Genomic DNA, 57,671 nt, shown 5'->3' with positions numbered 1-57,671 from the left:
ATCCAAATTATCCACGTAATCAAGGTTTATTTGTTCTTTTTGGTACAGGACAACTCCTGACTACGGCCGATTTAGTCAATAGCCAGACGCAAACAATTTATGGCGTGTGGGATAAACCGTTTGGGGGAACAACCTACACCCGAACCAATCTCCAGCAACAAACGTTGACTCTGGTTAACACCGCGACTTCTGGTTTATCAACAAACATCATCACAGCTACAGCGAATACTATAAACTGGAGTAATAAAGTAGGTTGGTTTGCCGATTTGCCGATAGCCGGCCAAAGACTGATTACTACTCCAGAACTAATTAACGGGGCATTTATAGCCACTTTAAATACGCCCCCTCTTAATTCGTGTGGATTTGGATTCTCTTCCATGCTTCTGGAGCTGAATTTCTTAAATGGAGGCGCTTTCCAATATGCTCGATTTGATATTAATGGTGATGGTGGTTTTGATGCTGCTGATCAATACAGTGGTTTATACCCAGTAGGCATTGGATTATCAAATAGTTATGCTAATTCGCCAGTCGTTCTGGGACCCAATGCTGATAATAATTTAGTGATTTTAATTACACAATCGGACGGCACACAAACAACTGTCATTGCCCCTAACACTACACCAAGAAAAATAGGGTGGTGGCAAATTCAATAGAGGATATAAAATGCAGGATTCAAACATTAGACTTTTTCAGAAACTCGCTGCAGGGAATAAAGCGCCAGGAGTAGCGGAGTACAGAACTCGAGCATACACGCTAGGACAGGTGGATTCAAGAACCATATCGACGAAGCAATTCGTCACCACAATAGAGTTTCCGAAAAAGTCTATTATAAAGAACCACAACCTGAGAAATTTAGGCTTTACCTTGGTTGAGCTCCTGATTTCCCTGGCAATCATGGGGATTCTAGTCTCAATTGCCTACCCATCCTATTTACAATATATTCTGGAATCACGCCGTGCCGATGCCCATGCCACACTAACACAAGATCAAATCATTCTGGAGCGTTGTTATTCACAGAATTTTTCTTATGCTACCGCTTGTGGGGCTTTACCCGCTTTTCCCCAAACATCACCGCAGGGATTCTATACAATCAATATATCAAATCTCACAGCTACGACATATACTTTAACCGCAACGCCTGTTGGAACTCAGAATAGAGATACAGAGTGTGCCAGCATGTCAATCAATCAAGCGAACGTAAAAACAGCGGTTGATTCGTCTGCAAATGCTGAAACAGAGTGTTGGAATCCTATCTAATTCAAGTGATTTCGATATCAAAAAATAGCATTATTTTTTATATCGAACGGAACTATTTTGGAGTGGCCCGTATCATTGCTGCGCATTTCGAAATAACGTTCGTTTAACGATATAAAAGGCATTTCCTGCCTTTTATATCGAACTCACGTTAATTTCACAAAAAATTCTTTACATAAAGTAATATCTTCTTGTACATTCTCTCCAACAATGGAAGTCCAACTTAGTTTCAAATGGAAATTTTTTGCTTTTTAATGGGCATACTCTATGTATACACCCATAATATCTATCTTCTTTTCGTAGCAATCCCATCATTTTTTTTTATAATCCCCAGGCTTTCTATTATATTGTTCTTTATTTTTGGCTGTGGTATTGCCTTGGTGCACCAATGGTTTGTATCACCTACGGGAATGCCTGATAGCCAGGTAATTGCTCAGGCAACTCTTGAGGGAGCAATTGTCTCAATTCCTAATCAACGACAAAATAAAACACAATTTCATTTTGCAATTGAAAAAATTAATAACAATATTGCTCAAGGTGTAGTCCAGTTAAGTTGGTATAACAAACCACCTGTTTTAAAAGCTGGTCAACGATGGAAATTATCCGTTAAATTAAAAATACCTCGTAATTTCCACAATCCAGGACGTTTTAATTATGTTAATTCACTTGCAACTCGCCATATCCACTGGACTGGTTATATTAGAACAAAAGATAATAGACTGATAAGTACGTCTCACCCTTCATTCAATTGGTTATCCATACGAGAGAATCTCGGATCTGCTATAGCAAAACTCGCACCTGACTTAGAAACTGCAGGTATTCTAGAGGCTTTGACATTAAATTTAACTCACCATATCAGCCAGGAAAAATGGGATTTGTTCCGACGAACTGGAACTATACATTTATTCGGCATATCCGGAGAGCATATCGCTTTGATATCAGGATTGGTATTTATGGTTCTAAAATGGATTTGGTCAAAGAGTTACCGATGCTGTCTATTCATACCTGCAATCACCTTTGCCAGTATGGGGGGATTAATGGCAGCAATACCTTATGCTTTTCTAGCTGGGTTTGAACCACCTGTGCAGAGAGCATTAATTGGATGTTTTTTTTACACAATATATCGAACTGGAAAACAGCGCTATACTCCATGGCAAATATGGCGGTATGCGCTTTTTACCGTCTTGCTTATTGAGCCTCATGCGGCATTCATGCAAGGTTTCTATTTTTCATTCCTTGCAGTGGCCTGCTTATTATTGACTCATCAACGTTGGCAACTGAAAAAATACAGAAAAAAACTCGCATTACAATTAAGCTGCCTCATAGGGTTAATGCCTTTGACTTTCTTTTGGTATTCCTATGGTTCTCTTAATGGATTTATCGCAAATTTATTTGCAATCCCTTTGGTTGGATTTCTGATAGTACCCTTGGCTTTACTTACCATGATAATGAGTTCATTCAGTTGGTCATGGATATTTATGCAACCATTAGCCTGGCTTGTTTCCTTGTTGATTAAAGGATTGACGTGGACCGAGCTATTGGCTGGAATCAATATTTCCTGGTCCATTACTTCAATAACAATGATGCTGGCCATGATGTCAGGTCTGTTTTTGATAGTATTATTGCCAGTAAAACCATTCAAACATTTAGCCATTCTCTGGCTCATTCTTCCTTTATTTCCACCCCGCACTGCAATTCGACCAGGAGAAGTATTAATTAATGTATTAGATGTTGGGCAAGGGTTAGCCGTAACGGTACAAACACAACATCACGTTTTACTTTATGATGCTGGAGATTCTTATTTTCAAGGTAGCGATTTAGGAAAAATGGTGATATTACCCTATTTTAAGGATTCAGGAATAAAAGCACTTGATAAAATCGTAATTAGTCATCCTGATAGAGATCATAAAGGTGGATTAAAATCCATTGAAGCAGACATGCCAGTCCACCAATTATTAGTCAACGATCCTCATTATTACAAGCATAGTACCAATTGCCATTTATATCCTCAATGGCAATGGGATGGAGTGCAATTCCGCTTTTTCCCTATCAGGGAATCGTTTCCTAAAAAAAATAACAATTCTTGCATTTTACAGGTGAGTAACCAAACCGGCAGCGTTTTGTTAACAGGGGATATTGAAAAAATGGCCGAAGATTACCTGATAAAGACCTATGGTAGTCAACTCACATCTGAAGTTTTAATTGTTCCTCATCATGGAAGTAATACCTCTTCTTCGTATCGCTTTTTACTCGAGGTAAAACCACTTTATGCTATTGCTTCATTAGGGTTTGATAATCGTTTTAAATTTCCGCATACCAAGACATTACAAAGCATGAGAACATTAGGTATCCCGTTTTTTAGAACAGACCAGTGTGGCATGGTTACAATCAAATTACCTGCCGCTGGGAAAATTAGCACACCAACCTGTTGGAAAACAGAATGATAAAGTACATCACTTATCCAAAATATTGAATGAAGAACTTCTCTAACTTCAAAGATTTCAATCTAATTCTTATTAGCTGATTGAAACCACCACTCACTTAACGGGGTTTTATCATAATGAATTAAATGTTCTGAGAAAAACTGCGACGCTTTATCTTCTTGCTTACAACCTAGCAAAGCCAGCAAATAGGTTTGAAAAAACAGTTCTATCTGCGCATCACTCCCACCCAACTGTGCACATTCACCAATCACAGGTTCCATTAAGCCTCGGGCATTCTCGTAATCTTCGTCAGCAAAGGCATAGATCCCCTGACACAAGGGCAAAACCAAATCCCCCCATACCGCGTCAGAAGAAGGTGAATTAGCATAAGCTTTCATCCTTTGCAACGACTCATCTGCCTCTTGTTTATAACCGGCTCTCACCAGGCAATAAATGAAATGGGCATTAGTAAAACCTGTATAATACTCTAAAGGATGGGTACCCAAATAGTTGACAACTTGAGTTAATAACTTGTCTTGCGGTAAACCTGCCATATTCATGCGCCATAATAGCGAAATAGTATCCAACTGCTCCAGCACGGTATCAGGCATAGCTCCTGAAATATCAGAGTATAGTTTCCTAACTTCGTCTTCATTACGATTTGCCAAATGGAACAATGCCAAGTGCCAGGTATTATGGCCCTTCAACAAAGGTAAAATATCCCTCCAGGTTTTTTGTAAAGTTTGAAGTCTATTGATGCCACCAGCGACGTCTTTTGTTAATAGATACACGTGGGCCAAAGTATGATGAGCCCAAGGGGTAAGTAAATTCATTGCAATAGCCTCTTCAGCCATGTCCTTTGCTTGAGAATATTGCCCGCAAAGCTCTAATGCAAATGAGTGACTTGCCAAAAAATGTGATTCATCCTGATTTTCAGGAGCGCACTTATCACATACCTTGAGAAAATATTCCGCTTGAAAGGCCTGTCCGGTACAATAAAAAAGCCACTCTAAAAATTTAAGGGCCAAGGTATCCCTGGGATATCTTTCAAGTAAAGTGACAAACAAACTAATAGCATTGGCATAATCTCGGTTTGACCAATGACGGACTGCTTCAAAAATTAATTTTTCGCGCTCATTACCCGACTTTAATAATTGTGATGCCGATTGCAAATAACTGCTCGCCTGTTGATTGGCAGCATCTTCTTGTGCATACAGATAAAAAGCAGCAGCATAAATTTGAATTAATAAATTGTTGGTATGATTTTTTGCTGAATCGAGAATTTGTCCGGCACTTTGGCCGGCACTTAATACTTGTTCATGAAAATAATTGATACTATCTATTACTTCAATAGAATCAGTCGTTACCTCTAATCCACGTTGAGTATACATTCCTGACACCCTGTACATAAACAGTTCAATGATCAAATAATAGCACAAATACTGAACAAAAATGATGGTCTCATTTTGCCTATCAGATCAACATATAGTTTGGATACTCAACAGTAAACATCCAATTTTTCTTACAAAATTGTGATCCCAGGTTCAGTGGCTAAGAGCTTCTATCATGCTTAGTTATTCCCAATTAATTATTATTTAATTGTATCACTATAACCTCAATTGGATGATTAGTTATATTTTCATCATTATGTAATTCATTAGGAGTATCTTTGGCAAGATAATAGGCTTTGCCTTTTTTCAGCCTCAAATAATGAATTTTTCCTTTATTGTTTGTAATTTTCAATGTCCCATCTGTTAAGGCCACCAAAACCCGATCGTAATCATGTCTATGCATGGGTAAAACTTGTTTGGAAGAGGGGTAAATAATTGTTTTCCACACATTGACCTTGGTATTAGATAGTTGATCAATACGTTTGGTTGATAATTCTGCTGCCTGAAGGGTGCTTATAAACAAGATAAAGATAGTGCTTAGTTTGAGTAAATTAATTTTTTTCATAATAGGATATCCCTCTTTTTTCATGGGACTTACGAAAAAAATCAAGGTCGAGGCAAAAAATGTTTTTAATGAGGGAGTTTAGATAAACTAAATAACCAAATAAAAACCTTTTTCAACAAAGAGATTGTTTTTTTCATAAATCCTGTTTCAAATAAATTAATGACTTGCTCTCTTAGTCTACTCCCCAATTTTACTTTAAATTTCCGGCACATAGCTTACAAAATTGCTATAATTATAATAGGGGGTAGTTATAAGGAGTTGTAATATGTTAACTATGTTTCTAGCCACTGTGATTGGCTGGTATTTAGTCATAGTAAGCTTATTCTTATTATTCCATAATGAGCATGCAAAATCAGCTATATCAGAGATAATAGCTCATCGCGGATCTCAATTGATTATGGCTATAGTAACCTTGATTATAGGTTTACTTTTAGTCGTCAGTCATAATGTCTGGGTCATGGGGTGGCCAGTTGTCATTACTCTTTTTGCATGGTTAGTATTGCTCGGTGGTTTAATTAGATTTTTATGTCCGGATACCGCAGTAAAAATAGGCCAGTCATTTGTCGATAACCCAATGAGACTAAAAATAGCAGCAGTAATATTCTTTATTATTGGTTTGTTCCTGTTATTTAATGTCTATTACGTTTATTTGAGATAAACGGGGAGTTGATTGTATATGCTGTGAATAACCTTATTCACGGCAAAGTAGGATAATTAATGTAATTCACACTTTATAAAAAATCATTTTTCAAATCAATCCATTACATCCATCATGACATTTTCAAAATCATCGTTTCTTTTTTGAACGCTTGAAATGCTCCTTGTGAACAAAGAATTATGCATAAAATGAATAAAGTCATTGTTAACACAAGTGTAAGGGATGCTATTATATGATAATTGACATTATGCTCCTATAATAAAGATGATCAGGACCCAAACGCCGACCCATCCATCGATGCTTCATTCCGGTTTCAAAATCATTCACCAAGCAATAGACTGGTTATTAAAATTTGCTTTATTAATTATAATTATTGCAGTTTTTGTCCCGTTTTCCCCCAAAATGCCCGCCCCCGGTCTTGATGCCTCTTGGGCAGTGGGACTCAACCAAGCTATTGCTCAAGGTTTGGCTTTTGGTAAAGACATCTTTTTTACTTTAGGGCCTTATTCTTCCATTTATACGAAATTCTACCACCCTGCTACGGATTTCATGATGGTTGGAGGAAGCTTGTATCTGGCCCTATTCTACTGGATAGCTATTGTTCTATTGATGAAGGGCATTAAATGGCGCTGGAGTATTGCTTTTGCAATACTTCTTTTCAGTATGATCTATGCTCGAGATTCTTTATTTTTTTCTTATCCATTAATTATTGGATTACTGATTCATAAGCTGATACTTAGAAAAGAAATACCTTTCAATAACAATTCATACATTTTACTTGCTTTGCTTTTTACACCACTGGGTTTACTCCCTCTCATCAAGGGTTCTCTCTTAATATTATGTGTTATTACCATTCTCTCATGCTCATTGGTTATGTACCTTTCTGAGCAACGTACTTTAGCATTGATTTGCCTTATATCCCCCATTGTTTCCATGTTATTTTTTTGGATGTCTTCAGGACAAACCATTTTTAATCTACCCGGATATTTCAGCAGCACGCTCTCGTTAGCTTCAGGTTTTACAGAAGCTATGGCAAATAACGGCGATAGCAAAGAAATAATATTCTTTTGGATTACCTCTTCTTGTATTCTCCTATCAATAATCATTCCAAAACAACTTTCCATATTATCTAAGGTATTTTTATTTTGTGTTTTTTTTGTTTTTCTCTTCTTATCTTTTAAAGCCGGTTTTACGAGACATTTTGGTCATGCGTTTATTGCCGGGACTTCCGTTTTAATAGCCTCTTTTTTATTGCCGTATTTGTATTCTTCTAAAATAACACTACCACTATTAGTGCTATCAATTTATACAGCCACCTACATCAATGGACACTATACAAAAATATCTATACGCGACAACTTTATGTCGACCTATACGGCAGCTTATTATGGTGTTAAAAATAGAATTCAAAATAAAAACTGGTTACAACAAAATTTTTCACTAACTATGAATTATCTGAAAGATCGCGATGGGTTTCCGATCATGTCAGGCACCACCGACATCTACTCCTACAATCAAACCTCATTAATTGCAGCCAAAATGAAATGGTCTCCCAGACCAGTCTTTCAAAGCTACTCTGTTTTTACCCCAAAAATGGCAGAGACAAACAGAAATTATCTTATAAGTGATCACAAACCGGATAACATCATTTTTAAAGTAGAGCCGATTGATAATAGAATTCCTTCTTTAGAAGATGGAATCAGTTGGGCCGCACTTATCAATTATTATCAACCAGTACATTTGGAAAAGGATTTTTTATTTTTAAGAAAAAAAACTGGCAACAAACCGATAGCCTCTTTGAAATCATTAAAAACTGAAATTCATACTTTTGGCGAACAAGTTACAATACCCAATACGAGTAAACCCCTCTTTGTTGAAATCGATATTCAACCAACCATTTGGGGGGTATTGGTAACTGCTTTTTTTAAACCCAATCAGCTTCACGTCAATTTTGAATTAAAAAATGGCAGTCAAAAACAATATAGACTCATTTCCAATATGGCAAAATCAGGCTTTTTGTTATCTCCTCTCGTAGAAAACAGTGCCGAATTCGGATTGCTGTTTAGTCAAAATAATTTTCTTGAAGGTAAAAAAATTATCTCTTTCTCTATTAATTCAGATCAAGCACATTCCTCACATTGGGAAACAAAGTACACCATTTATTATAAAACTTTCGCTGACAGTCAATAGAGCAATTGCATATCCTGTATCTTTTATTTTATTGCTGTGTTGTTTGTAAAGATTTCTGCGGCTCTCATTCACTCTATGCCAACTTCGCTCTTCGAAACCTTTACGCCTTTCGCTAAAGCAAAATATCAAGAGATCTAATAAAATTTTATTGGCTAGCCAAGAGTTAAAAGATATTTAGTATAGGTTTATCCATCAAAATTATGAGTAAATTTCAGACAAAATGCTTCCCTGGAACGAAATTAAGGAGTAGAATTATGTACTAATATTACTCATATAGATCTATAATTGAATTTAAGGTGGATTTTGTGTCCAAACACAACGAAACAAATACAATGCCATCTGTTGGCATGACAAAACTTAAGAAAAAGATTCAAAACCATAAGTTAAACACACCTGTTGAGCAGCAAATTCATGAAGGCAGTTCTTTCGCAACAAAAATAATGTATGGAATAACTAACGTATTTAATGTAATTTCCGCTTTTTTAAATTCATACCGAGAAATTCCACTCATCGGTGGGGTGTTTCAATTATTGGCAATAATTGCCCAGTCAATTTCAATTGTGAGTGATCCGAAAAAATCCATTGCTGAAAAAATAGTTTCGTCTGTTCTGATAGCCACGCTAGTTACCCTTTCTATCATAGCCCTCACACTTGGTGCTTTGGCCGCAGCAATTATAGGAACAGTAGTCTCTTCTGTAATAACAATCATCGAAGGCATAGGATTCTTTGGAAAAGTTGCTGAAAAATATCAATTGGCCAATTCTTACAAACTAAAAAAGGAATTCACTGAATTAGTAGATAATCGAACAGAGCCTAAAAATAATCGATATAATAAATTATTTGAGATCCGCGCTATTGAGCTCAAACACGAACTTGAAAAACCTAATCTAGATAAATCTGAAAAAAAACAATTAAATGACGAATTAAACTTCATTAATGAAGTACTTAAGAGCAAAAACATCATCCCTGGAAAAAACAAGAATAAGGATGCCTCCAAACTCCAGAAACTTTATACCAAACGTTCATTACAGCTAAAAACACTGGTAGATAAGATTGCTTTGTTTAATTCAGTAACTGACAGCACCCAAAAAAAGGTACTCTTAAACGAAGTCAAATCGTTGCAAAAAAAAATAATTACCACAGACAACAGTATTAAAAAAATCACACCTCGTATTAGTCATCTAGAGCAAGATAATCGGAATTCCACTTTAAAATTACTCTTAAGCTACACTACCTTTGCTCTAGCAGGAGCAGGCACCATTCTGTCAGTAACCGCATTACTTGTTGCCGCTGGTACTATTGTTGCTCCTCCATTTATGCTGCCTGTTGTAGCAGCAATTGGTGCGATTATGGCTATTACCAGTTTAATAAGATGGACTGCTGAAAAAATCACAGAAATGGAAGAGGCTCAATTAAAAGCAAAAGAAACCACGGCACATGAAGAAGCTATTTTAGATGAAGCGTTGAATGCTTATGATCGAGAATTAAATCCTAATTCAGCAAGTCACTCAAGTCATGCCAAACATATGAAAAATTTGTTGTCAGACAATGATGAAACCACTAGCGTTGCCCTGACAGAGGATAATGTCATTTCATCAGATAACGCACCGCCTTTGTTTAGTAGCCCAATCTCTCGTAAAAACATAAAAACAACACAGCAAGAACCCCAGGAAGTAACAACCGAAAAACTGTCGCCAACTAAATAAAGAGAAAACCAATAATTAATCAATACTATTATTTTATTAATTTTTGTTATAATTGAACTACAAGTGATCAATTAATGCGTTGTTCACTAGCAATGATTACAAAAACAGATCAATTTAAGAGAACATTCTATGTCCAAAAATAAAAAATTAGGACGTTTCCACGAAGCTCAGGACGATAGTACTGGCGGGTATAGGCAAGCATTCAGTGAAATACAAAGCGGAAGAAAAAAAAACCACTGGATTTGGTATATTTTTCCTCAATTGGAACACTTAGGCCAAAGTCCGTCTGCAAAATTATATGGGATTGCAGATTTTAATGAAGCTTGTGATTATTTAAAAGACCCTATACTTTTTAAACGTTACTTTGAATTAGTTAAACTTACTGAAGAAAAACTGAAGAATACTCACTTAGCGAATTTGATGGGTGGCTATCCAGATGATCTAAAATTCATCTCGAGCTTAACTTTGTTCCAATCAGCTTCTAAATACTTGAGTTCAAAAGAAAAGGATGTTCAACGCGAGTATAATGAACTCTATGAGGCATGCGCTAGAATTTTTGAGCAAATCACTCAGCAAGGTTATACACCATGTCAACAAACTGAATTATTTATTGAAAGAGAATTGCATTCTCGTGATGCCAAGGTAAAAACGGAACAACGAATTTCAGCTCCCAAAATCACTGTTTTTTCTCCAATGCAAGATAAATCAAAACTTGTTCATCCTATTTATAACGAATTAACCCAATACATGAATGAAAGAAAAAACGAATGGAATTACCACTATAATTTTTTAGGCATCGCGGGTGTACTTTATTTCATTCAAGATTTAATCTTCGGAACAGATCATTTTAATAGCAAATCTCGTGAGGTCAAATTAAGTGCCGCTAGTAAATTGCAGAAAATCCTTGATCCTAAATGCCATGAACAATGTGCACTGGATCAATCAGAAAAAGATGCTCTTGCTGATGGGCGATTAGGAAATATTGTTAACAAACATGGGGGATTAGATAAAATATTAGCTACTGCTCCAGAGAAGCCTGTAAACACAACCAAAGATCAGGAAATAAAATTTAACCCTTTTGTATGAACGAGTTGTTGGGCGTCGCTAAGTTGCTCACGAACGATGCCCAACTCTTTTTTAAATTTTCTTATATCTTGGCTTATATATCACTATTGGCCAAAAGATTCCCATAAGGCCACATGAGCCCCACTTGGATCAACTATGATTGCAAAGCGGCCCATTTCTCCGGCTTGAGTTATTCCTTTGACCTCCTGAGCCCCATGTTGTTTTGCTCGTTTTAAAGCATCTGCTACATCCTGCACATAAATGTAAGCCATCCAATGAGGAGGAATTTGACTTTGTTGATCTTTTGGAATTTGCCATATACCTGCCATTTCTTTACCATTACACTTAATAAGGGTATAGGTCATTTCCTTTGATTCTATATCCCTGAATTGCCAGCCAAAGACTTCGCTATAAAAATCCTTTGCTTTTTTTACATCTGCAGTAGCTAATTCATTCCAACAAAACTCTCCAAACGTAGCCTGTGACATAAAACTCTCCTTTTATTTTGTTTTTTTAAGAGAAATTTGATTTAAACCGCCAGGGTCTGTTGACAACTCATACGACTTAATGAAATAGTTCACAAAGCATAGTTGACAAATTATGTAAAAGCCACCATTTCCAAGAATAAATATTTTTCCTATAAAATAAATAAGTATGAAGCACATGATAACGGTAAATCGCTGTGACTGGGTGGGACAAAACAAACCTCACTATGAACAATACCATGATACGGAATGGGGGGTACCTGTTCATGAAGACGAAAAACATTTTGAGATGCTGATTCTAGAGGGGGCTCAGGCAGGGTTAAACTGGGAAACCATATTAAAAAGATGCGATGGCTACCGTCAGGCCTTTAAGCAATTTAATCCACAAGCCGTAGCTCAAATGACTGATGACGAATTGAATGCTTTATTAAATAATCCTGAAATCATTCGTAATCGACTTAAAATTTTCTCTACCAGACAGAATGCGAAAGTATTTTTGGCTATCAAACAGGAGTTTGGATCATTTGATTCCTATGTTTGGCAATTTGTTAATGGGAAACCTAAAATAAATCGTCCTAAAAACATGGAAGAAATACCTGCAATCAGTAAAGAATCGGATGCACTATCCAAAGACTTAAAAAAACGAGGGATGAGCTTTGTTGGCTCAACAATCATCTATGCTTATATGCAAGCAATTGGTATGGTGAATGATCACGTGATCACCTGTTTTCGTGCTGAAAAAAACAATTAGAACTGCAAATAAATAATTCCGATGAAATCAATATAAAATCTGGTGATGACTCATGTCTTGATACAAGAAAAAACCGGGAATCAAGCTACCCTGCTTTGTTGAACCAAGACATATCATTGTAACAATTCTCAAATACGCTTACGCCCTTAAACTGACCGTAACGTAAGGACCCCCTATCGAAAAATTGCTTTGCGTGTGTTTGGCACTTGCTGTAGATAATGAACCAGTATCTAAGGCAATGACATTGTTATTCGTCTCATAGCTAGACAGTGGGTTAAAATATAAAGCACCCATATATCCTGCTTCAAAGTTCAATTGATAATTTTGTTTTAATGTATAGAGGTAGCTTAGCCCAATTTTTGCATCAAGTGCAGGAACCAATTGGTTGACACCAGGATTACCTAACCCCTCTCGATTCACAAAAATTCCAGCGATAATCAATTGTTGGGAAGTGCCAGTGAATTGATACTGGGCTGGTTGCATTCTGCCATATAAAACAGAGCCTGCAAGTTGTCCAACTAAATTAACTCCATGAACAATTGAATAACTATTATTAAATCCAAGTCTCGGACCAACGCCTTTGTAAGTGGAAGTATTATTGAGTGACAGTATAGGAAGTGAAAAACCACGAAAAGTCGATATCAACTTTTCTTCTATCCAGGCGCTGCTTAACCCTGTAAAAAGTCTTGTTTGAAGTTTAGAACCAAAATTAATAAATTTTCCAATATCCAGATTAACCGCATCGTAATTAAAACTAAGGCTAGCATGTGCAAGTTTCAGCAAAGCTACTCCAGTGATTTGACCAGAGGGAGTAGGAGGGGTACCTGTTTGAGAAAAAGGAGAAATCCATTGTGAGGCAGGATTAACCAAAACATTATCTGTATCGTTAGTATGAAGATGGGACCAGTTCAACTGCAAATCGCTTCCAGAGTTAGCAAACACATAACGTGCGCCTATATTAAAACCCGTTTGATAATCTGGATTAAAAGTAACAACCTGCCAATTAGGTGATGGTATTGGAAGCACTGTAGTAATGACCCCCCACCCTAAATTATTTGCCCCAGGTTGCAGATAAAAAGCCGTAGCAGAAAATTCATATCCTGATTTTAAATTGGGAATATAAACCAGGAAAGAATCATTGTTTTCAATTGGGCCAGCGCCACCCGCGCAACTTAATGCTAAAAATACCTGTAAAGTAGCTCCTACAAGTAATTTATAATAATTCTTCATATAAAATAGATCCTCCCTAATGCATTATTTATATAGTAAAAAGAAACTCCAAATTGAGAGTGTGTTTTTAATCCATGGATTTTAGTGATAGACCAATCGATAAGCTTCGAGTAATCTCGGCTTTAGATCTTAATTTAAGATTTATATCTGAATTGGTGCGAATTTCGCGCTAATGCTAACACAAGAAAAAGGTAATGTATTGAAAATTAATGACTAGAATCTGGAAACAGACCCTAATCCATCGCGTTTTTAAACCTCATTGATTCTCTTTATCAGATAACACCCTATCAAATTATTCCTATGGCCAACATGCTCAAACTCTATCAAAAATCCCAATTTTTGATACCATGCACAAACAGGTCTCTTTCTGCTCCCTTATGACCGCGGCTCGGTTCTAATGATAATCCGAGCTGAGACCATCATAAGGGAACGAATAACTGTGAGTTTACTTTCATTATTTATTGGCGTATTAAACGGATATTTTGCCCATCCAAAATACAGGGCTCAGTTGACCTAATAGGGTTAATATCAAGCCCTCCCCGCCTTGTGTATCGTCCGTAAACCGTCAATGATTCTGGTTGGCAAAGCCGCATAATATCGGTAAATATCCGTTCAATACATTGCTCATGAAATTCGTTATGATTACGGAATGAAACCAGATACTTCAGCAAGCCCTCATGATTTATCTTTTTACCGCGATAAGCAATTTGTACACTCCCCCAATCCGGTTGGTTGGTTACCAGACAATTTGACTTAAGTAGATCAGAATAAAGTATTTCGTCAACCAGTTCGGATGAGGTAGAAAGAAAACTTGATGTCACTTGATAGATTGAACATTCTATATCAAGTTGATCAAGACAAATTCCTGTGAATGAAGAATAGATAGTTTGATTGGTTATCTCAGATAATAGAGTAACGGTGACTGTTACTTCGGCATCTATGCAATTGCTTAAATCTTTACTAATAGTTTGAGCAACCTCCTCTTTATCAGAAAATATCGTATTATTCAAAGAGTTAAAATATAGTTTTAATGATTTTGATTCAATAATACAGGGTGAATGACAATCATACGAAATCACCGCCATAGCAACAATAGGCTTACCTTTGGAATTTAACCAGGAAACCTCATAATGATTCCAGCAGTCAAAACCATGAAAGGTTATAATTTTAGGGTCCAAATTAATTTCCTGGCGTTTTTGGGCTCTGGGGATAGGATATAGTCTTTTAGGATTATAGTGATCATCATAATTTGATGTTTGCCCAAGCTCTGATTGATCTGCCATATTCTGATAAGTACTTTCCAGTTCCTTATTCATCGTTGATGCCTCCAAAATAGTAATGATTTGCGCGGTGCTATACCAATTTATTGGTTGCCCAGCTTCAAGTTGTGTTGCAATATAATTTAATAAAGAAGACGCTTCATGAATTTGCTCTGCCTGTTTCTGCAAAGCTTTGGCTTGCAGAGCTAATGAGGTGTTGAGATCAAAATCCGGATGCTGGATAATTTTTCGGATTGTAGCAAGCGAACACCCCAGATATTTTAAGGTGCTTATTTGCTGCAAACGTAATAAATCATCAGATGAATACAATCTGTAATCCGACTCTGTGCGTTTTGACGGTTTTAACAAATCGATTTCATCATAGTATTGTAAAGTACGAATACTTAGCGAAGTCAGTTTGCTGATTTCTTTAATCTTATAAAATTTCATATATAACTCTAAAAAACAAAGTGATTATAATCTATCACGTTACGTGAGGGTCAATACTTTATTAAAACATGACAGATTTTTTGTCATGTATGGAGAAAATAAAATAAACCCCGTTAAAAATAAAAAAGAGTGTGGTACCTGATTGTCTGCTATATTTGTATTGTGCAATTGCATTTTAAGATAATGTCATCTTTAGATTTAGGAGCTAATCTGGGCATGACAAATCAACTGATAGAAATATTTTTAAAATCCACTGCTTTTGCTGTAATTGGTGCTTCTTCTAATAGAGCAAAATACGGCAACAAAGTATTGCGATGTTATCTTCAGCATGGCAAAACAGTTTATCCTGTCAATCCTCATGAATCCATTATTGAAGGTTTGCCTGTTATCCAATCAATAAATGAATTACCTGTTAGTGTGCGAAGCATTTCTATCATCACTCCCCCCTCTGTTACTGAAACAATCGTAACTGAAGCGGTCAAAAAAGGAATTAAAAACATATGGATGCAGCCGGGGGCAGAAAGTGATCTGGCTGTTCAATTTTGTTTGGATCATAAACTGAATGTCATTTATGGAGGGCCTTGTCTATTAGTAGCTATGGGGTATAAAGAGAGTTAATATTTTACCATCCTCCCTCATAAGGCCGATGCTTTTTCATTTGGCTAGAGTTTTCACCTCGATGATAATGAAGCTTACGAACGTTTTGTTTTTTTGAGTTATTCCAAAAAGTATGGTAATCAATTGCGAACAGACGTTGCAATTTACCGTTTTCCTGCTGTTTATAAAAGTTTAATCCTCCACTACCGCATTTCGAGTAAAAAAGAAAAGCAACACGATAGTTTCCCTTACGAAACATGCTATATGCAGCCAAAGAGGCCGCTAAAAACAATCCGCCAGAATACTTGAGTGAGGGATTTAAAATTTGTTTATCATTATTCTCTTTCATAGACAAATTGAAATCAGAAATTGAAAAGCGCTATTATATTAATGTATCTCTGCATATCAATCTGTTTTTTACATGGGCAATAACAAAAAAATTATTTAGGATATCTGAATTGCTTTAATGACTCATTGACAATACTTTCAAGAGTCCTATGCTCCATATATTTTTCTCTCAAAAAATTGGCGTCACTGCCTTTGTGAGTGACTTCATAAATATGTTCCAATGCCAAAGTACTATTTAATTGACTAGCATAAGGTTTCAACCGACGTAAAGTAGTTAAAATATCTTCACGAAGCACTATTTGCTCATAGGTTTTTGGGTGAACCATGGTTCCATCCAAACCAAATCGACACGCTTGAAAACGATTGTAATTATACACAAGGTAGTCGTCTTCGTGGGGAGGAGGCTCTTTATTTTCCAATAAATAACTGCAAAGAGCTTGCATATAACATGCTAAAGCAGCCGCTCTTTCAACCGTGAGAGGAGTATCACAAACCCGCATTTCAATTGTTCCAAATTCTGGCTTTGGTCTTAAATCCCAGTAAAAATCCTTCATACTTTTGACGATACCGGTATGCTCCATTTTCGCGAAATAATCGAGTTCAAATTCATCCCAATTTAATACAAAGGGGGCTCGTCCGCTTAACGGAAATGCAAATACCGAGTTTAATCGGGCGGAGTTATATAAAGTATCCTTACTCTGAACAAAAGGAGATGATGCCGACAATGCAATAAAATGAGGGATATAACGATTTAAAGAGTGGAGTAAATAAAGAGCTTGATTACCGTCCCTGCAACCAATGTGAATATGCTGACCAAAAATAGTAAATTGTTTAGTTAAATACCCATATAATTCCGACACTTCAATAAATCTGGTTTTATTAAAAATTCGTTGATCAGACCACATCTGAAATGGATGAGTCCCACCACCACAAATACCAATATTTAATCGGTCTCCAGCCATTACCAGTGCATCACGTATATTAAACAGTTGATTCAGCAATTGATCATATTCTTCATGAACATCAGTGGATATTTCTAACATACTTTCCGTGATTTCAGGTGTAAAACTACCGGGGAAAGATGAGCGTCCTAAAAGCTCCAACATATCAGGACTAGCCGCAGTCAAATCAAAATTACTTAAGCTAATTAATTGTAATTCCAGCTCAACTCCCATAGTCAGTAACTTAGATGTTTTGAATGGTTGTAAAGGCATTTCAAAACTCCTTAATAGCAGGGATCTCGTTCGCTTTAATTAAAGCGCGTTGAACCATTATTGGACCAAGTATTTCCAGAGTCAAAGCAACCATAGCGAGTGGGGCAAGAGTGTCCACCAAATTAATACCAACATAACGACTCTGCTCGAGAATTAGAATAACGAAAACAGAGATAGGTGTCATGGCCAAACCAGTTAAGATGCCTTTCTTAAGTGAAATACCACTAATATGGGCAAATAAACTAATCCCAGCAATTTTTGCAATTAGTCTCACGGTGATAATTGATAATCCCAACCAAGCACCAATTACTACTCTTTTCCATTCTATGGTTGCTGCAATAAATACAAACAATAACACCGACAACAAGTCCCCCAATGTGCCGAACCCAGGTTGTGAAGGATTAAACACCATACGCCCATGACGAGAAACCAACCCGAAAGTTAAGGTAGCCAATACCGGAGATAGCTTTAAATTATGAGTTAGAATAACTAGTAATATTACAGCAAAAGCAAATGCCAATGTATTATCTGGGCAAGTACTTTTAATTGTTTTGAGCAGGACAGGCATCACTACACCAAAAATGATTCCCAAAATGATCGAAATGGCTGTGACTGTTAAGCTGCCATACGCTGCTTCCCAAATGTTTCCTGAAGTTCTAAAAACTACTAATCCAATGATTACTTTGAATAAAAAAACGGCCAATACACAATTTAATACCGAAAGATGTAAAACACGCTCTGTCACTTGACCTGAGCTTCGTTGTTCATTTATCACTCTTACCACAGTTGCGGGAGAAGTCGCCATTGACAAAGAAGCTAACAGTAGGCAAGTAGAAGATTGCAGGCCAAAGCATTTTAATAAAATATACACCAGGCCAAATGTTAGCGTCGCTTCAGTAAGACTGGATACTGCCACCCAAGGATTATAAGTTAACCATCGTAAATTGATTCTATAACCCGACTCAAACAAGATTAGCCCAAATCCAATATTGGCTAAAAGTAAAATAGATGGCGGTTGAATAGATGGTAATAATCCTATTTGAGTTGATGCTAGTGAAAATCCGACTATCGCATAGACACTAATATGAGGCAATTTTGCCCATCGATATCCAAGCTCCCCTATAAACCAAGCTAGTAATATGCTAATAGGCCAAGCCAAGTCAGTTATTATTTTTCCGACATCAATCATCCATACCTCCTATGAAAATTCAACCTTACTTTATAACACATATCAATTTGTTTTGCAGAATTGAGGTCTTTTCAAAAAAAGACTCAATTGTTATGGTATCCAGTGTGGAAAAATGGGATAAATCAATTAAATTATTTCCATCCGACGAAATAAATTGGAATACATAGAATAAAGCTGAGCTGGTGCTCAGATTTCAATTTTACGCTTGAAGAAAAATAGGCACGTATCTATTCTACGTAAGCATTTTTCTGATTGGGAAAAATTGAAAGATGAATATCAGTTTGGATGTAGAAAAGGATAGGTATTTAATGAAGTCTGCCTATATGAAAAAATATCAACAACTTTTTATTTTAATAAGCTTATTATTAGGGATGTCACAAGTCATGGCTTTAGAAATTATTACCATAGAAAAAACTGAAAACTGTCAAATGCTAAAGACTCGAGCATGCGATATTAAATTTCCTTTGAATCAGGAAGATAAAGAATTAATTGAAGCAATGAAAGAAAAATTGTATACCTTGGGAGGAGTCGGTTTGGCGGCGCCACAGGTCAATTCTGCTAAACAGATTATTGCCGTGTATATACCTGAAGAAGCCCAGCTTCTACGTGATAATGCAAAAATTTACCCAATGCACATTTTGATAAACCCAAGTTACAAACCTTTACCAAATGCCAGTTTCGTTAGCGATTTTGAAGGTTGTTATTCCGTTTCCAGTAAGGCAGGAAAAGTCCCAAGGTATGATAAGATCCAGCTTAAATATTATGATGAAGAAGGACAATATCATCAGCAGAATGAAATTGGCTTTTACGCACGTGTTTTGCAGCATGAAATTGATCATCTGAATGGAGTATTAATCACAGATCGCCTTACGCCCGATTGTGTACAAGGAACCATAGAAGAAATGATGATCATTCGTCGCGCTGAATTATCTGAAGAAAAACGAAAATTATTTGATGACGTCATGACAAAAAAACTTAAAAAATGAAATTGAATATTCAACACATTCATTCTAAATTTGCTTTAATGATAAACTGCTCGTGGTAATTTCTTGGCTTGTTCTACCCAAGTCACGACTTGAGATAATCCAGGTATGCGCCGCACTAAATGACATTTTTCATTTTTCTCTTTTAATGAACTATACAGTTGTTCGGGGTTACAGTGAGCCAACTCTGGAATTGAGTCAACCCCAGCTCGCTCCAGAAGCTCAGCGTATTCTTCATTAATACCATTAACTCGAGCAAGATCCGCTTGATTAGTCCACTTTAAAATCAATTTATGGCTGATACCGGTTTGTTCCGCTAACCTGAAACGGCCTCGTCGACCACTACAGATACGTAACAAATCATCCTGATTTTCAATCCCTACTCGTTTTAACATTTCAGCATATTTTGGACCTATGCCTTCCAGTTCAGTTAATTTATGCATTTTGATTCCGAATTTTCACTTCAATATATATAAAATTATAGGACATAATGATCTTTATTTGCTCAAAATAACTTAACCAAACTTGAAGAATACTCTCTATTTTCAAAAATAATAACAAAAATCATTATTAGAAAACTTCCCAAGGGTTATAAAAACAGGAACTACAAAAAAACCAAGATCAAAGCAGAACAATTTTTTAATGATGGGGTTAGACAAATTATATGATCTGATTAAAAAACTTGTTTAATGGAGTGTTTTGTAAAAACACTATATTAAAAATCAATTCATTTGGAAAAGTTAAGCAATTTAATTATGATGTCCTCTCCATTTTGCTTTTTTGAGGTGTATAAAATGAGCACATATGTCAAAAACAGTATGCCCGGAATATTTTTATTGGTTTTAGGTTTATTTATTAGCACCTCTGGTAACGCCTGGTATGGTGGTAGCATAGCCATTGGCTTTACAGGAGGAAATGTACACTATTACGGGGATGGTTATAATAGAGCATATGGCCCGTGGAACTATGGATACTATGACAGAGATTATTACTATAATGGTGGACAAAATATTATTGTTCCTAATGTAATTATACCTAATGTAGTCATCAACGTTCCTGTTCAAAGATATTATGTTCCGGTATGTGAAGAAATGGAAGTGTGTGATCCTTATGGGCAATGCTGGTTAGAGCAATTTTGTAGATAAATTTACTTGTAATCAAATATACTGAGATTTTTTGGATTTATCACACTTGGAGTAATGTATATTAATTTTTTAAGGATAGAAAATGTCAGAAACTATTGGCTATGCCGCATATAAAGCTGGTGCACCTTTACAGCGCTTCACTTTTGATCGACGTTCCATTGGCGAAAAAGATGTTGCTATTGAAATATTGTTTTGTGGTATTTGTCATTCAGACCTGCATCAAGTCAATAATGATTGGGCAGGAGCGCTTTATCCCATGGTACCTGGACATGAGATAATTGGACGTGTTAAAGAAGTAGGAAATAAAGTCCATCGATTCGCCGCAGGAGATTTAGTCGGCGTTGGTTGTATGGTTGATTCATGTCGTCAATGCACCTATTGTCAAAAAAATGAAGAACAATATTGTGAATCAGGTAGCACTTATACCTATAATAGTCCCGATAATCATTTAGGTGGAGTCACCTACGGCGGCTATTCCAAATACATTGTAGTCGTCGAAGATTTTGTATTAAAGGTCGATGAATCTCTGGATCCCGCTGCTGCGGCTCCTTTATTATGCGCAGGAATAACCACTTACTCTCCCTTAAAAAAAGCCAAAGTGGGTAAAATGAGTAAAGTGGGAATCGTTGGTCTTGGTGGTCTAGGGCATATGGCCGTTAAAATAGCCCGGGCGATGGGGGCTTTTGTAACTGTTTTTACAACCTCTGAAAATAAAATCAAGGCAGGGATGGATTTGGGAGCTAATAATGTTGTCTTATCCACTGACAATATAGCCATGCAAGCGCTAGCCAATCAATACGACTTTATTCTTGATACCGTTTCCGCCAAACATGATATCAGTCAATATTTGAACCTTCTTAAAGTGGATGGGCAACTTACTCAGGTTGGATTACCCTCGGATCCACTCGAAGTCTCTATGTTTCCTGTAATTCTAAAACGACTCAGTATCAATGGTTCTTTAATCGGCGGGATTAAAGAAACTCAAGAAGTTTTGGATTTTTGTGCATCCCATGGAATTACTTCAGATATTGAATTAATTCAAATAGATGAAATCAATTCCGCTTATCAACGATTACTAAAAGGGGATGTCAAATATCGATTTGTTATTGATATGTCCTCATTAAACTAACGTGAGTTCGACATAAAAGGCATTTATGATTTTTATGCCGCTAAACAAATGTTATCCCGTAAAAAAGCGAAGCTTTTTGTACGGGATCCATTCAAAATATCCAGTTCGATATAAGCAAAACCTTGGATTTTACTTATATCGAATTGACGTTAAACTAATGTGTGAGTTTGATATCAAAGGCATGCGAGATGCCTTTGATACCACAGAGTGAGTGTTATTCCTGGTTATGAGGCTTGGGAATGATTTTGATTCTGGTTATAAAAGAATCTTGTACTTTTTCAATTAGAGCATCAAATTCAATAAACTGAATAATCTCACCTTCCTGTGGTAGTTTCCCATAACGTGTAATGATGAGTCCATACAGTGTATTGAGTTCTTCTTCATCCAGAGATAAGGTAATATCGCAGTCAAGAGCCCTTTCCAGGGAATAAAGTGAACAATCGCCTTTTGTCGTTATGGTTCCGTCCGGATTTTTTACCCAATCCTCGTGAGTTTTGTGAAACTCATCCTTAATCCGTCCAATCATAACATGTAGCAAATTATCAAGGGTTACAAATCCAAGTAAACTGGACTTGTATTTATAGACCAAGGCAAAATGAGGCATGCCTGCTCGGAATTTGCGAAGCAGATCCATGGCTGGTAATTTATGACTTACCTTCAATACTGGGCGTATATAAGGTTTTAAAGTGTTTATGTCTTTTTGGAGAAATAAATCCGCAAATAAATCTTTAACATGGATAACACCAATCATTTCTCTTATATTGGAATCATAAACTGGATAACGACTATAACGATATTTTAAAATTTTATCTTTAATCATCTCAAATGGCTCGTTTATATCTACTGCAATCATTTCATCAGCAGGGCGCATGACCTCAGTGACATTCAACTCCGCTAAATCCAGCGTATGCTCAAGGATTTCACGCTCATCTTCTTTTAATTCGGCTTGCAGATGTTGTCCACTTAAAATTAATTTAAGCTCCTCGCTCGAATAAAAACCTTCATATTCGTTTGTTATATCCATTCCAAATAGTTTAAGAAAAAAATTGGAGCAAGTATTTAACAACCAAATCGCAGGATACATGACCCAATAAAACCCATACAATGGTACCGCAGTCCATATTGAAATAAATTCTGATTGTCGAATAGCAAGTGATTTAGGCATTAATTCGCCTATTACAATATGAAGAAACGAAATAATAAAAAATGCGACGAAAAAAGCAGAAATAACAACTACATGAGGTGATGTAATACCTAAAATGAAAAATACTGGTTTCAATAGCTCTGCAAAAGCAGGTTCTCCAATCCATCCCAGGCCTAATGAGGCGAGAGTAATACCTAACTGACATGCCGATAAATACGCATCCAGATTTTGGTGTACTTGCTCGAGGATTCGTCCTCTTAGCCCATAATTCTCTTTAATTGCCTGGATTCTTGTTGATCTGAGTTTAACCATGCCGAATTCTGCAGATACAAAAAAGGCATTGAGCAATACCAAGAGGAATGCCACCAGAATTAGCAGAATATTATACATTGAGAAGTTCCATTTTTATTTTAATCTTCAAGAACAAGATCACCTCCAATCGAGCTGATTTAGAATCATTACTCTGTCCAAATCCATGTCATACTGAGGATCGTTAAGGATCTCCAGAGATAAAATCAGTTCTTGCATTCAGAAATTTCTTTATGGAGTTTACTCCAAATCAAGGAGGGGATCTGAATGACAAGAGTGTGGATTGAATTGTATCAAAGCATGATTATGCTCTGTTCATTTATCCTTATGCTTATAAAGTAAAAATTACATGTTTTTTAGCTTCTGAAATAACCCCATCAGCTACAAATCTCCTATCAAATTTTAACTACTCTTTGTTTTTCAGAGTATATAGGTTGAATAGAGCATAATGTCAAATCAGCAGGAAAGCTATTCTATACTATTTAAATCAGAATAATTCTAAATTCCATCAAGCAATCAAGAACATTCGAAATCTCTATTGACAAATAGAAACACAATTTGTTATTTTAATTTATTAAAAGATAAAATTAACCCAACCTGATGATATAATGAATTACCCAGATAATAAATTAAGCTATGAATTTTATGAAAATTCTTATGCCAAAGTTTTGCTTTGCGGTGATTCTTTGCCAACTGATAACCTTTCAATCATTATTATCTTGCCCTCTTTACCCTAGAGCGGTCAGCTATTGCTAATTCCCTGCCTCTCTAGGGAGGCTTCCAAAGAGTTAGCATGAACTGATTTACGCTGGAGGGCATCATGAATCAAAACATTTTCAAACTAAGGAATAATTATGTCTCTTTGCTGATGTGGGCATTTCCATTATCTTTTTTTACTTTTCAATTTTTATTGCGTCTATGGCCTGGATTAACAATGCAAGAAATCATGATGCAATTTTCAATTGATGCCGGAAGTTTTGGCCTCATAGCAGCATTCTATTACTATGGATATGCCGGAATGCAAATTCCTGTGGCCTTATTACTTGATAAATTTGGATCCCGATTAATAGTATTTGCTTTCGCAGTTCTATGTGGTTTTGGAACTTTGCTCTTTATATATACCAATAACTTTTATTGGGCCTTGTTGGGCAGGTTTTTGATTGGTGTAGGTTCTGCAGCAGGATTTCTTGGGGTTTCCAAAGTAGTATCAGAATGGTTCAGTAGCTCTCGGTACTCAAAAATGATCGGATTTTCCTTTAGTGTGGGCTTATTAGGAGCAATCTATGGAGGAAAACCTCTCGCTCACTTAATACAAGGCTTTGGAGGAAAAGAAGTTGGTTTGGCCTTGGCTATTTTCTCAATTGCTCTTGGTTGCTGTACATTTTTGCTCTTGCGTTCACCGAAAAATAACGCCAATACAGAAGATAAAACTATCCACGTTACTCACTGTTCCTTTTTATTTTCTTCATGGATTATTTGGGTTCTTGCTCTGGCCAACTTATTAATGGTCGGAGCATTGGAAGGGTTTGCAGACGTGTGGGGAGTTCCCTATTTAATTGTTAAATATGGGTTCAACAAAGCAGACGCGGCCTTTCTCGTATCGTTTATTTTTATAGGAATGATATTTGGTGGTCCTTTACTTGCCTTTCTAAGTCAAAAATTTGGAAATTACTTCGTCATAGCAGCCTGTGGTGCTGGCCTGGCTTTTTCATTCCTGATACTTCTTTCGACCTCAGCCCCTAGCTGGTGGCAGTTAAGTACTCTCTTTTTTGTAGTAGGGCTGATGTGTTGCTATCAAGTTATTGTATTCGCAGCCGGAGCGACGCTGGTGCCATGCCAATACTTAGGAGTAACAGTCGCTTTCTTGAACTGTATAAATATGTTAGGAGGTTCATTTTTTCATACCGTAATTGGTAAATTAATGGATATCAGTTGGAATGGCAGAATAAGTAGTAATGGGCTTAAATTATATGAGATTGACTCATTTCAATGGGCTTTATCAATAATACCATTCTGCGCCTTATGCGGCACTTTGCTCATTCTAATAATCCACATCAAAATAAAAAGTCGTGACGTGGCAAGCTTTATAGAAAAGAACCCATTGACTGGTGGAGTCTAATTATGGAAAAGGTATTTTGGTTAAATCCATATCAACATACACTCGATACAAAAATAATCTCAATTAATCATAATGACGTGTTATTAGAAAAAACCATAGCATTTTCATTTTCGGGGGGACAGGAAAGTGATAAAGCCTTCATCAATGAATTTGAAGTGCTCAACTCAAGAATTGAAGGAAATCTTATTTATTATACCCTTCCCGATGGCCATAATCTTACTCCCAATGAAATTGTGGTTATGACTATAGATTGGCCCCGAAGATACCGACTTATGCGTCTTCATTTTGCTGCTGAACTTATTTTGGAGCTTGTAACCAGAAGCTATCAACTTGAAAAGGTAGGGGCGCATATATCGGAGTTTAAAGCCAGAATCGATTTTAAAGCGGATTTTAATATTTCTTCAATTTTTGAACAATTACTTGATGCCTATAATGAGATTATTAGAAAGAATCTGATTATCCATAAGGGATTTAGTGACGTACAAAATCAACGTCGATTTTGGAAAATAGAGGGTTTTGCCGAAGTACCTTGCGGAGGAACACATGTTAATTCCACCTCTGAAGTTGGATTCATTCATCTCAAAAGATCACATCCAGGAAAATCCATTGAACGAATTGAAATAAAACTGACTGATGCAGGAAAATAAAGACACTCACATTGAAATGTCAATCGGTGCTTAGTGAATAATATAGCGCCAATCCACACAAAAAATATAGGCCGGACTTATGAAAAACTCCAGGTTCGAGGCAAAAAAGGTTTTTAATGAGGGCGTTTAGACAAACTAAATGACCGAATTAAAAACTTTTTTAACGAAGAGATTGGAGTTTTTCGTAAGTCCGGTAGAAAAAGAATAGAAAATCGCCTAAATTATCGCCTTATTTGACTTCGTTGCTATTAACCTACAGGCTCTATTTATTATGGAACTACCAAATAATTTCTCCACTGTATACGTGGCAAAACCAGAATTTATAGAAGAACTTTCTGAAGAATTAGGCGAGGTGTCTAGCATAATGGACTGCTTAATTTTCTCTCCTCATCAGAAGCTCGATGTTTGTTTTGCGTTGGATGTTTGGCTTGAGCCTCAGCTCGTACACATTCAATCCATTTCTGAAGCAGCAAAAATACTGAGACAAAAAGGAAAGTACTGGTACTTGCATCCTGTTACTGAAATTCGTCGATCTCGATTAATTGAAGAACAATTACGCAAATGTCCCTCACTAATGTCCTCTTTTCCCCTAACAAAAGACATTCCAGTCATAGGAGTATTTAGTCTGCTTGATCGGAATACCTTGCTCTATAGCAGCAAGCGATTAAAAAAATGGCCGGATGGACAATGTTATTTTATAGAAGACAAAGTTAATCCTCCAAATCGTGCTTATTTAAAACTATGGGAAGCATTATTTTTATTAAATAAATACCCTCAGCCCGATGAAACAGTTTTGGATTTGGGCGCCTCTCCCGGAGGTTGGACTTATGTGATGCAATCACTGGGAGCTCAGGTTACTTCCGTGGATAAAGCGGAACTGGATGCGAAAATTATGACGCTACCTGGCATTACTTTTTTAAAACAAAGTGCCTTTGCTTTAGATCCTGAACAACTCACAGAGTCTTATGACTGGGTGTTGTCCGATGTCGCCTGTTATCCTGACAGAGCCTACACTCTCATCAAAAAATGGATAGCGTCAAAAAAAGCAAAACATTTGATTTTTACAATCAAGCTACAAGGAAAAACTGACTTAAACACAATCAAACAATTTCAATCAATACCCAACTCACGAATTCTGAACCTGTTCTATAACAAACACGAAGCTACCTTTTTTTACCCTGCGTAAACCTAATCCAGATTCAGGCATTATTCTGAAAAACTGTTACGATAACTAATGCCTACTTTTTCCCCGACTTAAGATCTGGAAAAATCAAATGAGAAAACTTTCGCTATGCTTGGCTGTTTTAGGGCTAATGCCAATAATCGGTCTACACCCAGAGCGACTCCACTACAAGGTGGCAATCCATATTCCAATGCTTCTAAAAGGTATCTATCTGCTTCCATTACCATCAGATCTTTTTGTATTCTATTTTGTTGATCCTGAATAAAACGTTTTTTTTGCGCCTCAACATCTGTCAATTCATGAAAACCATTGGCTAATTCGACTCCTTGATAATACACTTCAAAACGCTCAGCCACGCCTTCTCTTACTTGCGCCAGTGAAGCTTGTGAAGAAGGAAAATTATAAATGGCAACAGGAACTGATTCTTGTGCCAGAAACGGCTCTACCACATGACTCATTAGTAAGAATAAATATTGATCGATATCCTGTTCTTGAGGAGACAATACTTTATCCAAATGATGTTGTATCAGCACTTTCTTCAATTGTTCTATTGAAGCGGTAAAAGGATCAATCGTACATACTTCTAAAAAAATCTGTTGATAAGTTTTTTTAATCATTGGCCTTGATTGCAAAATAGTTTGTAATAATAAATCCACTTCATCCATCAAGACGTAATGATTAATATTTAATTGATACCATTCCAGTAAAGTAAATTCAGGGTTATGCCAACGACCCAGTTCATCATCTCGAAAAACACGCGCTAATTGAAAAATGGGGCCGCTACCAGCAGCCAATAGCCTTTTCATATGGTATTCTGGTGACGTTTGTAAATAGTAAGTTTCACCTCTGAAAAAGGCTTTGATATTACTAAGGTAAACATCGGTAACCCCATAGCGTGCCATAACAGGTGTTTCAACTTCAAGATAACGACGCTCAATAAAAAATTGACGGATTTTACTTATTAATTCCGCACGCGAACGCAATAACTGAATTGAAGCAGAAGGCAGCCAAGATACTTCAGACATATTAATAAAATATTCCCAATTCAAGACGAGCTGCTTCGGTCATTCGGTCTTGAGACCATGGGGGTTCCCACACCAACTCAACCGTACAATCACTAACCCCTTCCACCTGATTCACCGCCTGCTCCACCGTACCAGGAAAAGTTTGAGCTACAGGACATCCTGGGGTTGTCAAAGTCATTTGAACGTCAACATGACCCTCATCATTAATTGCAATATTATAAATTAACCCCAGATCATAAATATTGACAGGAATTTCAGGATCATAAACTCCTCTGAGCGCTGCAATAACGCTTTCTTTTATTGATTCGTTATCCTTTTTCTTTTTAAATCCAAACATAGGATGCCTCTGGTGTAAATCTACTTGCCTGTTAACAAGCCTCGATATCAAGAATCCACTCTGTCATCACAAAATTATTCTGTTTTCACTACTTCTGTTTCTTTATTTAAAGCCGCTTCCAAGGTATGCCATGCCAAAGTGGCGCATTTAACACGTGCTGGGAATGCTTTAACGCCAGCAAGAACAGTTAATTTGTCCATAGAAGTAAAATAATCTTCTTCATCCTTGGTTAACATCTGGTGAACACGGTGAAATAATTCATGAGCCTCTTCTATTGATTTGCCTTTTAAAGCATCCGTCATTAGTGATGCAGACGCTTGAGAAATGGCACATCCACACCCTACAAAACTTAAATCTCTAATCAAATCATCATGTAACTTAACATAAACAGTTAATTTATCACCGCATAAAGGATTAAAACCATTAGCCTGAGTAGTGGCATCTTCCATCGCATGATGATTACGAGGATTACGATTGTGATCGATAATGATTTCTTGATAAAGCTCCCGCAATTCCATACTCATGCGAATACCTCTTTAACTCGTTGCAATGCTTCCATACAATAATCAATTTCTTTAAACGTATTATAAAAAGACAGAGAGATACGAGAAGTCGCTGCCACACCATAAAAATCCATTAACGGCATAGTACAATGATGTCCGCTTCGTATTGCAATGCCTTCGCTATCCAGAATAGTTCCCACATCATGTGCATGAATTTTTCCATGCACAAAAGAAATAATAGGCACTTTGTTGGCAGCAGTGCCAACAATATTATATCCTTTTACAGATTCAATTGCCTTTGTAGCATAGTTTAATAATTGTGTTTCATATTGAGCAATCGCATCTAAATCTAAAGACAAAATGTAGTCAATTGCAGCCGCCAAACCAATCGCCCCGGCAATATTGGGGGTACCCGCTTCAAATTTTTGGGGAAGCGCAGCATATTCTGTCGCATCAAAGCTCACGGAGTTGATCATTTCTCCGCCGCCTTGATATGGAGTCATACTATTTAATAATTCTTCTTTTCCCCATAAAACGCCTATTCCTGTCGGGCCATACATTTTATGACCAGAAAATGCATAAAAATCGCAATCCAAATCTTGAACGTCTACAAGCAAATGAGCCGTTGCCTGTGCCCCATCCAGTAATACTTTGGCACCTACTGCATGTGCCATCTGAATCATTTTTTTAACCGGATTAATAGTCCCCAAGGAATTGGAAGCATAATTAATGGCAACCATTTTGGTGTTTTCATTTAATTTTTTTTCAAATTCTTCTAGTAGTATTTCACCACTCAGTGAAATAGGAGCGACTTGGAGTTTACACCCCATTTTCTTACAAACCATTTGCCAAGGAACAATATTAGAGTGATGCTCCATATGAGTTATCAAGATTTCTTCATCAGGTAATATACGAGGTGCAACAAGACTCTGAGCAACTAAATTGATCGCTTCAGTAGTACCTCGTACAAAAATACATTCTCTGGGTGAGTTGGCATTAATGAATCGTCTGACCTTAGCTCTGGCAGCCTCATACATCTCAGTAGCTCTGACACTTAAAGCATGAACTCCACGATGTACATTAGAATTATCCTGTTCATAAAATTGAGTAATAGCATTGATCACAGGCTTGGGTTTTTGAGTAGTAGCCGCATTATCAAAATAAACCAAATCATATTCATTGATTTTCTGATTCAAAATAGGGAAATCTTTTCTGATTTTATTGACATCCAACGATGCAATTAGCGAAGCGTTAGTACTCATTTGCATACCCCAGCTGTTGAGTTAATAAATTACCCATCCAATCAGCCAACTCCTGATTAGGAATAAGGCGCAAATTATCATTGGCAAATGCCTGAATCAGATAATTAGAAGCTTCATCACGACTAATCCCACGTGTTGCCAGGTAAAATATCGCTTCCTCATCTAATTGTCCAACAGTAGCTCCATGCGAACATAATACATCATCTGCAAAAATCTCTAATTGCGGTTTGGTATCAATTTCTGCATTTGCTGAGAGAAGTAAATTTTTATTTTGCTGTTTGGCATCAGTATGTTGTGCGTTTTTAGCTACAATCACTTTACCATTAAATACTGCTCTGGAATGGCCCTTTAAAATCCCCTTGTAATCTTGTTCGCTTCGACAATTTGGTACCAAATGATGAACTACAGTATGATGATCCACATGCTGTCCTTCGCCAGGTGCATAAATTCCATTCATAAGACATTGAGCATACTCTTCTTGCATGAACACACTAATATCACTACGCACTAATTTTCCCCCCAAACTTAAAGAGTGGCTGGAAAATTGGCTATGAGCGGATTGCTTAACTGAAATATGCCCCAAATGGTAAGCTGATTTGCTTTCTCTTTGAATTTTATAATGATTAAATTTCGCACTGCCCCCCAACAAAACTTCTGTGACACTGTTGGTAAAATAGCAATTGTTTTCTTCACCATGATATTCTTCAATAAGAGTAAGCTGTGATTCGTCTTCTGCCAAAATCAAATGTCTTAGATAAACAGCTTGATCACCTTGATTTTGCACATGAGATAAAACAATAGGTTCCTCTATACAAACACCAGAAGGAATATAAATAAATACACCGCAATGAATCATGGCCGTATTTAAATAATGAAAACCATGCTCTTGTTCTAAAATCTTCCCAAGATAAGGCTTAACCAAATCAGCATAATGACTCAAAGCCAAAGACAAAGGGAGAACCAGAACCCCCTTGGGTAATTGAGCTATCCATTCTTCATCTCCAGAAATTAATCCATTTTGTATTAAAAGTCGGTTTTTTACTGGCGCATCAGTCAACACCAACTCACCACTCGAATTTAGCGGAAAAGCAGCTTGTACAAACTGGTGTTCTAACAATGGCTCTACAAGGGTATATTTCCATTCCTCATTATATCGAGTAGGAAAGCCACGTCGCTTCAAATCAGTTAATGCTTTAGACTGTAATTGTGCAAGCCAGGGTATTTGCGATAACCCGGATTTGGCTTGTTGTTGATAGTAATCCAAAATCTCGTTCATAACTGCTCCGCTTCCTCAAGCCAGCCATAACCCTTTTGCTCCAATTCAAGTGCCAAGGATTTATCTCCTGACGTAATGATGCGACCATTCACCAAGACATGAATAAAATCAGGCTCAATATAATCCAGCAAACGCTGATAATGAGTCACTAAAATAATAGAACGCTCAGGAGAACGCATGGCATTAACCCCTTGAGAAATAATTCTTAATGCATCAATATCCAAACCGGAATCTGTTTCATCAAGGATAGCCAGTTTAGGCTCTAAAGCGGTCATTTGTAATATTTCGTTACGCTTCTTTTCACCACCTGAAAATCCTTCGTTAATACTTCGGTATAAAAAACTTTCGTCCATATCCAGAAGCTGACATTTTTCTCGAATAAAGCTCAAGAACTCTATGGCATCAAGAGTATTTCTCCCTTGCCCTTTGCGAACTGCATTCACTGACGCTTTAAGAAAATTAATATTAGTTACGCCAGGAATTTCTACTGGATACTGAAAAGACATAAAAATGCCTGCTCGTGCTCTTTCTTCTGGAGACAGAGTTAACAAACTCTGTCCTAAATAGGAAACTTCACCTCGAGTGACTTCATAGGAAGGGTGTCCGGCTAACACCTTGGACAAGGTACTTTTTCCAGAACCATTTGGCCCCATAATAGCATGCACCTCGCCTGGCTTAACCTCAAGATTAATACCTTTTAAAATAGATTGCGCATTGACTGCAACATTGAGTTCTTTAATTCTTAACATATTAACCTACTGCCCCTTCTAAGCTTATACCTAATAATTTAGTGGCTTCCACTGCAAATTCCATCGGTAATTCTTTTAAAACTTGCTTACAAAATCCATTTACGATCATAGAAACCGCATCTTCGGTATCGATACCGCGTTGTTGGCAATAAAACAATTGCTCTTCACTAATTTTTGAAGTAGTCGCTTCATGCTCCACTTGTGCCGTTGGATTTTTAACTTCTATATAAGGGAAAGTATGTGCTGAACACTGACTCCCCATTAACATAGAATCACACTGGGTATAATTACGTGCGTTAGTCGCTGTTGGCGCGATGCGCACCAATCCACGATAAGCATTATGCGCACGTCCAGCACTGATCCCTTTTGAAATAATTGTTGAACGAGTATTTTTTCCCAAATGGATCATTTTGGTGCCTGTATCCGCCTGTTGAAAATTATTGGTTAACGCAACGGAGTAAAATTCACCAACGGAATCATCACCCTGCAAAATGACGCTGGGATATTTCCAAGTAATAGCTGATCCAGTTTCAATTTGTGTCCAGGAAATTTTCGATTTCTTACCTCGGCAGGCACCCCGCTTGGTCACAAAATTGTATATGCCCCCTTTCCCTTCTTTATCACCGGGATACCAGTTTTGTACTGTAGAATATTTTATTTGAGCGCCATCCAAAGCAACCAATTCGACTACGGCAGCATGCAATTGATTTTCATCACGCATCGGCGCAGTACACCCTTCCAGATAAGATACATAGCTGTCATCATCGGCAATAATAAGTGTTCTCTCAAATTGTCCAGTGGAGGCCGCATTGATCCTAAAATAAGTAGATAATTCCATGGGGCATCTTACACCTTTAGGAACGTAAACAAATGAGCCATCACTAAAGACCGCAGAATTCAAAGCCGCATAGAAATTATCCCTATAAGGAACTATGGATCCCAGATACTTCTTAACCAAATCGGGATATTGGTGCACCGCTTCAGACAATGGACAAAAAATCACGCCTTTTTCAGCCAATTTGGCCTTAAAAGTAGTTGCTACTGAAACACTATCAAATACAGCGTCAACAGCAACACCTGCAAGCATTTCTTGTTCTCTTAAAGGGATACCTAATTTCTCATAGGTTTTTAACAGCTCAGGATCGACATCATCCAGACTTTTTGGGGCATCCTTTTTACTTTTAGGTGCTGAATAATATGAAATTGACTGATAATCAATAGGAGGATAATGCACACTTGACCATTCAGGGTGAGGCATAGTAAGCCAATGCCTGAATGCTTTTAATCGCCACTCTAGTAAAAATTCAGGCTCGCCTTTAATTGCAGACAGACGACGAATAACATCCTCATTCAATCCGGGAGGAAAAGTTTCAACTTCTATGTCGGTTATAAAACCATGTTGATATTCTCTATCGAGCAGAGAATTTAGTTGCTCACTGCTTTTAGCCACGATTTACTCCACTTGCTAATTGCCGAACTCGCTCAACATCCCTTGTTGGAAGAGTTGGTTTTGCCAATGCGTCTAAACTGACACTATCAAGAGCAGTTTCTATTGCATGACTTATTAAGCGCCAATTTCCCTGAATAGTGCACACTCCTTGTAAAAAACAATCATTAGGTTGCATACTGCATTCCGTAAAACCTCTGTGCTCCTCTAAAGCAAATATAATTTGAGACACAGATATGTCAGTCGCTGGTCTTTGCAGCCTGTATCCTCCAGACACACCACGTACGGAGATTAACAATCCTGCCCCAGTTAGACGTTTTAGTATTTTACTAACAGTTGGGACTGTTAAATGGGTATGTAAGGCTATATCTCGCGCATTACACAACTCTTGTGCATGTTTGGCTAGATAAACCATCACAACTGTTCCATAATCGGCCAATTTACTGATGCGCAGCATAGCACCCCCAAATCGAATAATCTAGTACCAAATAAGTCTTATTTCAGATAGAGCGAAAGAACATCTTATAAGAACAAGGATTTGATAATTGCTTACTGATTCAATATCGCCTGATCATCTGTGTGAGTTATTTGGCACTATCATCTAAAGCAAAACTCTATCACCTTACTATAAATATAGTACTAAATTGGTTCTATATTCGACAAAAGAAAGATTTTACCTTATTGATAAGTAAATAAGCAATCATAATCTTCTACTTTATCCTGACTATCCCTATCATTTTAATATTTTTTACAATAAGTTAGGCATGGTGTTGGAATTATTCGTTTGGGAACAACTATCTATTGATTTAATATAGAATATTCTTGATAAACTCAGACAAACACATAAAAATAAGCGATCAAATTATTTGTCTTCAGGAGCCAGGATGACTCATGACACTGAATTAAGCGAACTGATGCATGCAGTAGCTAAAAAAAGCCTGCAACTTATAGCGGATTTCAAAGAAAAACCAATTCCACTGTCTACGCTGGTCAACCAATATATTGATCTCACAGAACATTTCCAAAACTTGGTTGCAGTAATTCTAAAAAACCCTGAAAAAGTATGGCAAATGCAATTAAATTACCTGGAAGACGCCTTAAGTTTAGCCCACGCTCAATTTACTTACTGGCTTGAAGGCAAACCCTTACCAATTAATGATCAACGTTTTAATGGAGAAGATTGGCTTAATAATCCATTTTTTAACTTACTAAGCCAGCATTATCTTCTGGCAAATGAACATATGAATTCCTTACTGGAAAATATGGAATATGGAGATGAAAATTTAGCCAAACGAGTTCGTTTTTTTACTAGACAATATCTTGATGCCTTATCGCCAGCCAACTTTCTCCATACTAATCCTCAACTCATGGCAGAAACCTTGCAAAGTCATGGTAAAAACTTATTGCAGGGGTTACACAATTTACTTTCAGATGTTGAAGCGGGATCTTCAAGACTAATTATAAAAATGACGGATACTGAAGCATTTAAAATTGGTGAGAACTTAGCAACAACACCAGGCAAAGTCATATTTCGTAATCCCATGATGGAATTAATCCAATACTCTCCACGCACACCAAAAGTAAAATCCATCCCCTTGCTTATAACTCCCCCATGGATTAATAAATACTATATTTTAGACTTAAGCCCACAGAATTCTTTAATTCGCTGGCTAGTTGAACAAGGAATTACTGTTTTTGTTATTTCCTGGGTTAATCCCGATGGCGCATATGCTAATAAAAGTTTTTATGATTATTTAAATGAAGGCCCTCGAGAAGCAATCTCAGTCATTCAAAAACAATTGAAAGTCAAAGAGGTAAATACGCTTGGATTTTGTATAGGTGGAACTCTTCTCGCTACACTTTTAGCCTACAATAAAGCACATCAAGACAACTCTATTCGCAGTGCAACCTTTTTAGCCTCAATGATTGATTTTTGTGATCCGGGGGACATTTCAGTTTTTATCGATGAACAGCAAATTAATAAACTCGAAGAAGAAATGAAATCTAAAGGTTATCTCGCTGGAAAATTTATGGCTACCAGTTTTAATTCATTAAGAGCAAATGATTTAATCTGGTCATTTTTTATAAAAAATTATTTGCGTGGAAAAAACCCTGTTCCTTTTGATATACTTTATTGGAATGCTGATTCAACTAATATGCCTGCCACAATGCATTCTCAATACTTACGTTGGATGTATTTGCATAATGACTTGATCAAACCTGGAAAAATTCATCTTAATCATACTCCTATTGACGTAACAAAAATTGATATCCCCACTTTCTTTTTATCTACCCAGAAAGATCATATCGCCCCATGGAAAACCACTTATAAGGGATTTGAGTTAATGAATGGCCCCAAACGTTTTGTTTTAGGTGGCTCAGGTCATATTGCAGGAATTATTAATCCACCAATCATGCAAAAATATGGTTATAGAACAAATAACAGCAGTAATTTAACAGCGGACAAATGGTTTGAGAAATCAAAAGAGCATACCGGCTCATGGTGGCCTGAATGGCTAAAATGGCTCAATTCACATTCAGGACGGTATATCAATTCTCCTGATATAAACCATCTGACTTTTCCCCCTATAATGGATGCCCCTGGGAGTTACGTACTTAAAAAATAAAGATAATTCTTTTTATTAGCCTGGTTGAGACACTAAAGTAACAACAAGACTTCTCGCTGTTTAATGGAGAAATTGCATGGATCAATACCTGTATCCAAATTTATTTAGCTTGAGTTCGATATCAAAAAATAGCATTATTTTTTTGATATCGAACGGGAACATATTTGAGTGGATCCCATATAAATACTGCGCATCCCCGCTTTCTCCGGGGACAAGCTTTACAGGATAACGTTCGTTTAGCACTAAGGGGTTTCTTTGCCTTTTATATCGAACTCACGTTATTTACCAATAAAAATTTATGAGCACTGAGATCTAATTTTCTCCACTAATTCTCTATTCTTACCAAAATCTGAATGGCCCATAGTAGCGCTTGAAATAACATCTCCATTAGCATGGATGCATAGCCAATCAACAAAATGGAACAAGCGACTTTGCCTATAACCTATCAAAAATGACGCTTCTTGCTTCTGAAGCTTCAATTCAGGAACTTTACTTTCAATGCAGGCAACCAATTTAGGAATAGTCTCAATCTTTAAGGGAGCGATATAATGAGCGTTAGATTCATTAACCAAACTACTTACCCAGTTCGGCTTATCATCCGGCAATTTACCTTCTATTAACCCCTTTGGCATTTTTCTAAAATTGATTTGAGGGAATAGATACATAATGACAACAATAGCTAAAATAATCGCTAATACTATATATAAAAATTTCATTTATACTGTTTCCATGATTTCATTTTGTTCTAAAAGTTGCTTCTCAAGTGTCATATAATCAATTTTTCCTGAAGACAGCACCGGAATTTTACATCCTGGATAAATAGCATGAGGAACAAGCAATTCGGATTGTCCTTGCTCCTTTACTCTTTTTATAAATGACGCTTTATCTGCATTCTCTGCTTCAGTGAACAAGAAAATTTGTTCTCCTTTTCTAGGGCATTTTTGGACCACAGCAGCATTTAATAACTCAGGCCAAATTGAAGCAGCGATTCCTTCTACAGCCGTAAGAGATACCATTTCACCAGCCAACTTGGCAAAACGTTTGGCGCGACCAGCAATAGTAATAAATCCATCAACATCCACATTCACTATATCGCCCGTATCATGCCAACCATCTTTAGGGGTTATAATAGTCCCGGGTTTATCTTTACTGATATAACCCAACATAATATTAGGTCCACGTAGTTTTAAACGACCACCTTGTGCAATTCCCTCCACAGGTTCCACTTTAGTTTCCATAGAAGGTAAAATCATACCTACACTACCAGGAACTGATGCCAATGGACAATTAAGTGATATCACAGGTGATGCTTCGGTAGCACCATAACCCTCATAAATTCTTGTTCCAAAAGTTTCACTCCAGTATCGAATGGTTTCTGGTTTCACTTTCTCAGCGCCCGCAAAAATATAGCGGACACTATTGAAATCATGTCGGTCTGCAGCCCGCGCATAACCTGTTAAAAAAGTATCCGTACCAAACATAATAGTAGCCCCAGTTTGATAAACTAATCCAGGAATTACTTTGTAATGGAGGGGAGAAGGATAGAAAAAGCAGCTCAAACCATTCACTAAAGGAAGTATACTTCCGGCTGTAAGACCAAAACAGTGAAATATAGGCAACGAATTAAATAAAACATCCCCGGAAGTAAAATCCACTCGAGAGGTCATTTGCCAACAATTGGCTAATATATTGGAATGACTCAGTGCGACGCCTTTAGGTTTTCCCTCAGAACCGGAAGTAAACAGCACTACACCAATTTTATCCGGTGATACCTTATCACCAAGGAAACGGTAGGTTAGAGCAGGAAATATTCCTTTGATCATCCCAGCAAGCTTATTCCCTAAATTAATCGTAGATTTAAAATCTTCTAAATAGTGGATCTTGATACCAACTTGTTGTAATTCTTCGATCAATGTTTCTAATTTGGCTGTTTCTATAAATTGCCTTGCAGTATAAATTAATTTAATTCCAGCTGTATTGCAGGCGGAATACAAATTATAAAAACCCATACTAAAATTCAACATAGCCGGCACCCGTCGATAAGCCTGAAGTGCAAAAAAAGTAACCATACCTGCTATAGTAGTTGGCATCATTACGCCAACATTATCTCCAATGGATGTTTGGTTTTTAATTTGGCGTCCCAAAATAAAACAACGAGCAAGGAACTGTCTATAGGTCAAAGGAGTACGATTACTGTCTTCTATCTTGGTACCATTTTTAGCCCCTATACCAACCCCTTCAATCAATGCTGAAAACAAGCAGTGTGGCTTAAAGCTATTTGCAAAAGATAAATCACTTATTAGTCTGAACAAGCATAAACTCATAGCAGCTCTGTCTACAGGTTCATTTTCTACTTGAATAAATTTTTGAGTGGGCAATATATGAAGAGTAATCTTAGGAAATAAACGTATGCGATGTTTATTTTTACTATTAGAAAAAATGCTATATTCGGCACCTTCAATACGAACCGGTATTATCTCAGCACCCACCTTGCGTAACACCAATCCAGGACCATCAAATACTTTTAGGCTATCTTCTTGTTGTCTTAACAATCCCTGAGGAAACAGTACACAACGTTTGCCGGATCGAATTGCTTTAATTACAGCTCTGGTGGCTTGAGCACTGGCTGGATCAATCACTATGATTTCAGCAAAAAGTAACAACGTTTTGACCCAAATTTTTTTAAACATCTCAGGGTGTAAAGCCAAGGTCAATCGCTCAGGCAAAAATACAGAAAGAAGTAATACATCAATTAGTGAGGTTCTATTAGCAATAATAACCGAATGAATATTCGACTGATACTGCCCTTTGATCTCTACTCTGAACCACTTCATTAGCAATGCTTTTATCCATTTTCCAGCTCGGTGTTTTTGTTTTTCTTTCCAGGTCAAATATTCCATATTTCTTGTTCTCATCAATCAGCATCAGTTATCTCTATTACACTTTATTTTGCAAGATTCGAAGCAGTTTGAACAGACCTGTTTATGATAATTCAACTTAGAATATCTAACAGAAGACTTGCGGCCACTTAATTCCTGTAATAAAGTGACGGACATAACTTGTCAAAATAACAATAGCTATTAAAACATTCTGTTTCATTTTGGCCATAATTGTTTTAATTCTCTGTGCCGTGGCCTTTCATAATCACTCATTGGAGATCATTGATTATATCGATGATCTAGGGTGGCTTGCGCCTGTTCTTTTTTTGATCACCTACTGCCTTGCCACCTTGCTGCTTTTGCCAACCATGGTAATTACTCTTGCCGGTGGGGCTATTTTTGGGCCAATATTCGGTACTGCACTTAATTTATTAGGAGCTACCACCGGAGCCGCCATCGCATTTCTAATAACAAGGCATCTCGTTTATGATTGGTTCTCAAGTAAAAAAGGTGAAAAACTTAATAAATTAATCGCTGGCGTAGATCAAAAGGGTTGGGTATTTATTGCATTTTTGCGACTATTTCCAATAATTCCCTTCAATTTAGTAAATTATGGCCTTGGAGTAACTGGAATAACATTCCGCATTTATTTTATAACTACTTTTATTTTTCTAATTCCTGCAGAAATTATTTATACCTATTTTGGCTATGCGGGCATGAATGCCCTAACAAATCCAGGTCATTTTTATAGAAATGGAGGAATCATACTCACTGGATTGGCCATTTTTTTCTTATTTATTATTAACATCATGAAAAAGAAATAACCTTCTTTTTCTCAACCAGTAGAATTTTGCCAAGCAGACCTCATTAACCCTATTATTTTATTCGCTGAGCTGGTGCTCAGATTTTCAATTTTACGATTGAAAAAAATGGGCGCGTAGCTATTCTACGTAAGCATTTTTCTGATTGAGAAAAATTGAAAATGAATATCTGTTTGGATGAAGAAAAGGATAGGTACTTAATGAAATCTGCTTAGGACTCATCCTGATTTAATAAAAATACCAATTGGTCGATAATTGGATGATTTACTTCAAAAACAGTATGATCCAAAGCAAGCACACGTCTGATACCCTGTAAACTGTTGGTTAAAAAAACTGCATCAGCTTCCTCAATTCTCTTTTTAGATAATGACATTTCTTGAACAGAAATTTTGTGCAGATCACAAAGCAAAATTAATCGTGACCTTGTAATACCTGGCAGTACTCCATCTTCTATTCGTGGGGTATATAGCATGTTATTCTTAACCAGGAATAAATTGGCACAAGTTGTTTCAGTGACATGATTATCTATGTTAAAAAACAAGGCGTCATCTGCTCCATGTGCAATCGCTTGACGTTGGGCAACAATGGCTTCCAAATAATTAACTGACTTTAACTGATAAACAGGATTAGCTTTATCCCTAAGCCAACTCATGCTGATTAGCCGAACAGGCTGCATTTGCAATGAATAATTAAAAGTCTGAAATATTAAGTGGCTTACTTGCCCTCGCTCTGCCAAGCCTCTTGGGGCAGGACCACCACTCAAAATTGCCTTTATTCCACCATGATATAAATTATCCTTTTGAATTTTTTGAATAAGATGCTCGAACCAATCGTCAAATGAAATCTCAAAAGGAATACCTAATTGACGCGCTGAAGCGCTCAGCCGTTTCCAATGCATATCAGCAAAGCAAGGCTTGGAACCTTTCACTTTGATGGTTTCAAATAATCCCTCACCCAGAAAAATACGATCATTGATTCCAAATGGTAGTGTTGTATCCCCTTTTTCTTCTATAACACGAGTAGGCATTATGATCTCATAATTAATAATCTACAAAATCATCTAGTTCATCTCGTAATCGTTTTTCCTCCAACATATTTTCTAATCGTCTACGAGCATCTAAACTGACGCCAGGAGTCTCTATAATTTCGGTATCTACTTCAACGTCTTCAAAATCGTCTACAACTTCAATTACTTCTTCTTCATCTTCTTCAAACAAGTCACTCATAACATTCCCTCAAAGAACTAAAAGTAACATTAAATCATTGCTTAAGAGCCTGTTCAAAGTCTCCTGGGTTGAGTCAGAAATCGATGGTTTATGGCCGACCCAGGAGACTTTGAACAGGCTCTAAGTGGAACAAGATTCCAGGACGGCTATATACCTCATTTTTAATTTTTTTCATAGTGTTTTTTAATTTTTTTATGCCAGGACCATATCACATTAAGTCCTTTATATAGCCAGTCGATACATATTGATATATAAATACTTGAACTTTGAACTCAATCGTCTAATAATACCAAAGAATATTAACGATATATAAATTATGTCAGACCAATATAAAATTGCTCTAAGAAATACTATAAAGCAAGTACGATCAAAGCTTTCCGTCTCCTTTAGAACAGCGTCTTCTAATCAAATATGTACGCGTATCCGCTCTTTGGAACAATACAGGCAAGCGAAACGAATCGCATTGTATTTTGCCGTTAATGGAGAAGTTGATTTAACTCCTCTCTGGAAAAGCGCTCCTTTACAAGGTAAATATTGTTATTTTCCAGTATTAAATAATGACTCAACGCTTACTTTTTTACCTGCTACTCCCAATACTTCATTTAAAATGAATAAATACGAGATCCCTGAACCTGAAGTAGATATTGAATTAGCCTCACCGGTTGATGAAATAGACTTAATTATTATGCCTCTGGTTGCATTTGATGCTCACTGTACCCGTCTAGGGATGGGGGCAGGATATTATGATCGCACCCTGGCCAATAAATCCAGAGCGCATTTGTTAGGAGTAGCGTATCAATTTCAAAGAGTTGATTACATAGAGCCACGACCTTGGGATGTGCCTCTTGATGCAGTGATAACCCAAAAAGCGATATATTGGAGAAACCCTCTTGGGTAAACAGCGGTTTAGAGAGCGTCTGTGCCTACCTCACCCGTCCTTACTCTTACCACTTGCTCCAACTCATAAACAAAAATCTTACCATCACCTATTTTACCTGTGTATGCGGATTTACAAATGGCTTCTATTGCTGCTTCGACCATATTATCTGGTAATGCCAGTTCAATTTTAATTTTAGGAAGAAAATCTACTACATACTCAGCCCCTCGATATAATTCGGTATGACCCTTTTGGCGTCCGAATCCTCTAGTCTCAGAAATAGTTATCCCTGGCACTCCTATTTCCATTAAAGCTTCATGAACATCATCCAGTTTAAATGGCTTAATGATCGCGGTAATCATTTTCATATTTATTCCATAGTGTTTAATTAATACTCGAATATCAAAGCGAAAGTTCCGAACTTGGCCTATTACTCTTTCAGGAAAATGCTTTGAAAAATATATAATAGTCTGACAATTACTCATTTGTTTAAAGAATTTTGATGAAAAAAACAAGTCATCTCAAAAACAATTGCTACATTTCTGAAGAGGTATAGTCGTTCTCAAACAGTTTTGCTAGACTGTCTTCAAAAATAATCCGGAGTAATTATGTTCGACCCCAAGCAATTTGACGACTTAGCCAATAAGCTTTTTGCCACTTTACCTAACAGTCTACAAAATTTTGAAAAAGACATTCAACAAAAATTTAAAGAAGTATTGCAATCAACTTTCAGCCGAATGGATCTCATTACCCGTGAAGAATTCGATGTGCAATGTAAAGTGCTCGCAAGAACAAGAGAAAAGCTGGAACAACTGCAGCATCAAGTGGAAGACTTAATAAAACAACAAGAAAATAAAAAATAATAATCTTTAAGAGATTGTTAACTTTTCTACTGCCTTACTCAAAAATCAGGATTTTTCAGTCTAATTGGTGAATTGTTAGCTCTCTAGTCGCAAATAGGAAATTTTGTCGACCCAAGTCCAACATTAAAGGAAAAACTCTTATGAATTTAGCATTTACTAAAACGCGTAGTACTATTGGGATATTAGCTCAACCCGTCTCGGTAGAAGTACATTTATCCAATGGATTACCAAGTTTCACTATCGTGGGGCTTGCGGAAACCGCAGTTAAAGAAAGCAAAGACAGAGTACGAAGTGCCATCATTAATAGTCAATTTGAATTCCCATGCCGTAAAATTACAGTGAATCTTGGGCCAGCTGATTTACCTAAAACGGGTAGTGGTTTTGATCTTCCCATTGCTTTAGGAATACTTGCCGCTTCAGAACAAATACCTCCTAACAAATTAGTAAATCATGAATTCATCGGAGAATTGGCCCTGAGTGGAGAACTGAGAGGAGCTTCTGCAATTATTCCAGCCGTTCTTGCCGCTCATAAAGACAATCAGAAATTAATTATTGCCACCGCCAATGCTGCGGAAGCTTCTTTAACTGGGCATCAAAAAGTTTTTACTGCCAATAGCTTACGAGAAATCTGCAGTTATCTATGCCAAAATACCCCTTTACAAAACTTGCCCCCAAGACCTGATCTTATCTTAAATAATCATGAATTAGATTGGTCAGACATCAAAGGTCAATACCATGCTAAAAACGCAATGGTCATTGCCGCGTGTGGTGGACATAGTATTCTTTTGAGCGGTTCTCCTGGAAGTGGAAAAACGATGTTGGCAAAAAGATTTAACACCTTGCTTCCAGAGCTATCGGAAACCCAAGCTCTCGAATGCGCTGCAATTAATTCAATTCGAGGTAAATTACCTGATTTCAGAGAATGGCGTTCCCCTCCTTTTCGTGCTCCACACCATACGGCTTCGCCTATCTCATTAGTAGGAGGTGGAAATCCACCTAAACCAGGTGAAATTTCGCTGGCCCATCATGGTGTATTGTTTTTAGATGAGTTGCCTGAATTTAACAGACATGTTTTAGAAACTCTTAGAGAACCTTTGGAGTCAGGAAATATATGCATATCAAGAGCAGCTGCCCAAATAGAATTTCCTGCAAAATTTCAATTAATCGCTGCAATGAATCCTTGTCCTTGTGGCCAATGGGGAAATTCGCAAGCCAATTGCTTGTGCACACCCGATAGAATCAACCGATACCAGACAAAACTATCTGCTCCATTATTAGATAGAATTGACATGCACATCGCTGTCCATGCCTTGTCTCAAGACGAGTTAATTAAACCAAATATCAATTCAGATAAACAAAGTCCTGCCATTAGAGAAAAAGTAATAAAGATACGCGAAATACAAATGACAAGGCAAAATTGTATTAATGCCAATTTAAGTTCTAAAACATGTGAAATGGTTTGCGAATTAGGAATAGAAGAACAACAATTTCTTGGGGGAGTAATGAACAAATTAAAATTATCAGCCCGTAGTTACCATCGTTTACTAAAGGTGGCGAGAACCATTGCCGATATGAATGATAGCAATAAGGTTACGCTTCAGCATTTACAACAAGCTTTATCTTACAAACAAACGTTACATTCGCCAAAATGAAACTGATTAACAATTAAGGTTGCTTTAAAAATAAGTAAAAGATTGCGCATATTTCACAAATATTGAATTATAATTAATTCATAAAGAATAATTTAAGGTATTAATATTTATGATATTACGATTAATGTTTACCTTTTATTTAATTATTTTCCCCTGTAAATTTTTAATGGCTAATCAAGTTATGGATAATGCCATTACGATAGTAAAAAGATGTTATGATCAATCCACTGATCTCAGCGAAACCTTTACTCCGTGCATTAAAGAAGGAATAGAGAAAATGCCTAACTCAAAAGGTTTCCAGATACGTATGAAACTTAAAGATGCTGACAAAACCAGTGTTGAAAAAATATCTATCTTTATGACAGATAACACAGGATACATGTATTATTGCATTGCAACAGCAGGAAAAAACCTAACCATAAATTCTTGTGCAGGGACACAGGGGAAACCATTGAGTGAAGGGCAAGTTATGTCAATAGAGTTGCCAGACGATTAGAATTCATTTTATATCTATACCTAAATTTATCGTTCGAAAAGATAGAATGTGAAGATCAAAAATTCCCAAATTTATTATCAAACCTACTAAATTTAAAAATTAGAATTATAATTAATCATATAATTTAAATTTAATGCAAATTATGCGATTAACAAGACTAATTTTTTTACTGCTTTTGGCTTTTTACCCATGGAAATTAACATGGGCAGATCAATATACTGATGCCGCATTATCGATATTGCGACAGTGCTATGATGCATCAGATGAAATAAATGCAGACATTACTTTATGCTTTAATGAAAAAATAAACAAAATCCCTAATCCACTAAATTACGTAGTAAGTATACATGCTTCCAACTCCAAAAAATCTGCTCAAGGAAAAATAACAATCTTCATGATCAATAAAACAGGATTCATGCTCTATTGTACCGGTACAGCAGGGGAAAAATTAATCCTGAAGTCCTGTGCTACTGATGTAGGAAAACCACTTACTCCTGAACAGATATTATCTATAGATGCTCCCTTATAAATCAATCATTGAATTAACCAGTAATAAAACATTACAGTTTATTATAATCACTAACCCACTATCAGCGACTCAAGGATAGCCATTCTTGCATAAACCCCATTAGTCACCTGTTTTAAAATAAATGAGTGTTTACCATCTGCTACTTCACTATCAATTTCAACTCCACGATTCATAGGCCCAGGATGCATGACCATGGTGTCAGGTTTTGCATAAGACAAACTTTTTTGGGTAAGGGCAAAATGATTTCTATAAAATTTCAGGTCCAAATGATCATCTTCCAACAAACGTTCTCTTTGGACACGCAAACAAATTACAACATCAGCATCAGCCAAGCCATCTCTTAAATTGTTAGTTACTCTGCCATAATGCACATGCTGTGGTTGCCAAAGTTCAGGAGAAATCAAAGCCAACTCCCCAACACCTAATTTTGCGCAAAGGCATTGGAAAGAATTTGCAACACGAGAATGTTTGATATTTCCTAATACAGCAATTTTCAGTTTATCCAACTGAGGCTTTTGCTCAATTATTGTCATCATGTCCAGTATCGCCTGGCTGGGATGAGCATGAGTGCCATCACCAGCATTTACAATATGAACAGTATCACCTAACTTATCTGCCAAATTTTGCTGTAATCTTTCTTGTTTATGACGTATGACAAAATATTGGATACCCATGGCAGCTAACGTTTGAATAGTGTCTTCAATTACTTCACCTTTAGTTTCTGATGAGGTCTGAAGATCCAGATTCACTACAGACATAGATAAATGGCGTGCAGCCAACTCAAAACTAACCCGAGTTCGAGTACTGTTTTCATAAAATAAATTGGCTACCATATGCCTGGAATAGGAAGGAAAGTCTATTTGATGTTTAAAATATAAAGCCCGCTGCAATAGTAATTCGATTTGTTCTGATGATAATTGACTAATTTCAAGAAAATGCTTCATATTCTCCCGCCAACTTTATTTTATAACCTTATTGAAATTATTCTGGTTGCTGCAACCACTGCTCCAGTATAACACAAGCTGCTATACTATCTACCTCAGTCTTTTTAATTTTACGGTACCCGCCTTGTTCAAACAAATGCCCTCTGGCTTCAACCGTAGATAAGCGTTCATCAACTAAATGGACAGGTAAAGCAAACCGCTTGTGCAATTGTTTTGCAAAGCGACGTGCTGCTGATGTGGTATATAACTCACTATTATCAATGCAAGTAGGCAGACCAACAATCAAAGCCTGTGGGTTCCATTGTGTTATGATTTTTTGAATAACATTCCAATCGGGAGTTCCGGATTTGGCATCAATAGTCGCTAAAGGAGAAGCACTACAAGTGAGTCGCTGTCCTACAGCAACTCCAATGCGTTTATAGCCAAAATCGAAACCTAAATACACACCGCTAGGCATGGCCAGCATCAGAAGAGAGTTGGTTCATCTTGATACCCAATGTCAATCCGGCATATTCCCAGCGATCTTCAAAAGGCACTTCATAAAGAATTTCAGATTTGTAAGGACAAACTAACCAGGTGTTACTCATAAGTTCTCTTTCTAATTGTTGTTCTGTCCATGCGGCATAACCTAAAGTAATTAATACATCTTTAGGTCCCTCATCATAAGCTATGGCACGAATAATATCATTTGAGGTAGTAACAGTCACCTCATCCTGTAGAAACAAACTGGAACGCCACCCTCCCATCTGCTTATGAATAACAAATCCTCTTTCAGGTTGGACAGGCCCCCCAAATAATAAAGGCAACCCATTTTTTTCCACTCGAATAGGCTCAATTTGCAATTGCTCGAATACAATAGATAGCGGAAACTGCAAGGGTCTATTGATAATTAACCCTACTGAACCCTGTTCATTATGTTCACACAAATAAATTACTGACCTTTCAAAGTTTGGATCTTTTAATGAGGGCATGGCAATCAATAGATGATTGGCTAATGAACTGATAATTGCCATAAGAAGATCCCCCCGAAAATTATCTCTGTACAATTTAATTATACACCATTAAGATTTTAATTTAATCTTTTTGAGCGAAATTAAATCAATATTTCTTTGAATACCAGAACTTGCAACTGCTAAGTTTGTCATTGCTTTCGAAAGCAAGACACTGGAAAAAAGAGCAGGGTCTGTTAAGAATAAAAAACATAATAGCGACAAGCATTTCCAAGAGTTTATTTAGTTACTCCTGAAGGAATAGATTTGACCAGGGATATCTTAATATACAAAGTCGAATTTTGTGAAAAAGGTCTTCCTGCAGTATAGGAAGTAGAAGAAGAATCCGTATCTTGAACCCCTTCTGCTATACCCAAGGGCACCCATTTATTTAATGGAGCCATGATAGTAGTATCTATTTGTTGATTATCAAATTGTTGGTCACCAGCTACGTTTTCTTGTTCTCTCACTCGCTTCACAGTCAACTTTACCTGTGAGCCTTGCAAAACAGGGTGTACTAATAAACCATTCTGAATATTATGCTGCTCATAAGATACCCCTGTAGCTAAAAGACCAACACCTACTGCACTGACTATTGGCACTTCTTCACCTGTAGCCACAAAAGCGGATTCACCACTCATGACTTTAACCGATTGACTGCGTTGCACTTGATATTGTGGTTGTGTGCTATAAACAACATCATTTCCGTTTTGTGAACTTAACCATTCAGGGTCACCTTGATAAACAGTAATGTTAAAAACAACTGGTGGAACATCGATTTGATGTAATACATTTCTAATTTGCGTTAAAGTTTGAGGGCTTACATTAACAATTAAAGTCTGCCCTGAACCACTGACTTTCTCGTCAGTCTGTAATAAAGGTTGGATTAATTGAATAACTTTATCAGCTTGTAAATAATTCAATTCGATGACCTTGGAAATCATAGTTTGGGAAAACGCGTTGCTAGAGATTATTAATATCACTAATAGCCATCGCTTAATCATAAAAACACTCCCCTGTGTCATAAAAGATTAAATCCCTTATTGAATTGTAGCACTAATGGATAGACTCACAAGATGACACACATCGATGTCTGCAATCCTTAATGTGTATTCTCGATAAATGAGTAGTAGTTTTGTTCCGCAAAAAGTTTAGGTATAATCCCCAAACTCTGTTATCCGAGATCAGAAATTATGGGTAGTATCTTCAATATGTTCGGGCCATCGCCAATTAAGCCTATTGAACAGCACATACGCAAAGCACATCAGTGTGCAAAACAATTGTACCCTTTTTTTGAAGCTGTACTTAAAAATGATTGGAACACAGCAAACAAAATCAAAGATAAAATCATCACTATTGAAAAAGAGGCTGATTTAATAAAACGTGATTTGCGTCTTCATCTACCCACTGGATTATTTTTACCAGTAGCTCGCACAGATATATTAGAACTTCTCAGTGCACAGGATAGGATTGCCAATAAAGCAGAAGATATTGCTGGTTTAATTATAAGCAGGCAAATGACGATACCTAAAAAACTAATCCCATCTTTCATGCCTTTTTTAAGCCGATGTCTCGATGCTTCCAAACAAGCCTGTACAGCAATCAATGAACTGGATGAGTTACTTGAAACAGGTTTCAGAGGAAGTGAAGTTAAAATCGTTGAGGAAATGATACTCAAACTAGATGAAATCGAACATGATTGCGATGAGAAATTGGCAGATATTAGACATAAAATTTTCGAATTGGAAAAGGAATTATCTGCTATAGATATAATTTTCCTATACAAACTGGTCCAATGGATTGGCGAATTGGCTGACCATGCCCAGACAGTTGGTGGTCGACTTCAAATTCTTATTGCCCGGTAGTTATTACTCATGGATTATTCTATTTACTTACTTTCTGCTGCCCTGATTCTTTGTTTTCTTATGACTTGGGGGGTTGGCGCTAATGATTTAGCTAATGTCATGAGTACCACAATGGGCTCAAAAGCAGTAACGGTACGTCAAGCCATGCTTATTGCTATTATTTTCGAATTTGCGGGAGCATTCTTAGGTGGTGAAGGCGTGACTGAAACCATGCGCGACGGCATTATCAATACCACTCAACTTTCCAATGAACCTTTAATCCTTATTGAAGGCATGCTGTGTGTTTTGTTCGCTTGTACGATATGGATGAATCTTGCCAGTTATATTGGTGTCCCTGTCTCCATAACCAATGCACTAGTAGGTTCAATGGTTGGTTTTGGTACTATGGTTTTGGGCACAGACGCGATACATTGGGATCAGGTGACTCGTATCGCTATTGGATGGGTTTCATCCCCTCTGATTTCCGGAATTACGGCTTATGCCCTGTTCATCAGTATTCAACAAACCATATTTGTAAAAAGCAATCCTCTCACTAAAGCGAAACTATATATACCAATTTACCTCTTTTTAATTGGTTTTATCTTATCTTTTATCACTGTATTTAAGGGACTTAACCATTTTGATATTCACTTGAATTTAAAACAGGATTTAGCAGTTACTCTGGCAACCAGCATTATTATTACGATAATAGGTATGATCTTTATTAAACGCATCCCCGAACATCATAAAATAAGACGTAGAGAACGTTTTATTCAAGTAGAAAAGTATTTTGCTGTACTTATGGCGATGACTGCGTGTGCTATGGCTTTTGCACATGGTTCAAATGATGTCGCATTAGCGGTCGGTCCATTGAGTATCGTACACAGCCTTGTCATGCATTCTCATCAAGTATTTGATGCAGATAACTATCCGTCCTGGATTATTCTATTAGGGTGCGTTGGTGTGGTGGCTGGCTTGCTTATGTATGGAAGAAAAGTAATTGAAACAGTAGGTAGTTCTATTACCGCCCTCACACCCAGTCGTGCCTTTGCAGCAACACTTTCGGCAGCAACGACCGTAGTCGTAGCCACCAGCACTGGAATCCCGGTTTCAGCAACTCAAACTCTGGTCGGAGCGGTATTAGGTGTCGGTTTGGCTAGAGGTATTGGTGCTTTGAATCTCATTGTAATTCGTAACATTTTTATGTCATGGGTACTGACATTGCCCGCTGCCTCAATTTTAACGATTTTATCCTATAAGCTTTTACATGCTTTATTGGGGTAATCCCCTATCAAGCTCATCACAGGCAATGGATTGCCTAAAACTCAACCCCCACTGTAATATGAAAATGAATTGGATATCCTTTAAAATATAAATTTTCAGACAAACCATATGCTTTTCTCAATCTCGCCAAAGAAGAAGCCTCTACCATAATGGCATAATATTTTTTTAATTCTAAAGTTGCCTTAATAAGACTCCTAATTTTAAAGTGATGCTGTTGATCTAACTCTTTTGGATTAATTGCTGTGTTTTCTTCCGGATAGATAATACTAATATGAGCACCGATAGATTCATTACCAAAATAATCGGGTTTACTGATCTGATCATTTTGTAAGAACGGAAATAGTTCGTGGATCCATTCATCATTAATTTTAAGATAAGCTAATTGATTTTGAGAAATAGCTACTTTTCCAGTTGATTCAAACTGCATGGCTTTGTTTAATAAAGCAGGATTATTTAGTTGCAGAATAGATGGGTTTTTCATCTCTATCGTTCTAATAAATTAAATAAATTATACAATAAAGACCTGCTATTTCTGCTACCAGGTTTTGGTTAACGTGCTAGCAGTTACTGCGATAGCCATAGGGGAAACACTTAAAATCCTTCCCAAATTTCACTCTGATCGACTTTATAGTCTTTATCATCTCGCATATGTGCTATGCGCTCATGTTTTTGAATTTCTTGCAATTGTGATGTTGTTTTTTTATGTGTAGCATCAAATTCAAATAAAAATTTATCATGAGGACTGACATAAGCTTTATTAATATCATCAGTATTCATAAACATTCCAAAATAATTTTATTGAAAAAATGTATTTTATCGTTTTTTTATCTAAGTTACCATTAATCTTCTTTCAAGTAAGATAATAGGCTATATCATGAATTTAAAAAAGGCAGAATTACATGTGCATTTAGAGGGAACCATTTCTCCTGACCTGGCTAAAAAATTGGCGAAAAAAAACAATGTAACACTTCCAAATGGTCTTGTTGCTCCCGATGAAAAAAGTTACTTATCAAAAGACTTTCTCGATTTTCTTAAGGTTTATGATACATTGGCATCAGTAATTAAAAATCCACAAGATTATTATGATATTACCTTTGATTATCTTAAATCAAACGCGCAAGAACATGCCATCTATATTGAAATGATGTACTCTCCAGATCATGCAGAGCAATCCAGTGGAATTCCTTCAAAAGAACATTTGGCTGCGATTCAACAAGCTATTGATGATGCTAAAAATCAATTTGATGTAGTCGGACGCATCATTATTACTGCAGTACGCCATTTTGGCATTGAAGCCTGTGAACGTGTTGCAAAACAAGCTGCTATAGACAAATTTCCTTGTGTGACTGGATTTGGATTAGGAGGAGATGAAGCAAAATTCCCGCCTAAGCTATTTACCAAAACCTATCAGATTGCAGCCGACGCTGGACTAGAGTGTACTGTGCATGCTGGAGAATTTGATTCAGCAAAAGGAATGGAAGAGGCAATGAAAAATCTTCCGATTAAACGGATTGGGCATGGTGTCAGAGTCATTTACTCTCCCGATATCATGGCTATGGTTAAAGATAAAGGCATTGCATTAGAAGTTTGCCCCACAAGCAACATCTTTTTAGGTTTATTCAAAGACATGAGTAGCCATCCTTTCCCTAAACTTTATGATGCAGGCATTAAAGTCAGCATTAATTCTGATGATCCGCCATTTATGAGCACCACACTAGCCCAAGAGTATCAAAGAGTTCAGGATTCTTATCATTATAGTGATGATACGATGAACAACATCACTCGAATGGCAATTGAGGCTGCCTTTGTTGATGAAAAAACCAGGAAGGAATTACTGGCAAAATTGTAAGAATAGTTATATTAATTACTATTATTTTTAATTTATTAAATTACCTATGAAAACAAAGCATTTTGATCTTCTTGTTCTTGGTGGTGGAAGCGGCGGAATAGCCAGTGCTGTTCGTGCCGCTCAATATGGAGCTAAAGTCGCTGTTATTGAACAAAACCACTTGGGAGGTACCTGCGTTAATTTGGGATGTGTACCAAAAAAAATTATGTACAATGCCTCGGCAATTGCTGAAACACTCCATAAATCCACTGATTATGGTTTTTCCCAGGAGAACATTAAATTAGATTGGAAAAGGCTTGTAAACAAACGTAACGCTTATATTGAGCGTTTAAGAGAAAACTATACGAATCGTTTCTCTCAGAACAAAATTACTATTATTAAAGGCAAAGGTATTTTTCATGATCAAAATGCTATCACAATAGATCATACTATTTATCAGGCAGAACATATTATTATTGCAACTGGCGGCGAACCTGCGCTTCCCGCAATCAATGGTATCAAACATGCTATTGATTCAGATGGATTTTTTTCCTTAACGAAATTACCCGCAAAAGTGGCAGTCATTGGCAGTGGCTACATAGGGGTTGAACTCGCAGGAATTCTTAACACTCTTGGTAGTGAAACTCACCTGTTAATGAGAGGCACACGGCCTCTGAGTCGCTTTGATCATATGATTGGCGATACCTTAATGGAAATTATGCAACAGCAAGGAATCTACATCCACCCGAATCACAAGGCCCAGGGAATCCACTTGCATAGTGATGGAAGAAAAAGCATTTTATGTCAAAGTGGCGCTGTTATTGAAAATATCGATGTCATTTTATCTGCTGTTGGTCGAAAACCTAGAACAAGCAATTTAAATCTCGATAAAATAAAAGTTAAAACTGATGAAAAAGGTTTAATTCTGGTTGATGCATTCCAAAACACTTCTGTTAAAGGGATTTATGCTATTGGGGATGTAACTAATGCACCAGCATTAACACCTGTAGCAATAGCTGCAGGAAGACGTTTAGCGGACAGAATTTTTGGTCACCAGCCTGATGCTTGCTTAGATTACGATAATATTTGCTCTGTGGTATTTTGTCATCCTCCAGCCGGTTCCGTAGGTTTAAGCGAACAGGAAGCCATTGAAAAATATGGTAAGAATAAAATCAGAATATATCAAACACGTTTTATCCCCATGTATGACGCATTAAGTATCGATAAAACACCTACTGCGATGAAATTGGTCACTTTAGGTAAAAAAGAAAAAATCATTGGTTTGCATGTCATCGGATATGGTGCCGACGAAATGTTACAAGGATTTGGTGTTGCCATTAAGATGGGCGCCTGTAAAAAAGATTTCGACAGAACCGTTGCAATACATCCAACCAGTGCTGAAGAATTTGTAACTATGGTATAAATATTACATATGAATCATTCCATCCGAAAATTTCAAGATAAATATCCTAAATTGGGAGAAAGAGTCTATATTGACCCACAATCTGCTATTATTGGGGATGTAACTCTGGCTGATGATGTTTCTGTATGGCCTATGGCAGTTATCCGAGGTGATGTCAATTACATTCAAATAGGCCATTCCTGCAGCATTCAAGACGGCGCTACGCTCCATGTCACTCATGATGGACCATATACTCCAGGAGGCAGACCCCTCATTTTAGGTCAAGGAATTACAGTAGGTCATAAGGCTGTTTTACATGCTTGTACTATTGATGATTATTGCCTGATTGGGATGGGGGCATTGCTATTGGATGGCGTACACATCCATCAACACGTTATGGTGGCAGCAGGTAGCGTTGTTAGTCCTGGAAAAACCTTGGAAAGTGGTTATTTATACATGGGAAACCCAGCACGTGCCCATAGAAAATTATCATCTCAGGAAATAGAACATTTACATTACTCAGCCCAACATTATGTCAGGCTGAAAAATAAATATTTGAACCAGCAGGTTTAACGTCTAAAGGGCATTTAACCTTATTTCAAGCCATGTTCGATGTCCGTAAGTTCTTACTCCATGTAGTACGTGGTGAGCATGAAACCCTTAAAGCAATGCTAGAAGAAAATATAGATTTAATTTATAGAAAGCACGAAGTAACTGATTGTTCTGGTCGTACCTTTAACATCAGTGCATTTGAATACACCCTTTGGGCTCTGGATAAACATATGTGGACACTGATGCTTGAGTGCATCCCTAAAGACAAAAAAGGCCATGTGTGTTACATAATAATTTTATTTTTATAAATTATTCAATAAGTTGTTGGTGTAACGACAATCTTGAATAGATAAAAAAAAAGCGGCATAAAAGCCGCTTTTAGGAATAAAACCCTGGCGATGACCTACTTTCGCATGAGGAGACCTCACACTATCATTGGCGCGGATTTGTTTCACTTCTGAGTTCGAGAAGGGATCAGGTGGTTCCAAATCGCTATAGTCGCCAGGAAAACTGGTTGCCATTGGCTTATGTATTAATTATTTTCAATAAGCCTCTGGTCTGGTAAAGAATTCGAGTCACACATTTTGTTTAGGTATTCAGTTCGCTTACTACAATCTGAAGTCACTCAGATTATATGGTCAAGACAATCAGCCAATTAGTACAAGTTAGCTTCACGCATTACTACGCTTCCACACCTTGCCTATCAACGTCGTAGTCTTCAACGGGCTTCATGGGAAAACTCATCTTGAGGGAGGCTTCCCGCTTAGATGCTTTCAGCGGTTATCCCGTCCGAACTTAGCTACCCGGCAATGCCACTGGCGTGACAACCGGTACACCAGAGGTTCGTCCACTCCGGTCCTCTCGTACTAGGAGCAGCTCCTCTCAATTTTCCTACGCCCACGGCAGATAGGGACCGAACTGTCTCACGACGTTCTAAACCCAGCTCGCGTACCACTTTAAATGGCGAACAGCCATACCCTTGGGACCTGCTTCAGCCCCAGGATGTGATGAGCCGACATCGAGGTGCCAAACACCGCCGTCGATATGAACTCTTGGGCGGTATCAGCCTGTTATCCCCGGAGTACCTTTTATCCGTTGAGCGATGGCCCTTCCATTCAGAACCACCGGATCACTAAGACCAACTTTCGTTCCTGCTCGAGCCGTCACTCTCGCAGTCAAGCACCCTTATGCCTTTACACTCTTGGTACGATGTCCGACCGTACCGAGGGTACCTTTGTGCTCCTCCGTTACTCTTTGGGAGGAGACCGCCCCAGTCAAACTACCCATCATACACTGTCCTCATCCAGGATTACTGGACCAAGTTAGAACCTCAATAACAACAGGGTGGTATTTCAAGGGTGGCTCCATGAGAACTAGCGTCCTCACTTCACAGCCTCCCACCTATCCTACACAGTCATCATCAAAGTCCAGTGCAAAACTATAGTAAAGGTTCACGGGGTCTTTCCGTCTAGCCGCGGGTACACTGCATCTTCACAGCGATTTCAATTTCACTGAGTCTCGGGTGGAGACAGTGTGGCCATCGTTACGCCATTCGTGCAGGTCGGAACTTACCCGACAAGGAATTTCGCTACCTTAGGACCGTTATAGTTACGGCCGCCGTTTACCGGGGCTTCGATCAAGAGCTTCTCCGAAGATAACCCCATCAATTAACCTTCCGGCACCGGGCAGGCGTCACACCCTATACGTCTTCTTACGAATTTGCAGAGTGCTGTGTTTTTAATAAACAGTCGCAGCCACCTGGTCTCTGCGGCCCTCTTTCGCTTCGCTACGCGTGGTAACTAACAAAAAAGGGCGTACCTTCTCCCGAAGTTACGGTACCATTTTGCCTAGTTCCTTCACCCGAGTTCTCTCAAGCGCCTTAGTATTCTCTACCTGTCCACCTGTGTCGGTTTGCGGTACGGTTCTCTATAAGTTATGGCTAGCAGCTTTTCCTGGAAGCCGGGCATCAATGACTTCTCTGTACCCCGAAAGGTCAGAACCACTTCGCACCTCAGAGTTATGGAAAACCGGATTTGCCAGGTCTTCCCCCCTACATGCAAGTACCAGGACAACCAACGCCTGGCTCATTTAGCCTTCTTCGTCCCCACTTCACCACTTATAAAAAGTCCAGGAATATTAACCTGGTTCCCATCGACTACGCTCTTCAGCCTCGCCTTAGGGGCCGACTCACCCTGCTCCGATTAACGTCGTGCAGGAAACCTGGGACTTCCGGCGTGTGGGCTTTTCACCCACATTATCGTTACTCATGTCAGCATTCGCACTTCTGATACCTCCAGCACACTTCTCAATGCACCTTCATCAGCCTACAGAACGCTCCCCTACCACGTGCGCCTACGCGCACATCCGCAGCTTCGGTGTATGGTTTTAGCCCCGTTACATCTTCCGCGCAGGCCGACTCGACCAGTGAGCTATTACGCTTTCTTTAAAGGATGGCTGCTTCTAAGCCAACCTCCTGGCTGTCTCTGCCTTCCCACATCGTTTCCCACTTAACCATAACTTCGGGACCTTAGCTGGCGGTCTGGGTTGTTTCCCTCTTCACGACGGACGTTAGCACCCGCCGTGTGTCTCCCGTGATTCAATTAGCCAGTATTCGGAGTTTGCATCGGTTTGGTAAGCCATGACAGCCCCCTAGCCGAAACAGTGCTCTACCCCCAGTAATCATTCACGAGGCGCTACCTAAATAGCTTTCGGGGAGAACCAGCTATCTCCGGGCTTGATTAGCCTTTCACTCCTAGCCACACGTCATCCGATAATTTTTCAACATTACCCGGTTCGGACCTCCAGTTGGTGTTACCCAACCTTCA

56 protein-coding genes, 2 rRNA genes and 1 pseudogene (2 of these 59 running past the window's edge) are annotated in these 57,671 nt (G+C 37.5%); 27 read left to right on the top strand and 32 right to left on the bottom strand.

Translation table 11 applies throughout. The features are described from left to right. From ACZ5EK_RS03285 to ACZ5EK_RS03275, 3 genes are all read left to right on the top strand, one after another. Nucleotides 1–653, top strand: partial view of a pilus assembly protein gene (locus ACZ5EK_RS03285; RefSeq protein ID WP_464431376.1) — the 3' end only. The gene continues 2,857 nt to the left of window position 1, outside the view; 653 of the gene's 3,510 nt are visible here — the last part of the coding sequence; the start codon falls outside the window, past its left edge; its stop codon occupies nt 651–653. Between the two features lie 172 nt (nt 654–825). After that, nucleotides 826–1,257, top strand: coding sequence for a type IV pilin protein (locus tag ACZ5EK_RS03280; RefSeq protein WP_464432443.1), 432 nt, complete (start codon nt 826–828; stop codon nt 1,255–1,257). 230 nt (nt 1,258–1,487) lie between these two features. Continuing rightward, the gene (locus ACZ5EK_RS03275; RefSeq protein ID WP_464431375.1) at nt 1,488–3,698 is read left to right on the top strand and encodes a DNA internalization-related competence protein ComEC/Rec2; all 2,211 of its coding nucleotides are present in this window, start codon (nt 1,488–1,490) and stop codon (nt 3,696–3,698) included. A gap of 62 nt (nt 3,699–3,760) precedes the next feature. Here the strand turns inward: ACZ5EK_RS03275 and ACZ5EK_RS03270 are convergent, their stop codons facing one another. Together ACZ5EK_RS03270 and ACZ5EK_RS03265 are read right to left on the bottom strand one after the other, a co-directional pair. Continuing rightward, complete coding sequence (locus ACZ5EK_RS03270; RefSeq protein WP_464431374.1) at nt 3,761–5,068, bottom strand: tetratricopeptide repeat protein; 1,308 nt, start codon at nt 5,066–5,068, stop codon at nt 3,761–3,763. A 193-nt stretch (nt 5,069–5,261) separates the two neighbouring features. Next, nucleotides 5,262–5,636: a cupin domain-containing protein gene (locus ACZ5EK_RS03265; protein ID WP_464432442.1), complete on the bottom strand. Its 375-nt coding sequence runs from the start codon at nt 5,634–5,636 to the stop codon at nt 5,262–5,264. A gap of 262 nt (nt 5,637–5,898) precedes the next feature. Here ACZ5EK_RS03265 and ACZ5EK_RS03260 point away from each other — a divergent pair, with 262 nt between their 5' ends. The 4 genes from ACZ5EK_RS03260 (at nt 5,899) to ACZ5EK_RS03245 (ending at nt 11,273) form a co-directional block, all read left to right on the top strand. Then, on the top strand, nt 5,899–6,291 hold the full coding sequence (locus tag ACZ5EK_RS03260) for a hypothetical protein (RefSeq protein WP_464431372.1): 393 nt from the start codon (nt 5,899–5,901) through the stop codon (nt 6,289–6,291). Between the two features lie 264 nt (nt 6,292–6,555). Continuing rightward, nucleotides 6,556–8,481, top strand: a complete 1,926-nt coding sequence (locus ACZ5EK_RS03255; protein WP_464431371.1) for a hypothetical protein — start codon at nt 6,556–6,558, stop codon at nt 8,479–8,481. A gap of 305 nt (nt 8,482–8,786) precedes the next feature. Further along, entirely contained in the window at nt 8,787–10,187 is a 1,401-nt protein-coding gene (locus ACZ5EK_RS03250) for a T4SS effector SidA family protein (protein ID WP_464431370.1), read from the top strand. Nucleotides 10,188–10,316: 129 nt separating this feature from the next. Next, nucleotides 10,317–11,273 (top strand): DUF1810 domain-containing protein, encoded by a 957-nt coding sequence (locus ACZ5EK_RS03245; protein WP_464431369.1) that lies wholly within the window; start codon nt 10,317–10,319, stop codon nt 11,271–11,273. An 83-nt stretch (nt 11,274–11,356) separates the two neighbouring features. On the opposite strand, the gene ACZ5EK_RS03240 is transcribed toward ACZ5EK_RS03245, so the two are convergent. Further along, nucleotides 11,357–11,740 (bottom strand): VOC family protein, encoded by a 384-nt coding sequence (locus ACZ5EK_RS03240; protein WP_464431368.1) that lies wholly within the window; start codon nt 11,738–11,740, stop codon nt 11,357–11,359. Nucleotides 11,741–11,906: 166 nt separating this feature from the next. Here ACZ5EK_RS03240 and ACZ5EK_RS03235 point away from each other — a divergent pair, with 166 nt between their 5' ends. Continuing rightward, complete coding sequence (locus ACZ5EK_RS03235; RefSeq protein ID WP_464431367.1) at nt 11,907–12,488, top strand: DNA-3-methyladenine glycosylase I; 582 nt, start codon at nt 11,907–11,909, stop codon at nt 12,486–12,488. 138 nt (nt 12,489–12,626) lie between these two features. On the opposite strand, the gene ACZ5EK_RS03230 is transcribed toward ACZ5EK_RS03235, so the two are convergent. The 3 genes and pseudogenes from ACZ5EK_RS03230 to ACZ5EK_RS03220 form a co-directional block, all read right to left on the bottom strand. Beyond that, the gene (locus ACZ5EK_RS03230) at nt 12,627–13,718 is read right to left on the bottom strand and encodes an Lpg1974 family pore-forming outer membrane protein (protein ID WP_464431366.1); all 1,092 of its coding nucleotides are present in this window, start codon (nt 13,716–13,718) and stop codon (nt 12,627–12,629) included. A gap of 458 nt (nt 13,719–14,176) precedes the next feature. Further along, nucleotides 14,177–15,034: an NADPH-dependent 7-cyano-7-deazaguanine reductase QueF gene (queF, locus tag ACZ5EK_RS03225; protein WP_464432441.1), complete on the bottom strand. Its 858-nt coding sequence runs from the start codon at nt 15,032–15,034 to the stop codon at nt 14,177–14,179. A gap of 240 nt (nt 15,035–15,274) precedes the next feature. Continuing rightward, a pseudogene (locus tag ACZ5EK_RS03220) lies at nt 15,275–15,427 on the bottom strand (MerR family DNA-binding transcriptional regulator); the annotation flags it as partial. 216 nt (nt 15,428–15,643) lie between these two features. On the opposite strand from ACZ5EK_RS03220, the gene ACZ5EK_RS03215 reads away from it, so the two are divergent. After that, on the top strand, nt 15,644–16,045 hold the full coding sequence (locus ACZ5EK_RS03215; RefSeq protein ID WP_464431365.1) for a CoA-binding protein: 402 nt from the start codon (nt 15,644–15,646) through the stop codon (nt 16,043–16,045). 4 nt (nt 16,046–16,049) lie between these two features. On the opposite strand, the gene ACZ5EK_RS03210 is transcribed toward ACZ5EK_RS03215, so the two are convergent. From ACZ5EK_RS03210 to ACZ5EK_RS03200, 3 genes are all read right to left on the bottom strand, one after another. Then, nucleotides 16,050–16,373 carry a hypothetical protein gene (locus ACZ5EK_RS03210; protein ID WP_464431364.1) on the bottom strand — a complete coding sequence of 108 codons (324 nt, stop codon included), beginning with the start codon at nt 16,371–16,373 and terminating at the stop codon, nt 16,050–16,052. Between the two features lie 91 nt (nt 16,374–16,464). Beyond that, on the bottom strand, nt 16,465–17,586 hold the full coding sequence (locus ACZ5EK_RS03205) for a YbdK family carboxylate-amine ligase (RefSeq protein WP_464431363.1): 1,122 nt from the start codon (nt 17,584–17,586) through the stop codon (nt 16,465–16,467). Between the two features lies 1 nt (nt 17,587). After that, nucleotides 17,588–18,775, bottom strand: a complete 1,188-nt coding sequence (locus tag ACZ5EK_RS03200; protein ID WP_464431362.1) for a cation:proton antiporter — start codon at nt 18,773–18,775, stop codon at nt 17,588–17,590. A 383-nt stretch (nt 18,776–19,158) separates the two neighbouring features. Here ACZ5EK_RS03200 and def point away from each other — a divergent pair, with 383 nt between their 5' ends. Further along, nucleotides 19,159–19,761, top strand: coding sequence for a peptide deformylase (gene def / locus ACZ5EK_RS03195; protein WP_464432440.1), 603 nt, complete (start codon nt 19,159–19,161; stop codon nt 19,759–19,761). Nucleotides 19,762–19,796: 35 nt separating this feature from the next. Here the strand turns inward: def and ACZ5EK_RS03190 are convergent, their stop codons facing one another. Beyond that, nucleotides 19,797–20,201: a DUF4332 domain-containing protein gene (locus tag ACZ5EK_RS03190; RefSeq protein ID WP_464426497.1), complete on the bottom strand. Its 405-nt coding sequence runs from the start codon at nt 20,199–20,201 to the stop codon at nt 19,797–19,799. Between the two features lie 351 nt (nt 20,202–20,552). Between ACZ5EK_RS03190 and ACZ5EK_RS03185 the strand changes: the two genes are divergently transcribed. Further along, on the top strand, nt 20,553–20,903 hold the full coding sequence (locus ACZ5EK_RS03185) for a hypothetical protein (protein WP_464431361.1): 351 nt from the start codon (nt 20,553–20,555) through the stop codon (nt 20,901–20,903). 82 nt (nt 20,904–20,985) lie between these two features. After that, the gene (locus ACZ5EK_RS03180) at nt 20,986–22,032 is read left to right on the top strand and encodes an NAD(P)-dependent alcohol dehydrogenase (protein WP_464431360.1); all 1,047 of its coding nucleotides are present in this window, start codon (nt 20,986–20,988) and stop codon (nt 22,030–22,032) included. 214 nt (nt 22,033–22,246) lie between these two features. Here the strand turns inward: ACZ5EK_RS03180 and ACZ5EK_RS03175 are convergent, their stop codons facing one another. Continuing rightward, nucleotides 22,247–23,566 (bottom strand): hemolysin family protein, encoded by a 1,320-nt coding sequence (locus ACZ5EK_RS03175; protein ID WP_464431359.1) that lies wholly within the window; start codon nt 23,564–23,566, stop codon nt 22,247–22,249. Between the two features lie 739 nt (nt 23,567–24,305). Between ACZ5EK_RS03175 and ACZ5EK_RS03170 the strand changes: the two genes are divergently transcribed. From ACZ5EK_RS03170 to ACZ5EK_RS03160, 3 genes are all read left to right on the top strand, one after another. Continuing rightward, complete coding sequence (locus ACZ5EK_RS03170; RefSeq protein ID WP_464431357.1) at nt 24,306–25,604, top strand: MFS transporter; 1,299 nt, start codon at nt 24,306–24,308, stop codon at nt 25,602–25,604. Between the two features lie 2 nt (nt 25,605–25,606). Continuing rightward, a complete protein-coding gene (locus ACZ5EK_RS03165) occupies nt 25,607–26,251 on the top strand; it encodes an alanyl-tRNA editing protein (protein ID WP_464431356.1) in 645 nt (214 codons plus the stop codon). A 271-nt stretch (nt 26,252–26,522) separates the two neighbouring features. Next, on the top strand, nt 26,523–27,437 hold the full coding sequence (locus ACZ5EK_RS03160; RefSeq protein WP_464431355.1) for an SAM-dependent methyltransferase: 915 nt from the start codon (nt 26,523–26,525) through the stop codon (nt 27,435–27,437). Nucleotides 27,438–27,505: 68 nt separating this feature from the next. On the opposite strand, the gene epmA is transcribed toward ACZ5EK_RS03160, so the two are convergent. From epmA to ACZ5EK_RS03120, 8 genes are all read right to left on the bottom strand, one after another. Beyond that, nucleotides 27,506–28,459, bottom strand: a complete 954-nt coding sequence (gene epmA, locus ACZ5EK_RS03155) for an elongation factor P--(R)-beta-lysine ligase (RefSeq protein ID WP_464431354.1) — start codon at nt 28,457–28,459, stop codon at nt 27,506–27,508. A gap of 1 nt (nt 28,460) precedes the next feature. Further along, nucleotides 28,461–28,796 carry an SUF system Fe-S cluster assembly protein gene (locus ACZ5EK_RS03150; RefSeq protein WP_464431353.1) on the bottom strand — a complete coding sequence of 112 codons (336 nt, stop codon included), beginning with the start codon at nt 28,794–28,796 and terminating at the stop codon, nt 28,461–28,463. A 74-nt stretch (nt 28,797–28,870) separates the two neighbouring features. Next, nucleotides 28,871–29,320 (bottom strand): Fe-S cluster assembly sulfur transfer protein SufU, encoded by a 450-nt coding sequence (gene sufU, locus ACZ5EK_RS03145; protein ID WP_464431352.1) that lies wholly within the window; start codon nt 29,318–29,320, stop codon nt 28,871–28,873. Continuing rightward, nucleotides 29,317–30,561: an aminotransferase class V-fold PLP-dependent enzyme gene (locus ACZ5EK_RS03140; RefSeq protein ID WP_464431351.1), complete on the bottom strand. Its 1,245-nt coding sequence runs from the start codon at nt 30,559–30,561 to the stop codon at nt 29,317–29,319. Before ACZ5EK_RS03140 ends, sufU begins: the two co-directional genes overlap by 4 nt. Continuing rightward, on the bottom strand, nt 30,551–31,837 hold the full coding sequence (gene sufD, locus ACZ5EK_RS03135; RefSeq protein WP_464431350.1) for a Fe-S cluster assembly protein SufD: 1,287 nt from the start codon (nt 31,835–31,837) through the stop codon (nt 30,551–30,553). The genes ACZ5EK_RS03140 and sufD overlap by 11 nt, the downstream gene beginning before the upstream one ends. Further along, the gene (sufC, locus tag ACZ5EK_RS03130) at nt 31,834–32,586 is read right to left on the bottom strand and encodes a Fe-S cluster assembly ATPase SufC (protein ID WP_464431349.1); all 753 of its coding nucleotides are present in this window, start codon (nt 32,584–32,586) and stop codon (nt 31,834–31,836) included. The genes sufD and sufC overlap by 4 nt, the downstream gene beginning before the upstream one ends. Before the next feature lies 1 nt (nt 32,587). Then, nucleotides 32,588–34,036: a Fe-S cluster assembly protein SufB gene (gene sufB, locus ACZ5EK_RS03125; protein ID WP_464431348.1), complete on the bottom strand. Its 1,449-nt coding sequence runs from the start codon at nt 34,034–34,036 to the stop codon at nt 32,588–32,590. After that, entirely contained in the window at nt 34,029–34,490 is a 462-nt protein-coding gene (locus tag ACZ5EK_RS03120) for an SUF system Fe-S cluster assembly regulator (protein ID WP_464426482.1), read from the bottom strand. The genes sufB and ACZ5EK_RS03120 overlap by 8 nt, the downstream gene beginning before the upstream one ends. 427 nt (nt 34,491–34,917) lie before the next feature. On the opposite strand from ACZ5EK_RS03120, the gene ACZ5EK_RS03115 reads away from it, so the two are divergent. After that, nucleotides 34,918–36,660, top strand: a complete 1,743-nt coding sequence (locus tag ACZ5EK_RS03115) for a PHA/PHB synthase family protein (RefSeq protein ID WP_464431347.1) — start codon at nt 34,918–34,920, stop codon at nt 36,658–36,660. Between the two features lie 296 nt (nt 36,661–36,956). Here the strand turns inward: ACZ5EK_RS03115 and ACZ5EK_RS03110 are convergent, their stop codons facing one another. Both ACZ5EK_RS03110 and ACZ5EK_RS03105 read right to left on the bottom strand, forming a co-directional pair. Beyond that, on the bottom strand, nt 36,957–37,376 hold the full coding sequence (locus tag ACZ5EK_RS03110) for a DUF1499 domain-containing protein (protein ID WP_464431346.1): 420 nt from the start codon (nt 37,374–37,376) through the stop codon (nt 36,957–36,959). Further along, complete coding sequence (locus ACZ5EK_RS03105) at nt 37,377–39,575, bottom strand: AMP-binding protein (protein WP_464431345.1); 2,199 nt, start codon at nt 39,573–39,575, stop codon at nt 37,377–37,379. It lies immediately after the preceding gene. Between the two features lie 185 nt (nt 39,576–39,760). Here ACZ5EK_RS03105 and ACZ5EK_RS03100 point away from each other — a divergent pair, with 185 nt between their 5' ends. Beyond that, on the top strand, nt 39,761–40,363 hold the full coding sequence (locus ACZ5EK_RS03100; protein ID WP_464426479.1) for a TVP38/TMEM64 family protein: 603 nt from the start codon (nt 39,761–39,763) through the stop codon (nt 40,361–40,363). A gap of 208 nt (nt 40,364–40,571) precedes the next feature. Here the strand turns inward: ACZ5EK_RS03100 and ACZ5EK_RS03095 are convergent, their stop codons facing one another. Both ACZ5EK_RS03095 and ACZ5EK_RS03090 read right to left on the bottom strand, forming a co-directional pair. Then, a complete protein-coding gene (locus ACZ5EK_RS03095) occupies nt 40,572–41,387 on the bottom strand; it encodes an aminotransferase class IV (protein ID WP_464431344.1) in 816 nt (271 codons plus the stop codon). A gap of 13 nt (nt 41,388–41,400) precedes the next feature. Further along, nucleotides 41,401–41,586, bottom strand: a complete 186-nt coding sequence (locus ACZ5EK_RS03090; protein ID WP_464426476.1) for a PA3496 family putative envelope integrity protein — start codon at nt 41,584–41,586, stop codon at nt 41,401–41,403. A gap of 316 nt (nt 41,587–41,902) precedes the next feature. On the opposite strand from ACZ5EK_RS03090, the gene ACZ5EK_RS03085 reads away from it, so the two are divergent. Further along, nucleotides 41,903–42,484 carry a 5-formyltetrahydrofolate cyclo-ligase gene (locus ACZ5EK_RS03085; protein WP_464431343.1) on the top strand — a complete coding sequence of 194 codons (582 nt, stop codon included), beginning with the start codon at nt 41,903–41,905 and terminating at the stop codon, nt 42,482–42,484. Between the two features lie 8 nt (nt 42,485–42,492). Here the strand turns inward: ACZ5EK_RS03085 and ACZ5EK_RS03080 are convergent, their stop codons facing one another. Next, complete coding sequence (locus ACZ5EK_RS03080) at nt 42,493–42,831, bottom strand: P-II family nitrogen regulator (RefSeq protein ID WP_464426474.1); 339 nt, start codon at nt 42,829–42,831, stop codon at nt 42,493–42,495. Nucleotides 42,832–43,071: 240 nt separating this feature from the next. Between ACZ5EK_RS03080 and ubiK the strand changes: the two genes are divergently transcribed. The 4 genes from ubiK to ACZ5EK_RS03060 all read left to right on the top strand — a co-directional run bounded on the left by ubiK (nt 43,072) and on the right by ACZ5EK_RS03060 (nt 46,003). Then, on the top strand, nt 43,072–43,326 hold the full coding sequence (gene ubiK, locus ACZ5EK_RS03075; RefSeq protein WP_464431342.1) for a ubiquinone biosynthesis accessory factor UbiK: 255 nt from the start codon (nt 43,072–43,074) through the stop codon (nt 43,324–43,326). A gap of 140 nt (nt 43,327–43,466) precedes the next feature. Beyond that, nucleotides 43,467–44,978 carry a YifB family Mg chelatase-like AAA ATPase gene (locus ACZ5EK_RS03070; RefSeq protein ID WP_464431341.1) on the top strand — a complete coding sequence of 504 codons (1,512 nt, stop codon included), beginning with the start codon at nt 43,467–43,469 and terminating at the stop codon, nt 44,976–44,978. A 109-nt stretch (nt 44,979–45,087) separates the two neighbouring features. After that, nucleotides 45,088–45,474, top strand: coding sequence for a hypothetical protein (locus tag ACZ5EK_RS03065; protein WP_464431340.1), 387 nt, complete (start codon nt 45,088–45,090; stop codon nt 45,472–45,474). Between the two features lie 142 nt (nt 45,475–45,616). Continuing rightward, nucleotides 45,617–46,003, top strand: coding sequence for a hypothetical protein (locus ACZ5EK_RS03060; RefSeq protein ID WP_464431339.1), 387 nt, complete (start codon nt 45,617–45,619; stop codon nt 46,001–46,003). A 50-nt stretch (nt 46,004–46,053) separates the two neighbouring features. Here the strand turns inward: ACZ5EK_RS03060 and ACZ5EK_RS03055 are convergent, their stop codons facing one another. The 4 genes from ACZ5EK_RS03055 to ACZ5EK_RS03040 all read right to left on the bottom strand — a co-directional run bounded on the left by ACZ5EK_RS03055 (nt 46,054) and on the right by ACZ5EK_RS03040 (nt 48,940). After that, complete coding sequence (locus tag ACZ5EK_RS03055; RefSeq protein ID WP_464431338.1) at nt 46,054–46,947, bottom strand: aspartate carbamoyltransferase catalytic subunit; 894 nt, start codon at nt 46,945–46,947, stop codon at nt 46,054–46,056. A 37-nt stretch (nt 46,948–46,984) separates the two neighbouring features. Beyond that, on the bottom strand, nt 46,985–47,404 hold the full coding sequence (ruvX, locus tag ACZ5EK_RS03050; RefSeq protein ID WP_464431337.1) for a Holliday junction resolvase RuvX: 420 nt from the start codon (nt 47,402–47,404) through the stop codon (nt 46,985–46,987). Further along, entirely contained in the window at nt 47,397–47,960 is a 564-nt protein-coding gene (locus ACZ5EK_RS03045; protein WP_464431336.1) for a YqgE/AlgH family protein, read from the bottom strand. The genes ruvX and ACZ5EK_RS03045 overlap by 8 nt, the downstream gene beginning before the upstream one ends. 215 nt (nt 47,961–48,175) lie before the next feature. Next, on the bottom strand, nt 48,176–48,940 hold the full coding sequence (locus ACZ5EK_RS03040; RefSeq protein ID WP_464431335.1) for a type II/III secretion system protein: 765 nt from the start codon (nt 48,938–48,940) through the stop codon (nt 48,176–48,178). A gap of 189 nt (nt 48,941–49,129) precedes the next feature. On the opposite strand from ACZ5EK_RS03040, the gene ACZ5EK_RS03035 reads away from it, so the two are divergent. After that, nucleotides 49,130–49,801: a TIGR00153 family protein gene (locus ACZ5EK_RS03035; RefSeq protein ID WP_464431334.1), complete on the top strand. Its 672-nt coding sequence runs from the start codon at nt 49,130–49,132 to the stop codon at nt 49,799–49,801. Between the two features lie 9 nt (nt 49,802–49,810). Beyond that, nucleotides 49,811–51,064, top strand: coding sequence for an inorganic phosphate transporter (locus ACZ5EK_RS03030; protein WP_464431333.1), 1,254 nt, complete (start codon nt 49,811–49,813; stop codon nt 51,062–51,064). A gap of 34 nt (nt 51,065–51,098) precedes the next feature. On the opposite strand, the gene ACZ5EK_RS03025 is transcribed toward ACZ5EK_RS03030, so the two are convergent. Next, nucleotides 51,099–51,545, bottom strand: coding sequence for a hypothetical protein (locus ACZ5EK_RS03025; protein ID WP_464431332.1), 447 nt, complete (start codon nt 51,543–51,545; stop codon nt 51,099–51,101). Nucleotides 51,546–51,655: 110 nt separating this feature from the next. Continuing rightward, nucleotides 51,656–51,841, bottom strand: a complete 186-nt coding sequence (locus ACZ5EK_RS03020) for a CBU_0585 family protein (RefSeq protein ID WP_464426460.1) — start codon at nt 51,839–51,841, stop codon at nt 51,656–51,658. 97 nt (nt 51,842–51,938) lie between these two features. On the opposite strand from ACZ5EK_RS03020, the gene ACZ5EK_RS03015 reads away from it, so the two are divergent. Genes ACZ5EK_RS03015 through ACZ5EK_RS03005 form a run of 3 tightly spaced genes read left to right on the top strand, consistent with a single transcriptional unit; the run spans nt 51,939 to nt 54,867 of the window. Beyond that, nucleotides 51,939–52,913 (top strand): adenosine deaminase, encoded by a 975-nt coding sequence (locus ACZ5EK_RS03015; RefSeq protein WP_464431331.1) that lies wholly within the window; start codon nt 51,939–51,941, stop codon nt 52,911–52,913. Nucleotides 52,914–52,959: 46 nt separating this feature from the next. Further along, nucleotides 52,960–54,315: a glutathione-disulfide reductase gene (gorA, locus tag ACZ5EK_RS03010; protein WP_464431330.1), complete on the top strand. Its 1,356-nt coding sequence runs from the start codon at nt 52,960–52,962 to the stop codon at nt 54,313–54,315. Between the two features lie 9 nt (nt 54,316–54,324). Continuing rightward, nucleotides 54,325–54,867 carry a gamma carbonic anhydrase family protein gene (locus ACZ5EK_RS03005; protein ID WP_464431329.1) on the top strand — a complete coding sequence of 181 codons (543 nt, stop codon included), beginning with the start codon at nt 54,325–54,327 and terminating at the stop codon, nt 54,865–54,867. Nucleotides 54,868–55,236: 369 nt separating this feature from the next. On the opposite strand, the gene rrf is transcribed toward ACZ5EK_RS03005, so the two are convergent. Together rrf and ACZ5EK_RS02995 are read right to left on the bottom strand one after the other, a co-directional pair. Next, nucleotides 55,237–55,352 (bottom strand): 5S ribosomal RNA (rrf, locus tag ACZ5EK_RS03000). Nucleotides 55,353–55,480: 128 nt separating this feature from the next. Continuing rightward, nucleotides 55,481–57,671 (bottom strand): 23S ribosomal RNA (locus ACZ5EK_RS02995); it runs 705 nt beyond the window's last position.

Source organism: Legionella sp. JM-2024 (assembly GCF_055389095.1).
The sequence above is the reverse complement of the archived record's forward strand: the minus strand, read 5'-3'. Positions and strand labels throughout refer to the sequence as shown.

Coding starts and splice junctions, on each gene's coding strand:
- ACZ5EK_RS03275 (WP_464431375.1), top strand. CDS start 1,488: ATGGAAATTTTTTGCTTTTTAATGGGCATACTCTATGTATACACCCAT.
- ACZ5EK_RS03270 (WP_464431374.1), bottom strand. CDS start 5,068: ATGTATACTCAACGTGGATTAGAGGTAACGACTGATTCTATTGAAGTA.
- ACZ5EK_RS03260 (WP_464431372.1), top strand. CDS start 5,899: ATGTTAACTATGTTTCTAGCCACTGTGATTGGCTGGTATTTAGTCATA.
- ACZ5EK_RS03255 (WP_464431371.1), top strand. CDS start 6,556: ATGATCAGGACCCAAACGCCGACCCATCCATCGATGCTTCATTCCGGT.
- ACZ5EK_RS03245 (WP_464431369.1), top strand. CDS start 10,317: ATGTCCAAAAATAAAAAATTAGGACGTTTCCACGAAGCTCAGGACGAT.
- ACZ5EK_RS03240 (WP_464431368.1), bottom strand. CDS start 11,740: ATGTCACAGGCTACGTTTGGAGAGTTTTGTTGGAATGAATTAGCTACT.
- ACZ5EK_RS03235 (WP_464431367.1), top strand. CDS start 11,907: ATGAAGCACATGATAACGGTAAATCGCTGTGACTGGGTGGGACAAAAC.
- ACZ5EK_RS03230 (WP_464431366.1), bottom strand. CDS start 13,718: ATGAAGAATTATTATAAATTACTTGTAGGAGCTACTTTACAGGTATTT.
- queF (WP_464432441.1), bottom strand. CDS start 15,034: ATGAATAAGGAACTGGAAAGTACTTATCAGAATATGGCAGATCAATCA.
- ACZ5EK_RS03215 (WP_464431365.1), top strand. CDS start 15,644: ATGACAAATCAACTGATAGAAATATTTTTAAAATCCACTGCTTTTGCT.
- ACZ5EK_RS03210 (WP_464431364.1), bottom strand. CDS start 16,373: ATGAAAGAGAATAATGATAAACAAATTTTAAATCCCTCACTCAAGTAT.
- ACZ5EK_RS03205 (WP_464431363.1), bottom strand. CDS start 17,586: ATGCCTTTACAACCATTCAAAACATCTAAGTTACTGACTATGGGAGTT.
- ACZ5EK_RS03200 (WP_464431362.1), bottom strand. CDS start 18,775: ATGATTGATGTCGGAAAAATAATAACTGACTTGGCTTGGCCTATTAGC.
- def (WP_464432440.1), top strand. CDS start 19,159: ATGGCTTTAGAAATTATTACCATAGAAAAAACTGAAAACTGTCAAATG.
- ACZ5EK_RS03190 (WP_464426497.1), bottom strand. CDS start 20,201: ATGCATAAATTAACTGAACTGGAAGGCATAGGTCCAAAATATGCTGAA.
- ACZ5EK_RS03185 (WP_464431361.1), top strand. CDS start 20,553: ATGAGCACATATGTCAAAAACAGTATGCCCGGAATATTTTTATTGGTT.
- ACZ5EK_RS03180 (WP_464431360.1), top strand. CDS start 20,986: ATGTCAGAAACTATTGGCTATGCCGCATATAAAGCTGGTGCACCTTTA.
- ACZ5EK_RS03175 (WP_464431359.1), bottom strand. CDS start 23,566: ATGTATAATATTCTGCTAATTCTGGTGGCATTCCTCTTGGTATTGCTC.
- ACZ5EK_RS03170 (WP_464431357.1), top strand. CDS start 24,306: ATGAATCAAAACATTTTCAAACTAAGGAATAATTATGTCTCTTTGCTG.
- ACZ5EK_RS03165 (WP_464431356.1), top strand. CDS start 25,607: ATGGAAAAGGTATTTTGGTTAAATCCATATCAACATACACTCGATACA.
- ACZ5EK_RS03160 (WP_464431355.1), top strand. CDS start 26,523: ATGGAACTACCAAATAATTTCTCCACTGTATACGTGGCAAAACCAGAA.
- epmA (WP_464431354.1), bottom strand. CDS start 28,459: ATGTCTGAAGTATCTTGGCTGCCTTCTGCTTCAATTCAGTTATTGCGT.
- ACZ5EK_RS03150 (WP_464431353.1), bottom strand. CDS start 28,796: ATGTTTGGATTTAAAAAGAAAAAGGATAACGAATCAATAAAAGAAAGC.
- sufU (WP_464431352.1), bottom strand. CDS start 29,320: ATGAGTATGGAATTGCGGGAGCTTTATCAAGAAATCATTATCGATCAC.
- ACZ5EK_RS03140 (WP_464431351.1), bottom strand. CDS start 30,561: ATGAGTACTAACGCTTCGCTAATTGCATCGTTGGATGTCAATAAAATC.
- sufD (WP_464431350.1), bottom strand. CDS start 31,837: ATGAACGAGATTTTGGATTACTATCAACAACAAGCCAAATCCGGGTTA.
- sufC (WP_464431349.1), bottom strand. CDS start 32,586: ATGTTAAGAATTAAAGAACTCAATGTTGCAGTCAATGCGCAATCTATT.
- ACZ5EK_RS03120 (WP_464426482.1), bottom strand. CDS start 34,490: ATGCTGCGCATCAGTAAATTGGCCGATTATGGAACAGTTGTGATGGTT.
- ACZ5EK_RS03115 (WP_464431347.1), top strand. CDS start 34,918: ATGACTCATGACACTGAATTAAGCGAACTGATGCATGCAGTAGCTAAA.
- ACZ5EK_RS03110 (WP_464431346.1), bottom strand. CDS start 37,376: ATGAAATTTTTATATATAGTATTAGCGATTATTTTAGCTATTGTTGTC.
- ACZ5EK_RS03105 (WP_464431345.1), bottom strand. CDS start 39,575: ATGAGAACAAGAAATATGGAATATTTGACCTGGAAAGAAAAACAAAAA.
- ACZ5EK_RS03095 (WP_464431344.1), bottom strand. CDS start 41,387: ATGCCTACTCGTGTTATAGAAGAAAAAGGGGATACAACACTACCATTT.
- ACZ5EK_RS03090 (WP_464426476.1), bottom strand. CDS start 41,586: ATGAGTGACTTGTTTGAAGAAGATGAAGAAGAAGTAATTGAAGTTGTA.
- ACZ5EK_RS03085 (WP_464431343.1), top strand. CDS start 41,903: ATGTCAGACCAATATAAAATTGCTCTAAGAAATACTATAAAGCAAGTA.
- ACZ5EK_RS03080 (WP_464426474.1), bottom strand. CDS start 42,831: ATGAAAATGATTACCGCGATCATTAAGCCATTTAAACTGGATGATGTT.
- ubiK (WP_464431342.1), top strand. CDS start 43,072: ATGTTCGACCCCAAGCAATTTGACGACTTAGCCAATAAGCTTTTTGCC.
- ACZ5EK_RS03070 (WP_464431341.1), top strand. CDS start 43,467: ATGAATTTAGCATTTACTAAAACGCGTAGTACTATTGGGATATTAGCT.
- ACZ5EK_RS03065 (WP_464431340.1), top strand. CDS start 45,088: ATGATATTACGATTAATGTTTACCTTTTATTTAATTATTTTCCCCTGT.
- ACZ5EK_RS03060 (WP_464431339.1), top strand. CDS start 45,617: ATGCGATTAACAAGACTAATTTTTTTACTGCTTTTGGCTTTTTACCCA.
- ACZ5EK_RS03055 (WP_464431338.1), bottom strand. CDS start 46,947: ATGAAGCATTTTCTTGAAATTAGTCAATTATCATCAGAACAAATCGAA.
- ruvX (WP_464431337.1), bottom strand. CDS start 47,404: ATGCCTAGCGGTGTGTATTTAGGTTTCGATTTTGGCTATAAACGCATT.
- ACZ5EK_RS03045 (WP_464431336.1), bottom strand. CDS start 47,960: ATGGCAATTATCAGTTCATTAGCCAATCATCTATTGATTGCCATGCCC.
- ACZ5EK_RS03040 (WP_464431335.1), bottom strand. CDS start 48,940: ATGATTAAGCGATGGCTATTAGTGATATTAATAATCTCTAGCAACGCG.
- ACZ5EK_RS03035 (WP_464431334.1), top strand. CDS start 49,130: ATGGGTAGTATCTTCAATATGTTCGGGCCATCGCCAATTAAGCCTATT.
- ACZ5EK_RS03030 (WP_464431333.1), top strand. CDS start 49,811: ATGGATTATTCTATTTACTTACTTTCTGCTGCCCTGATTCTTTGTTTT.
- ACZ5EK_RS03025 (WP_464431332.1), bottom strand. CDS start 51,545: ATGAAAAACCCATCTATTCTGCAACTAAATAATCCTGCTTTATTAAAC.
- ACZ5EK_RS03020 (WP_464426460.1), bottom strand. CDS start 51,841: ATGAATACTGATGATATTAATAAAGCTTATGTCAGTCCTCATGATAAA.
- ACZ5EK_RS03015 (WP_464431331.1), top strand. CDS start 51,939: ATGAATTTAAAAAAGGCAGAATTACATGTGCATTTAGAGGGAACCATT.
- gorA (WP_464431330.1), top strand. CDS start 52,960: ATGAAAACAAAGCATTTTGATCTTCTTGTTCTTGGTGGTGGAAGCGGC.
- ACZ5EK_RS03005 (WP_464431329.1), top strand. CDS start 54,325: ATGAATCATTCCATCCGAAAATTTCAAGATAAATATCCTAAATTGGGA.